This window comes from Paraburkholderia fungorum (genome assembly GCF_003610895.1).
GTDB lineage: Bacteria > Pseudomonadota > Gammaproteobacteria > Burkholderiales > Burkholderiaceae > Paraburkholderia > Paraburkholderia fungorum_B.
Genome location: NZ_MCAS01000024.1, coordinates 1 through 57,671, shown reverse-complemented (window position 1 = coordinate 57,671; position 57,671 = coordinate 1). Strand labels below are relative to the sequence as shown.

Here is a 57,671-nt window from a genome sequence, read left to right as displayed (position 1 = left end):
CGACGACGATGATCGCGAGTTTCGGCAGCGAAGCAAGCACCGCCAGCCGCGTGCCGAGCACGATGCGAGCGCGACCCGTGTGCGCGGCAAACCAGTTGCGGGCCCGTTCACCCTCCGCGAGGCCGCTGTGCAGCGTGACGATCGAGGTACCGTCGAGCGCGGCAAAACGGGCACGGAAGGCCGACTCGAATTGCGGCGTCAGATTGATTTCAGGGACGAGGACGAGTGCCTGGGCATCGGGCTTCGCCGCCAGAATCTCGGCGAGCGCACGCAGATAGACCTCGGTCTTGCCGCTGCCCGTCACGCCATGCAGCAGGAACGGTGCGAAACCGTTCGCGTCGCGGATCGCTTCGACTGCGCTCGCCTGTTCGTCGGTGAGCGTGGGCAGCGCAGGTGCCAGCACATCCGGCGCTGCAGGACTGGCGAGCACCTCGGCGGCTTCGATCACCTCCAGCGCCACCCACCCTTCGGCTTGCCATGCGTCGAGGGTTGCAATGGCTTTAGGATGAAGTGCGCGCGCGTCGGCCGCGATCAGAAATTCAGCCTCGGTGAGCGCCGAAGCAAGCTTGCGCAGCGCACTCGCGCGCGCGGGCAACGTTTCCGGCAATGCGGCGCGGCCTTCCGCCGTCAGGCTGTAACGCTCTTCCGGCGCGAAAAGACGCGACCAGCGCGAGGCATCACGCAGGGCTTGTGGCAAGCCTGGCAGCGCCACTTCCCCGAGGCCGCGTTGATAGTAGTCGGCCGCGAAGGCCGTGAGAGCCAGCCATTCAGCCGACACCGGCGGGCAGGCGGTGCAGACCGCGGTGACCGCCCGCAGGCGGTCGGCCGGCACCTCGCTGTGGGCGGTCACTTCGCACACGAGACCCACCACATGACGCTTGCCGAACGGCACACTCACCAGCATGCCCGGCGCGACCTGTTCGGGCGTATCACAGCGGTAGTCGAACAAAGTCGGCAGCGGATGATCCAGCGCGACGCGGACGAAAACTTCACTCACGCGGCGAGGTGAATCAGGTGAATGGATGCGACACGACGCCGCGTCACAGCACGCACTGAGCACACGGCGAATCCATCGAAGTTAAAGTAAAACTTCAATTTCCGCGCTAAGTTTTGGATTCGGCTGAACAATTGCAATCGGCCCGTGTGCCTGTGGATAACTTTGTTGAGAACTTCGTTCAGATGGGCCAGGAACCGCGCCCCAGCGGCCTTCTGTGGGATTTGACACATTTTGCAGTGAACCCCTGAAACCCTTGCCAGACAAGGCTTAGATCAAACGCGCCCGCAATGTGCAAGGGCCAGGGCACGACGAAAGCTTCTACCGCGCCGCAGCGTGATCAATGTGCATAAGTCAAGTCTTGACTTTCGTGGGACCGCCATCTGACGGCCCGCCCACTACAAATATTCCCTTAGGCCGAGAGCCCAGTCCGCTGCGTCGCAACAAAAATGGCAACGATTACGGCGTCAGATTGGTGCATGTGCGCCGCTGCGAATCGCGCGGCTATGACGATGGACTTCATCTACGAGTTCGGCGACATTCTCCGGCGGCGTGAACTGCGAAATGCCGTGGCCGAGATTGAAAACGTGGCCAGGATGATTGCCGAAACTGTCGAGCACCGCGCGCGCCTCCATGCGAATCGAAGCCGGCGGCGCAAACAGCACCGAGGGGTCGATATTGCCTTGCAGCGCCACCTTGCTCCCGACGCGCTCGCGGGCCCGGCTCAGGTTCACGGTCCAGTCGAGACCGACCGCGTCCACGCCAGTATTGGCGATCTCGTCGAGCCACAAGCCCCCGCCCTTCGTGAAGGTGATCACCGGCACTTTTTCGCCGTCGTGATCGCGCTTCAACTGGCTCACGACCTGCTGGATGTACTGCAGCGAGAAGCGCTGGTAGACGCCGTCTGCAAGCGCCCCGCCCCACGTGTCGAAAATCATCACGGCTTGCGCGCCGGCTTCGATCTGCGCGTTCAGATACGCCGCAACCGACTTCGCGTTGATGTCGAGAATACGGTGCATCAGGTCCGGCCGCGCGTACAACATTGATTTGACGGTACGGAAATCCGCCGATCCGCCACCTTCGACCATGTAGCACGCGAGAGTCCACGGGCTGCCGGAAAATCCGATCAATGGCACACGCTGGCGGCCTTGCGCGTCGGTGAGCGCGGTGCGAATTTCGCGCACCGCGTCGGTCACGTAACGCAGCGTGGCGTCGATATCCGGCACGGCGAGGCGTGCCACGTCGTCTTCGGTACGCACCGGCCGGGCGAATTTCGGCCCCTCGCCCGTGACGAATTCAAGACCGAGGCCCATGGCGTCCGGCACCGTCAGGATGTCGGAGAACAGGATCGCGGCGTCGAGCGGATAGCGCTCGAGCGGCTGCAACGTCACCTCGGTTGCATAGGCCGGATTCTTCGCCAGACCGAGGAAACTGCCCGCACGAGCCCGTGTGGCGTTGTATTCCGGCAGATAGCGGCCAGCCTGCCGCATCAGCCAGATCGGCGTGTAGTCGGTCGGCTGGCGCAGCAGCGCGCGCAGGAAAGTGTCGTTCAGGAGTTTATGGGCCACGTTGCGTACAACCGAAGGCAAAGGGGCATTTTACCGGACCCGGCTCGCCCTATCGTGCTTGATGCAGGCAATAACGCTCACGCACCGTGATTGCGTCCGACGGATTCGCCGCCGGGTGCGGCGCCATGACCTGGCTGAACGGCCAATGTTCAAGCATAAATTGCCGGGCTATCATCCGACGGCCTTACCAAACAATTACGCGCAACCAAGGAGACTCGATGAACAAGGCAGCACTCGCACTGCTCGGCGTTTTGACCGGTGTTTTGATGCACGCAGGCGCGGCGCAGGCACAGACCAGCACCACCGCAGCGGCACCCTCCCGGCTCGACGAAATCCTCGCGCGCGGCACGCTACGCGCCTGTACGACCGGGGACTACAAGCCGTACTCGTTTTACAAGGCAGACGGTCAGTTCGAAGGCATCGATATCGACATGGCCGAGTCACTCGCCAAATCGCTTGGCGTGAAGGCGGAATTCGTCAAGACGTCCTGGTCGAACCTGATGAACGACTTCGTCGCCAAATGCGACATCGGCGTGGGCGGTGTTTCGCCGACGCTCGAGCGCCAGAAGCGCGCGTTTTTCACGCAGGCGTACATGATCGACGGCAAAACGCCGATTGTCCGGTGCGACGACGTGAGCAAGTACCAGACGGTAGCGCAGATCGACCAGCCGGCGACCCGCGTGATCGTCAATCCGGGCGGAACCAACGAGCGTTTCGCGAAGCAGTATTTCCCGCATGCAAACCTGACCGTCTATCCAGACAATGTGACGATTTTTAAACAGATCCTCGCGGGCAAGGCCGACGTCATGGTGACGGACGCATCGGAAACCTTGCTGCAGCAAAAGCTGAATCCGGGCCTTTGCTCGGTGCATCCGGACAAGCCTTTCCAGTACGGCGAGAAGGCGTGGTTGCTGCCGCGCGGCGATGTGACGTTCCAGCAATATGTCGATCAATGGCTGCATCTTGCGCGAGCGACCGGCGAATATCAGGCAATCTCGGACAAATGGCTGAAATAGCCGGAGTGGGATGCACTCTGCGTCCCGCTCATTCGGAAAAGCTAGTCGCATTGATCGATTAATAGGTCCGCATGGCTGACACAATCGTGTAACCAGCCTTCGGCGTGTTAAACAAAACTCGAACAATCCGCTTGAACAGGGGCCGGCGCACCGGCCTCCTGCACGTCTTTCCAGCGCGCATGAAATATTGCAGCGCAGCGTGCGCGATTGTCCGAGAGCAAACGGACTTCGTAACGCCGGAAAACCACCTGTATTACAGCCGATTCGTCCCGAAAAAGTTGAGCATGCAACTATTTCATGCGGAATCAACTGAATGGATTACGCCGCGATATGCGTCGCGAGTAGCATCAATCAGGCGTATGAAATTGCGCAATTGTCATCGGTAAAAATTACGTTTAAAACACGCCAAATTGGAAATAAGTCCTGCAGCGCCTTATCTGGCGGGCGTTACAACCTGAAACACTTTGTTACCGCGCTGGTAGGTTAATTCGCCCACAATGCCCTCAACGGTTTCAACACGGATGTGGCTGGGTGCGTGGTGTGAGCGGATACGATGCACTTGCCGGTCGGCGTATGCCGAAGCCCTGTGAAGGGGCATCCCTGCTGGGGCCGTAGTCGACGCAGGGTCGTCGTCTCAGTTGGTTCCATCTTTGGTCTCCTCGCGCTAACCCCGTAGCGTGTGGTTTTTAGCGGGCTCCAGGCCCGCTTTTTTTTCGTCTGGTCAAACGTTTGCGAGCTGGTTGACGGGACGATTTGGCGATGTCCCAGCCCGGCGGTTTTCCGCTCGCGGCCTCTTTCTCCGCAAACGGTTTTCCTCAAAATGTCGGCCGGCGCCGCGCGTATCTTCGCGCGGCGCCGAACCCGCATGCCCGCCTATCAGGCCGTCTTGTCTTCCTGAATCTTCAATTCGCTGATCATCCGTTCACGCATGACGAACTTCTGAATTTTGCCCGTTACCGTCATGGGTAATTCGTCAACGAAGCGGATGTACTTCGGCACCTTGTAGTGAGCAATCTGGCCCTGGCAGAACTGCTGGATTTCTTCAGGTGTGGCCTGCTCGCCTGAGCGCAATACGATCCACGCGCACACTTCCTCGCCGTATTTCTTGTCGGGCACGCCAAACACCTGCACGCTCTGGATCTTCGGATGGCGGAACAGAAACTCTTCAATCTCACGCGGATAGATGTTTTCGCCACCGCGAATCAGCATGTCCTTCAGACGGCCAACGATGTTGCAGTAGCCGTCGGCATCGAGCGTCGCCAGATCGCCGGTATGCATCCAACCGTCCACGATGCTTTCCCGCGTCCTCGCCTCGTCTGCCCAGTAACCTTGCATGACCGAATAACCTTTGGTGCACAGTTCGCCTGTTTCCCCTACGGGCACGATATTGCCGAGCGGATCGACGATCTTCACTTCCAGATGCGGCTGGATACGGCCGACCGTCGTGGTGCGTTTGTCGAGCGGGTCGGTGGTCGAACTCTGGAAGGACACCGGGCTCGTCTCCGTCATGCCATAGGCGATCGTGATCTCGCTGAGGTGCATGCGCGCGACAACCTTCTTCATGGTTTCGATCGGACACGGCGAGCCCGCCATAATGCCCGTGCGCAGACGCGAGAAGTCGTAAGTGGCGAAGTCCGGATGATCGAGTTCGGCGATGAACATGGTCGGCACGCCGTGCAGCGCGGTGCACTGTTCTTCAGCGACCGCCGCGAGCGTTGCAGCCGGGTCGAATCCCTCACCCGGGAACACCATGTTCGCGCCGACCGATACGCACGCCAGTACCGCCAGCACCATGCCGAAACAGTGATAAAGCGGAACGGGAATGCACAGACCGTCCTGCTCCGTTAGTCGCATCGCCATTGCGATATAGCGCGCATTATTGACGACATTGCTATGCGTCAGCGTCGCGCCCTTCGGATTGCCTGTCGTGCCGCTGGTGAACTGAATGTTGATCGGTTCGTGACAGGACAGCGTTGCGCCGATGGCGTCGAGCTTCGCGACGTCGAGTGTGGCGCGGCCCTGCTCGATCACGTCGGAGAAGGTCAGCATGCCTGGCGTTTCCGTGTCGCACATGCGAATCACGTAGCGCAACGCCGGCAGGCGAGCGGCGCGCAGTTCACCCGGCTTTTGCGTCGCCAGTTCCGGCGCGAGCTCCTGCAGCATCTCGAGGTACATCGACGTCTTGAAGCGTTCGGCCGCGATGATCGCCTTGCAACCGACTTTGTTCAATGCATACTCGAGCTCCGCGAGCCGGTAAGCCGGATTGATGTTGACCAGCACGGCGCCGATGCGCGCGGTAGCGAACTGCGTGAGCAGCCATTCCACACGGTTCGGCGACCAGATGCCCACCCGGTCGCCCTTCGCAATCCCTAGCGCGAGGAGTCCGGACGCCAGCACGTCGATCTCTTCGGCGAACTCCCGCCACGTCCAGCGAATGCGCTGCTCACGAAATACCACGGCCGGACGGTCAGGAAAGCGCGCGGCGGTGTCGCGCAGAAACTGGCCGAGCGGCGCCTCACTCAACGGGATCTCGGTCGACCCGCGGACATAAGACAGATTGTCTTTGGGTTCGATGAGTGCTCCTACGCCTGACATGTGCGTTGCCATGGTGTTGTCTCCGTGAGCGGAAGCTCGCCCAGTCTATTGAAATGAATTTGAAACCGATTGTGCCACCGGCGTATGTCCGTCCGGCATCAAGTGTTACCCGCCCTCTGCGGTGGCCGTAGCTGAGACGGCTGCTCAATGCTTGCAGTCTGAACCAGTGATTTTGCTGACCTTTCCGTAAACGTCAAGTGCTGGTCAAAAAAAAGCAGCCACGAGGGCTGCTTTCTCTCTGATACGTGTTGCTTAGCTCTGGCCGCGCAGCTTACGCAGACGCTGAATCGCAGCGAGCTGAGCCGTCGCGTACGCCAATTCCGCTTGCGCAGTGGCGTATTCGAGGTTCGAGCCCGTGTTCTGCAGCGCTTCTTCCGCGCGCTTGCGTGCATCTTCAGCTTTGGCTTCGTCGAGATCCTTGCCACGGATCGCGGTGTCGGCGAGAACCGTCACAGCGCCAGGCTGAATTTCGAGAATGCCACCGGCGACGAACACAAACTCTTCTTCGCCGTTTTCAGCTTCGATGCGCACCGCACCCGGACGAATCCGCGTGATGAGCGGCGTGTGGCCCGGCAGAATGCCGAGTTCACCCGCTTCGCCCGGCAGCGCGACGAACTTCGCCTGGCCCGAGAAGATCTGCTCTTCCGCGCTGACGACGTCTACTTTAATGGTTGCCATATCGACTCCTGTGGCGATCAGAGTTAGCGCTTCAGCGCTAACTCCCGTCCCATGCAAGGCGGGGTGGAGCGTAATAAGAGGCGCCGGTTTTGCGTTCCGATACCACTTGAGTACCAGGACACGCGAGCCTGGCGCCCGCTTCGTTACACCCGACCTTTACTGGATCTTCTTGGCCTTTTCGAAGGCTTCGTCGATCGTGCCGACCATGTAGAACGCTTGTTCCGGCAGATGGTCGCACTCGCCGTCAACGATCATCTTGAAGCCACGGATCGTTTCCTTCAGCGGCACGTACTTGCCCGGCGAGCCCGTGAAGACTTCAGCGACGTGGAACGGCTGCGACAGGAAACGCTGGATCTTACGAGCGCGCGCAACGGCGAGCTTGTCTTCCGGAGCCAGTTCGTCCATGCCCAGAATCGCGATAATGTCGCGCAGTTCCTTGTAGCGCTGCAGCGTTTGCTGCACGCCGCGCGTGATTGCGTAGTGCTCTTCGCCGATCACGTTCGGGTCGATCTGACGCGAGGTCGAATCGAGCGGGTCCACTGCCGGGTAGATACCCAGCGAAGCGATGTCACGCGACAACACGACGGTTGCGTCCAGGTGGCCGAAGGTCGTAGCCGGCGACGGGTCGGTCAAGTCATCCGCAGGGACGTACACGGCCTGCACCGACGTGATCGAGCCAGTCTTGGTCGACGTAATACGCTCTTGCAACTTACCCATTTCTTCAGCCAGCGTCGGCTGATAGCCCACTGCCGACGGCATACGGCCGAGCAGTGCCGACACTTCCGTGCCTGCCAGCGTGAAACGGTAGATGTTGTCGACGAAGAACAGCACGTCGAGACCTTCGTCACGGAAGTGCTCAGCCATCGTCAAACCGGTCAGCGCGACGCGCAGACGGTTGCCCGGCGGCTCGTTCATCTGGCCGTACACCAGCGCGACCTTGTCGAGAACGTTCGAGTCCTTCATTTCGTGATAGAAGTCGTTCCCTTCACGGGTACGCTCGCCAACACCTGCGAACACGGAATAACCACCGTGTTCCTTAGCGATGTTGTTGATCAGTTCCATCATGTTCACGGTCTTGCCCACACCGGCGCCACCGAACAGGCCAACCTTACCGCCCTTAGCGAACGGGCAGATCAGGTCGATAACCTTGATGCCGGTTTCGAGCAGTTCCGTCGACGGCGACAGTTCGTCGAACGCCGGAGCCTTCTGGTGAATACCGCGAACCACGTCCGAGTTGATCGGGCCGGCTTCGTCGATCGGACGACCCAGCACGTCCATGATCCGGCCGAGGGTCGGCTTGCCAACCGGCACGCTGATCGGCTTGCCGGTGTTCTTCACCGTCGTACCACGGCGCAGACCGTCGGAGGCACCCAGACAGATGGTACGGACGACGCCGTCGCCCAGCTGCTGCTGGACTTCGAGGGTCAGTTCCGAACCGTCGAGAATGAGCGCGTCGTAAATCTTCGGCATGTGGTCACGCGGGAATTCCACGTCGATCACCGCGCCGATGCACTGTACGATCTTGCCTTCTACCAAAGCAGTAGTACTCATCGCTTTTCCTTTAGATACTCAATTCTTCACTCGCGCAAAGGCGCAGTTTTGGTGGGGGCGCCCAGCCGGGTGCGCCACCAAGGCGCACACGAAGCAGCTTGCCTGACCGTCAAGGTCAGACAGCCGCCGCGCCACCGACGATTTCCGACAGTTCTTTCGTGATCGCGGCCTGACGGCTCTTGTTGTACACGAGCTGCAGTTCGTTGATGACCGTCTTCGCGTTGTCCGAAGCGGCCTTCATCGCGACCATTCGTGCCGACTGCTCCGATGCCATGTTTTCCGCAACGGCCTGATAGACCAGCGCTTCGACATAGCGCACCAGCAGTTCGTCCACCACTGCCTGCGCATCCGGCTCGTAGATGTAGTCCCACTGCGTGCTCGGCGTCGTGCCGTCTTCTTCTTTGCGCTCGAACTGCTCTGCCGACAGCGGCAGCAGTTGCTCGATCACCGGCTCCTGCTTCATCGTGTTGACGAAGCGCGTGTACGCGAGGTACACCGCCGAAACCTTGCCTTCCGAGTACAGGTCGAGCTGCACCTTCACCGCGCCGATCAGCTTTTCCAGATGCGGCGTGTCGCCCAGATGCACGACATTGGATACAACCTTGGCGCGCAGACGGTTCAGGAAACCCAGACCCTTGGTGCCGATCGCAGTTGCTTCGATCGTCTTGCCCTGGCCTTCCAGTTCCTTGAACTTCTGCAGCGACGCACGCAGCACGTTGGTGTTCATACCACCGCACAAACCCTTGTCGGTCGTGACGAGGATGATGCCGGCCGCTTTCGCGCCTTCGTTCGACACCATGAACGGGTGACGATACTCCGGGTTCGCACGGCTCATGTGCGCAGCGATATCGCGGACCTTGTCGGCATACGGGCGAGCAGCGCGCATGCGCTCCTGAGCGCGGCGCATCTTCGATGCGGCCACCATCTCCATCGCTTTCGTGATCTTGCGCGTGTTTTGCACGCTCTTGATCTTGCCGCGAATTTCCTTCATTCCAGCCATTGCTTGCTCCTTGATCGAAGCAGCGCGGGTTCAGTTGCCTGCGGCCCGCGCCGCTTCAAGGTCCGTTTATGCCTTGCGGGTCACTCGCGGATCAATAAGCGCCGGACTTCTTGAAGTCTTTGAGAGCCGTATGCAGCAGGGCTTCGTCGTCCTTCGAGAGTTCCTTGGTGTCTTCGACGCGCTTGATCAGGTCAGCGTGCTTCGTCTTCAGGTAATCGCGCAGGCCCTTTTCGAACGGCAGCACTTGCGCAACTTCCAGATCGTCGAGGTAGCCATTGTTCGCTGCGAACAGCGCGACAGCCAGTTCCCACACTTGCAGCGGCTGATACTGCGGCTGCTTCAGCAGTTCCGTCACGCGGCGGCCGCGCTCCAGCTGCTTGCGGGTGGCTTCGTCGAGGTCCGAGGCGAACTGCGCGAACGCTGCGAGTTCACGGTACTGCGCCAGGTCGGTACGAATACCGCCCGACAGCTTCTTCACGACCTTGGTTTGAGCCGCACCACCAACGCGCGACACCGACACGCCGGCGTTGATTGCCGGGCGGATACCTGCGTTGAAGAGGTCGGTTTCCAGGAAGATCTGGCCGTCGGTAATCGAGATCACGTTCGTCGGAACGAATGCGGTCACGTCGCCGGCTTGCGTTTCAATGACCGGCAGTGCTGTCAGCGAACCGCTCTTGCCCTTCACTTCGCCGTTCGTGAACTTCTCGACGTACTCTTCCGAGACGCGAGCAGCACGCTCCAGCAGACGCGAGTGCAGATAGAACACGTCGCCCGGGTAAGCTTCGCGGCCCGGCGGGCGGCGCAGCAGCAGCGAGATCTGACGGTATGCCCAGGCTTGCTTGGTCAAATCGTCATAAACGATCAGCGCGTCTTGACCGCGGTCGCGGAAGTATTCGCCCATCGTGCAACCGGCGTACGGTGCGAGGTATTGCATCGCAGCCGATTCCGAAGCCGAAGCGGCCACGACGATCGTGTATTCCAGCGCGCCGGTTTCTTCCAGCTTGCGCACCACGTTCATGATCGACGAAGCCTTCTGGCCGATCGCGACGTAGATACAGAAGAGGTTCTTGCCCTTCTGGTTGATGATCGCGTCGACTGCGACGGCGGTCTTGCCGCACTGGCGGTCGCCAATGATCAGCTCGCGCTGGCCACGGCCAACCGGCACCATCGCGTCGATCGACTTCAGACCGGTTTGGACCGGTTCCGAAACCGACTTACGCCAGATCACGCCCGGAGCAATCTTTTCGATTGCGTCGGTCTTCTTCGCGTTGATCGGGCCCTTGCCGTCGATCGGGTTGCCGAGTGCATCGACCACGCGGCCGAGCAGTTCCGGACCCACCGGCACTTCGAGAATGCGGCCCGTCGTCTTGACGATGTCGCCTTCCGAAATGTGTTCGTACTCACCCAGAATCACGGCGCCGACCGAGTCGCGCTCGAGGTTCAGTGCGAGACCGAAGGTGTTGCCCGGGAATTCGAGCATTTCGCCCTGCATCACTTCCGACAGGCCGTGGATGCGCACGATACCGTCGGTCACGGAGATCACGGTGCCCTGGTTGCGAACGTCTGCGCTCGCTTCAAGGCCCTGGATCCTGCTCTTGATCAGCTCGCTGATCTCAGAGGGATTGAGTTGCATTATTCGCTCCTGATAGTCAATTCTGTTGCGTGCCAGCCGCTGAAGCGCTCGAGGCGCTTCAGGCCGTCAGAGCCGTCTGCATGCTGGCAAGCCGCGCGCGGACCGAGGTATCGAGCACTTCGTCGCCAACCGTCACGCGCACGCCGCCAATGAGCGACGAGTCGACTTCGACCGTCGGCTTCAGCTTGCGCTTGAATTTGCGTTCGAGACTTGCGACGAGTTCGTTCAACTGCGCACCTTCGAGCGGGAATGCGCTGACGATCAGCACATCTGCCGCTCCTTCGCGGGCATTCTTCAACTCTTCGAACTGCACAGCGATTTCCGGCAGCAACTGCAGGCGATGGTTATCCACCAGCATTTGCACCAGATTCTTCGCTTGCGCGTTGTCCTTGAGCGGCGACTTGACCGCGGCCAGCAGCAGTTCGCTGACCTGGGCGCGGCTCACTTTCGGGCTCGAGGCGATCGACAGCACTTCGGGCAGACGCGCAACCTGTGCCAGCTCCTGCACGAGCGTGGACCAGGCGGCGATGTCACCAGCTTCGGCCACGCCAAACAGCGCTTCTGCGTACGGACGGGCGATGGTTGCAAGTTCGGCCATGATCAGAGCTCGGCTTTCAGTTGATTCAGCAGGTCAGCGTGAGCTGCCTGGTCGACTTCGCGCTTCAGGATCTGTTCAGCGCCCTTCACGGCGAGTGCAGCAACTTCGCCGCGCAGCGTTTCGCGAGCCTTCACGACTTGCTGCTCCGCGTCGGCCTTCGCTTGCGCGATGATGCGAGCGGCTTCAGCTTGTGCCTGGGCCTTGATTTCGTCAGCGACTGTCACTGCGCGCTTTTCGGCGTCAGCAATACGTTGCTGACCGTCATTGCGTGCCTGAGCGAGTTCCTGGTCGACGCGCTTATGGGCGGCTTCGAGTTCCGCCTTGCCCTTTTCAGCAGCCGACAAACCGTCAGCGATCTTCTTCGAGCGCTCGTCGAGGGCGTTGATCAACGGCGGCCACACGAACTTCATCGTGAACCACGCGAGGATCAGGAACACGACCATTTGCGCAAACAGGGTTGCGTTGAGATTCACGGTGTTTCCTTAAACGTTGCTAGTTCGGAAAGTGAAACGGCAAGGCGCTCATCGATTCTGTATTCGATCAGCGCCCAAGTGCCCGTTCCGCCCTGCGCCTTTACCAGTTATAGCTCAGGCGCAAACTTCCGAGGAACCTCAGCCTGCCAGCTTCGACAGCAGCGGGTTCGCGAACGCGAACAGCATTGCCACACCAACACCAATCAGGAACGCCGCATCGATCAGACCAGCCAGCAGGAACATCTTGGTTTGCAGCGGGTTCATCAGTTCCGGCTGACGAGCACATGCTTCGATGTACTTGCCACCCATCAGGCCGATACCGATACAGGCGCCGATTGCACCCAGGCCGATGATGATGCCGATACCGATGGCGGTCAGACCCTGGATGTTGGCGATGAAAGCTTGCATGATCACTCCTTTGTGAAAAGTCTTTTAGAACTGGTTGGAACTGGGATTTAATAAAACAAAACTAAAACAATTCGTCGTTCGACACGCCGTGATTAGTGGCTGTCGTGTGCCTGTCCGATGTACACCAGCGTCAGCATCATGAAGATGAACGCTTGCAGCAGCACGATCAGGATGTGGAAGATCGCCCAGACCGTGCCAGCAATGACGTGGCCGATAAAGCCGAGCACTGACGCGTCCGCGCCGAAACCCCACATGCTGCCGAGCAGAGCAATCAGCAGGAACAACAGCTCACCCGCGTACATGTTGCCGAACAGCCGCATGCCGAGCGAAACCGTCTTTGCGACGAACTCGATGATGTTCAATGCAAGGTTCGGGATCCACAGCAACGGATGCGCGCCGAACGGAGCCGACAGCAGTTCATGCACGAAGCCGCCTGCGCCCTTGATCTTGAAGTTGTAGTAAATCATCAGCGCGAACACGCCGAGTGCGATGCCGAGCGTGCCGTTCAGGTCGGCGGTCGGCACGATGCGATGATGGGGGATGACTTGCGACAGGCCGAGCCAGCCGATCACACGACCCGGCAGGTCGACGGGGATAAAGTCGAGCGAGTTCATCAGGGCAACCCAGACGAACACGGTCAGTGCCAGCGGTGCGATGAAGGTACGCGAGCCGTGGATCATCGACTTCGATTGATCCTCGACCATTTCAACCAGCATTTCGATTGCGCACTGGAAACGGCCCGGCACGCCGGACGTTGCCTTGCGAGCAGCCAGATGAAGAATGGCGATGGTGGCCAGACCGCAAACGATCGACCAGAAAAGGGTGTCCAGATTCCACACGTGAATGTCGAAAATCGACGTCTGGTGCGCGGTGGAAAAGTTCTGCAAGTGGTGCGCGATGTACTCGGACGGATCCAGAGCGCGCGTGCCTTCGCTAGCTGCCATATCGTTAATGCCACCCAAATTGTCGAAAATCGTCTTAGGCCGTTCCCGCCGCAATTCTGTATTGCGGGAACACGCCGGGTGCGGATCGTGTCATATCCGCACTCCTTACGCCAGCGCTGCGCGCCAGCCTGAATTTTGTGTTGCCTTTTGTGCTGCTTTTCGTCCTGCTACGCTCTGCTACAACCTTAGCGCCACGCGAGAGCGATCCAGTACGTCTTGAGCGCGATGAGGTAAGTCACGAGCAGCGGCACCCAGCATACGTCGTGATACCAGAAAGCGATGACTACAAACATCGCGATCGTTGTCCCCATCTTGAGCGCTTCGCCGATCATCCAGCTCATCGCTGTTTTGGCGCCGCTCAGCGTTCTAAGTCGTGCCGCGAACAGCGCGCTCGGCACCCAGCAGATCGCTCCCCCCAGGAACGCGGACAGCGCAGCAGCGCCCGGCGGCTTGTAGAACAGCCACCACACCAGCGTCGCACCCAGGGACAAAACCATTTGCGCCGCCACGACCTTGAAAGGCGTAACGCGCGATGGACGACTCACGTTCGGACCAAACAGCTTTTCAGCCTCGGCCCGCGTGAGCGGAACGATATTGTTATCTTGTTGCTCGACATCCCACGCATCGTCAGTTGTAACGTGCTGACCGGTGGACGCATCGGAAACGGTGCGTTCAGCGCGGTGGTCGTCACGCCCATTCTTCGGCGCTTGATTCGACGTTTTAACCGCCATCGCAGTGTTCCGAAAGTCTTATTCCAGCCCGCGAGCTTACGCTGCGCTTACGGGGTTGCCGTGCAATTAAATCCGGGCGATTGTAAGCGATAGTTGCAGGCAATTCAAGACTTTAGGCCGTTCAATAACCTGTGTGAAAACGACCTTCACGATGCGAAAACGTCCTCCTGCCCGGCCTATACACGTCAAATGTAAGGCAGCCGGGGGGCGGCAAAACATGCGCAATGAGTCGAGGCGATTGAAGTTCGCAGATGCGTCGTTTCGACGCTGTTGCGGACGTCTCAAAAATGCAACAGACGATCGTTTTTGCCAGCTTTGGTGGACATAAAGGACGGCACCGGGTAGGTGCGAGGCGACGAGCGCAGGCCGCACCTTCCTCACTGCGCCCAGCAGCGATGGCCTGCCTCTCGCAGAGCCAGGCGATCGACACCACCAGCCATCAGGCAGCTGCTGCGTCACATCGACACCCGCCCTGCTGCTGCAAGCGGCCTCCTCCGCACGGTGCGCCCTGGCCATATCAGTGTCGCCAGGAAAACGATGGCGCAAGGCAATACATCGGAATCCTTATTATCAAGCGCAGAAAATAATCAGGAATCCAACTGAAATTCACGCAACTTATCGATCTGTCAGGAAAATCGTCAAACGGGCGACGCTGCAGCAAGTAACAACTGCGGCATCAACCCTGTCGCCACAAACCCGCCTGACAGCTTGCGGGCGGAAGCGGGGGCGTGGCCCAACCAGGCCGCAATCCCGCACAATATCCACCACACAGATTCAACCCGCGGGGATCACACCGTAGCGTTGCCGCGCAATCGGACAAGAATGCCTTCCAGTGCGTCCAGATCGCCGAAGTCCACCAGCACCTGGCCGCGGCCGCGTCGGCCGAGTTTGATCTTTACGGTGGCGGAAAGCAGATCGGACAACTCCTCTTCGAGCCGCCGCGTGTCGCGGCCGCCGTCCTGATTCGCCCGCGCTTTCACCGTGGGCGCAGCCTTGGTAGTCGCGGTCACCAGTTTTTCGGTCTCGCGGACCGACATGCGCTTGTTGACGACCTGATTGGCCAGCGTAATCTGTGTCGCTGCATCGACGGCCAGCAGCGCACGTGCATGACCCATATCGAGATCACCGGCCAACAACATCGTCTGCACCGGCGTCGCCAGATTGAGCAAACGCAGCAGATTCGAGACAGCGCTGCGCGAGCGGCCCACCGATTCAGCCGCCTGCTCGTGCGTGAAATTGAATTCGTCGAGCAAGCGCTGGATACCCTGTGCCTCTTCCAGCGGATTCAGATCTTCGCGCTGGATATTCTCGATCAGCGCCATCGCCGCGGCGGCCTGGTCCGGCACATCCTTCACCAGCACCGGCACCTCGTCGAGACCGGCTATCCGCGCGGCACGGAAACGCCGCTCGCCCGCGATGATCTCGTATTTATCCGCGGAAACCGGCCGCACGAGGATCGGCTGCATCAGCCCCTGAGCACGAATACTGGCTGCCAACTCCTGCAGCGCGCCTTCGTCCATACGCGTGCGCGGCTGGTACTTGCCGGCCTGCAGTTTGCTGAGCGGCAGCACATTCGGCGCACCCTCGATCGCCACGACCTCGGTTATATCCGCACTGCCACCCAGCAATGCTTCCAGACCGCGGCCCAAGCCCTTCTTTCTTGCTACTGCGTTCATTGTGCTTCCTCGATCCGCTTAGGACGCCTGGGGCGCGTCATTCAATGTGCGCACCCGCTCAATCATCTCTGCACCGAACTGCACATACGCCTGCGCACCGCGCGACGCCCTATCGAACACGACACCCGGTAGCCCGTAACTCGGCGCCTCGGCAAGACGAACGTTGCGCGGGATCACCACGTCGAACACCTTGTCGCCGAAGTGTTCCTTCAACTGATCCGAGACTTGCTGTTGCAACGTGATCCGCGGATCGAACATGACGCGCAGCAGTCCGATCACCTTCAGATCGCGATTCAGGTTCGCGTGCACCTGCTTGATCGTGTTGACCAGATCGGACAAGCCCTCGAGCGCGAAGTACTCGCACTGCATCGGAATCACCACGCCATGCGCCGCGCACAAGCCGTTGAGGGTCAGCAGCGACAATGCCGGCGGGCAGTCGATCAGCACGAAATCGTATTCGCCTTCGACCGCCGCCAGGGCGATCTTCATTTGGCGCTCACGGTTCTGCACGCTGACCAGCTCAACCTCGGCACCGGCCAGCTCACGGTTCGCGGGCAGCACGTCGTAGCCGACGGCCTCTGGCCGTACTCGCGCATCCGCCACCGACACACCATCCACGAGCACTTCATAGACGGTGTTCACGCATGCGGCCTTGTCGATGCCACTGCCCATCGTGGCGTTGCCCTGCGGGTCCAGATCGATGAGAAGGACTCGCTGTCCCTGCGCTGCCAAGCTCGCGGCCAGATTGACTGCCGTCGTCGTCTTGCCGACGCCACCCTTCTGGTTTGCAACGCAGAAGATTTTTGCCATCGTTGGTGTGTCCCTTTTACTGCTTGAAGTTGCTTGAATAAAGTAGAAAGCGCTTTCTGGTCGTGGTACGCGTCTCGGACCAGCCGGAGGCCGTCAGGCTTCGGCGTCCACCAGAACCTTGATCAAATGCCGCTCCGCATCGAGCGACGGCACGTTCAGCCGAATGATCTGCTCCACGTGGGCGCTGGCCGGCAGGCGCTCAATCTCGCCATCCGGACGCACGCCTTTCATTGCCCAGATCGCACCCTGCTCCGCAACCAGATGACGGGCCAGTGTAACGAAATCCGCGAGCTCTGCGAATGCGCGCGACACAATTACGTCGAACTTTGCCGGTACTTCGGCGCCCGGCTGCAAAGTCTCGACGTGGCCAGTGACCACCGACAGATTCGCAAGGCCGAGCTCGGCTTTAGCCTGGGCCTGAAACGCCGTCTTCTTGTGAACAATGTCGTTCACGGTGACGGTCCAATCAGGCAACACGATAGCGAGCACGATACCCGGCAGACCGCCACCGGAACCCACATCCAGTACCGAGGAGGCACCGCGCGTAGCAAGATGCGGCACGATCGAAAGCGAATCCAGGATGTGCTGGATCAGCATCTGGCGCGGATCGCGAATCGCCGTCAGGTTATAAACGGCGTTCCATTTGGACAGTAACGCAACATAGTCGAGCAGTTTGCCGAGTTGCGCCTGGCTCAGATCAAGGCCGAGTTCGCGAACGCCGTCCGTCAGGAGCGGCACCAGTGCCTCGTTACCACTTGCCTTCTGACCCGCCATCATTGCGCCACCGGCATGCTGTCGGTGCCGGGTTCGGCGGGTTTCGCCGGACGGCGCCCCAACCCGCGCTTCAAGTAGACCATCAGCAAGGAGATCGCCGCCGGCGTAATGCCGGAGATGCGCGAAGCCTGACCAATGGTCTCGGGGCGGAATTGCGTCAGCTTCTGACGCGCCTCGAACGACAGCCCTCTTACCTCGGCGTAGTCCAACCCTTCCGGCAAACGCGTACTTTCATGCGATTCATTCCGCTCGATCTCGTCGGCCTGACGGTCGATATAGCCCTGATACTTGATACCGATCTCGATCTGCTCCTTGATCTGGGCAAGCAGAACGTCGTCTTCGGCCAATATTTCAGGCGCGGCGCATGCGCCTGCGCGCAAACCACAGACTCCGTCATAAGTCACACCCGGACGACGCAACAGATCAGCCAAACTGTATTCGTGGTCGATCGGTTTGCCGAGCAATGCGGTCGCTTCTTCCGCCGGTAACGTCTTAGGATTGACCCACGTCGTGCGAAGGCGCTCTGTTTCACGTGAAACAGCATCACGCTTACGGCTGAATGCGTCCCAACGGACATCGTCAACCACACCGAGCTCGCGGCCCATCTCCGTCAGACGCATATCGGCGTTGTCTTCGCGCAGGCTGAGGCGGTATTCCGCACGGCTCGTGAACATGCGATACGGCTCAGACACCCCACGCGTCACCAGATCGTCGACCAGAACACCAAGGTAAGCCTGATCGCGGCGCGGGCACCATGCGTCCTTGCCCTGCACGTGCAAACCGGCGTTAATCCCAGCCAGCAAGCCTTGCGCAGCAGCTTCCTCATAGCCGGTCGTGCCATTGATCTGGCCCGCAAAGAACAGCCCGTTGATCACCTTGGTTTCCAGCGACGCCTTCAGCCCACGTGGATCGAAGTAGTCGTATTCGATTGCGTAGCCAGGCCGCAGAATATGCGCGTGCTCCAAGCCACGCATCGATCGCACGAGTTCCAGCTGCACATCGAACGGCAGGCTGGTGGAAATTCCATTGGGATAGAACTCGTTGGTCGTCAGTCCTTCCGGTTCAAGGAAGATCTGATGCGATTCCTTCGATGCGAAGCGGTGAATCTTGTCTTCGATCGACGGACAATACCGCGGCCCTACCCCTTCGATCACGCCCGTGTACATCGGTGAGCGGTCGAGACCACCCCGGATGATGTCGTGCGTGCGCTCATTCGTATGCGTAACCCAGCACGGCACCTGACGCGGATGCTGCTCGACGCGACCCAAAAACGAGAAAACCGGCACCGGATCCAGATCGCCCGGCTGCTCTTCAAGCTGCGAAAAGTCGATCGTCCGACCATCGATGCGCGGCGGAGTGCCGGTCTTGAGGCGGCCTTGCGGCAACTTCAATTCCTTGAGGCGGGCGGAGAGCGACACGGCCGCCGGATCGCCGGCACGGCCACCGGTGTAGTTATTCAAACCCACGTGAATCTTGCCGTCGAGGAACGTCCCCGCCGTCAGCACCACTGCACGCGAGCGGAAACGAATCCCCACCTGCGTCACTGCCCCGACGACACGGTCGCCCTCCACCATCAGATCGTCGACCGCCTGCTGGAACAGCCACAGGTTCGGCTGGTTTTCCAACCGATGCCTGATCGCCTGCTTGTACAGCAGACGGTCCGCCTGCGCGCGCGTTGCGCGAACAGCAGGCCCCTTCGACGAATTGAGGATACGAAACTGGATCCCACCCTCGTCGGTCGCGGCGGCCATCGCACCGCCAAGCGCATCAACTTCCTTTACCAGATGGCCTTTGCCAATCCCGCCAATCGACGGATTGCAGCTCATCTGACCAAGGGTTTCGATGTTATGCGTCAGCAGGAGCGTGGTGTTGCCCATGCGCGCCGAAGCCAAGGCGGCTTCGGTACCGGCATGACCGCCGCCGACGACGATTACGTCAAATTCTGTGGGAAAAAGCATCGCGGATCTCACGCCAGATCGTCGCGTGAGCCTTTCAAAGGAAAATGTATGGGCGAATTATAACGGGTTCGGTTTAGGCCCGAATTTCGGCCGAATGGCCAGGCAACAAAAAAGCGGTGTGTTTCACGTGAAACACACCGCCTTAAACCACAGCGCCACGAGCAAAAATCGTGAGCTAAGCCACTTTCTTGGCCAGTCCCAAATACGTTTCGATCACGCGCGGATTCTGCGCGAGATCGGCCGCGGGTCCTTCCAGCGCCAGCTCACCGGTTTCAAGCACATAGCCATAATCGGAAATCTGCAGCGCAGCGCGCGCGTTTTGCTCGATCAGCAAGGTCGCGACACCGGTCTGCCGCAGCGCGCTAATGATGTGAAAAATTTCCTTCACGATCAACGGCGCAAGGCCCAAGCTTGGTTCGTCGAGCATCAGCAAATCGGGTTTGCCCATCAACGCACGGCCGACTGCCAGCATCTGACGCTCCCCACCCGACAACGTTCCGGCCGCCTGCCTCCGCCGCTCCTTCAACCGGGGGAAAAGTGTAAAGACGGGTTCGAGTTGATCGAGAAAGTTGCGCTCCCCTGCCCGCTTGCGCCGATAGGCGCCGAGGACCAGATTGTCTTCAACCGTCATCGACGCGAACAGCTCGCGTTTCTCCGGCACCAGGCACATGCCGCGCGCGACCCGCTTTTCGACCGGTACCGCGCTGACGTCTTCACCTTGGTAGAGCACTGCGCCCTTTGCATGACCCGTCGTGGGCAATGCGCCCATGATCGCGTTCAGCAGCGTGGACTTGCCCGCGCCGTTCGGACCGATCACTGAAACAATCTGCCCGGGTCGCACTTTGATTGCCGCACCGTGCAGCGCTTCGACTTTGCCATAGCGGACCGACAAACCGTTCACATCAAGAATCGGCGTTGCCGCATTCATCGTGTTCTCCATCACTCCACCCCGCCCAGATACGCCTCGAGCACAGCCGGATCCTGCTGCACATCTTGCGGCAAACCCTCCGCGATCCGCGTACCGAACTCCATCACCACCAACCGATCGGTGAGATTCATCACGAAATCCATATCGTGCTCGACCAGCAGCACGCTCATGCCCTCAGCCTTGAGGCGGCGCAGCAAGTCCGCCAGCTGCAATTTTTCCTGATACCGCAGACCTGCGGCAGGCTCGTCCAGCAGCAGCAAGGTCGGGTCACAGCACAATGCGCGAGCAATTTCGAGAATGCGCTGCTGCCCCAACGCCAGGCTGCCCGCCTCGTCATACATATGCTGCTCGAGCCCTACACGGCGGATCTGGCGAGCCGCTTCGGCCATCAAGCGTGCTTCTTCAGCGCCGTTCAGCCGCGCAACACTGCGCCACACGCCGGCCTGTCCTCGCAGATGTGCGCCGATCGCAACGTTCTCCAGCACCGTCATCCCCGGCAACAGCTTGACGTGCTGGAACGTGCGACCAATGCCGCGTTTGACGATTTCACGTGAACTCAGCGAATCGATACGCTCGCCGCGGAACGTGATCTCTCCACTCGTTGCCTGCAACACGCCCGTGACCAGATTGAAGGTGGTCGACTTGCCCGCACCATTCGGGCCGATCAAACCGATGATCTGCCCCGCTTTCACCTCGAAGCTGACATCGTTCACCGCAACGAGACCGCCGAACTGCTTGCGCGCTTTATTCACGGTCAGCAGATCTTCACCAGCGGCCGGCTTGCTGCGTTGCGGCAACGGCTCTGCATGGTCCGACAGATGCGCACGCGGCCCTTTCGGGAAAAACCGCGCGACAAACGGCCAGACCCCTTGGCGAGCGTATTGCAGCAGCAGCACCATCAGGATGCCGAACACGATCACTTCGAAGTTGCCGTTCTCGCCAAGCAGCTTCGGCAGCAACGTCTGCAGATAATCCTGCAACACAGTCAGGATCGCCGCCCCGAGCACCGCGCCCCAGACATGCGACACGCCCCCCACCACCGCCATGAACAGAAACTCGATGCCGTGATTCAGACCGAACGGTGTCGGATTCACCGCGCGCTGCAGATGGGCGTACAGGAAGCCGGAAATCGATGCCAGCACCGCGGCATAGACAAAGATCACCACGCGCATCCACGCCGTGTTGACGCCCATCGCTTCGGCCATCATGCCGCCGCCGCGCAGGGCACGGATCGCCCGTCCAGGCCGGCTATTAAGCAGATTTTGAACAGAAATCACCGCACCGAGCACCACCACCCAGATCAGGTAATAGATGTGGCGACCGGACTCCAGGTCGATGCCAAAAACATTCAGCACCGGAATGCCGTTGATGCCGTCGTACTTACCGAGCATCTCCAGGTTGCCGAACAGATAGAACAGCGCGAGCCCCCACGCGATCGTGCCGAGCGGCAGAAAGTGGCCGGACAGCCGCATCGTCACGAGACCCAGCATCAGCGCGATCAACGCGGTCACCACCACGCCCGCGATCAACGCGAGCCACGGCGACACGCCGTACGTTGTCGTCAGATATGCCGTCGCGTACGCGCCAATACCGACGAACGCCGCCTGCCCGAAACTCGTCATCCCGCCGATACCCGTCAGCAGCACGAGGCCGATCGCGACGATCGAATAGAGGCCGATGTAGTTGAGCAGCGTCACCCAGTACTCGGGGACGTGAATCGGGTGCGGCAATACCGGCAGTGCGAACAGCACCACGAGGAACAACCAGAAGAACTTGTTTTGCATGATCCGTTTCATCGCGTCACTCCTCTTCCTCTTCCGAGTGCGGGCTGGCGAGACTCCGCCACAGCAGCACCGGGATGATCAGCGTGAACACGATCACTTCCTTATAAGCGCTCGCCCAGAACGACGAATACGACTCCAGCAAACCGACGAGGATCGAACCCGCTGCGGCCAGCGGATAGCTGACCAGGCCGCCGATAATTGCCCCCACGAAGCCCTTCAAACCGATCAGGAAGCCCGAGTCGTAGTAGATGGTGGTCAAGGGTGCGACCAGGATGCCGCACAGCGCGCCGAGCCCCGCAGCGAGCGTGAACGCGAGGCGCCCCGCCTGCGTCGTGCCGATACCGACGAGCCGTGCGCCGAGCCGGTTCACCGAGGTCGCGCGCAAAGCCTTGCCGGAGATCGAACGATCGAAGTACAGATACAGGCCGCCGATCAGCACCACCGCCGTGCCGACCACCCACAAACTCTGCCCGGAGATCGACAGGCTGCCGATATTGAAGGTCGCATCAGAGAACGCCGTGGTGCGCGAGCCTTCCGCGCCGAACATCACGAGTCCGAGGCCGACCATCGCAAAGTGCACCGCCACTGCCACGATCAGCAACAACAGCGTGGTTGCCTCCGCGATCGGCTCATACGCGAGCCGGTAGACGAACGGCCCCATCGGAATCACGATCAGCAGCGTCAGCGCGATCTGCGCGATCATCGGCAGCGGGTGCAGGAAAACGCCTTGTGTGAGCGCGTAAACCGCGATCGGGAACAGCAGGTATTTGCCGACCAGCGTCACCAGCGTGCGAGCCGCATGGCGGCGTCTTTCGGGATGCCGCACCAGCCCCGCTATCTCGACGACAAAGCAGGCCGCGCCCATCGCCATCAGCAACCAGCACGTCGCAGGAAATTTTTGCGTCTGCAGTGCGGCGAGTGTCAGCGCGCCGTACGACACAAACTCCCCCTGCGGGATAAAGATCACCCGAGTCACGGAGAACACCAGCACCAGCGCGAGCGCGAGCAGCGCGTAAATCGCGCCGGTGGTGATGCCGTCCTGCGCGAGGATCGCCGCAATTGATAGATCCATACTTCCTCGTCCTGAAGCGTCGAAATCGAAACCGGGAAATAGTCGTGGCGGCAGAACCCGCGGCCGGCCACCGACCTGCAATGCCTGAAAAGGCGACCGCCGCGCCGTGTTCCGGCGCGGCGGTCGTTGCCATTGTTATCGAACAGAATGGCAATGCGGCATCAGTCGCCGCAAGTTGCGCGAGAGGCGCGTACCGCTTTTGTTATTAGTCGTTCTGCAGCTTCCACTTGCCGTCGACAATCTGCACGATCACGCGTGCGCGTTTGTCGAGGCCATTGTGGTCGGTCGTCGTGGTGTTCATGATGCCGTGCGAGACCGGCAGCTCCTTGATGTTTTCCAGTGCACCGCGCAATGCCACGCGGAACGCTTCGGTGCCCGGCTGAGCCGTCTTCAGTGCCACCGGAATCGCCGCTTGCAGCATCTGGCCGGCATCCCAGGCGTGACCGCCGAAGGTCGCCACCGAGCCCGCGCCATACGCCTTCTCATACGCGGCCTTGTAGGCTTCCGACGACTTCTTCACCGGATTCGATTCCGGCAACTGATCGGCCACCAGGATCGGGCCGGCCGGCAGGAATTCGCCTTCGCAATCCTTGCCGCACACGCGCAGGAAGTCGTTGTTGGCGACGCCGTGCGTCTGATAGACCTTACCCTTGTAGCCCCGCTCCTTGAGCGTCTTGGCCGGCAATGCCGACGGCGTACCCGCGCCGGCGATCAGTACCGCATCCGGATTCGCGCCCATCGTCTTCAGCACCTGGCCCGTCACCGACGCATCGGTACGGTTAAAGCGCTCGTTGGAGACGATCTTCAGATGGTGCGCCGCTGCCGCAGCGGTGAAAACGTTGTTCCAGCCGTCGCCGTATGCATCCGCAAAACCGATGAAGCCGACCGTCTTCACGCCGTGACGTTCCATGTAGTCGGCGATCGCGTCAGCCATCAGGCTGTCGTTTTGCGGCGGTTTGAAGGCCCATGCGCGCTTCGCATCCATCGGCGAAATGATCGCGGCCGATGCCGCCAGCGAGATCACCGGCGTCTTGCCTTCGGCTGCGGGGTCGAGCATCGCCAGCGAATTCGGCGTGACGGTCGAACCGATGATGGCGTCGACGTGATCTTCGTCGATCAGCTTGCGCGTGTTCTGCACGGCCTTGCCGGTGTCCGATGCGTCGTCGAGAATGATGTACTGCACCGTCTTGCCGCCGATCTCTTTCGGCAGCAGTGCGATCGTGTTCTTTTCAGGAATCCCGAGCGATGCGGCGGGCCCCGTGGTGGACAGCGTGACGCCGATTTTCACCTGCGCGAAGGCGGCGCCCGCGCCGCACATCAACGCCATTGCGATACCGGTGCGTACCCATTGCTTTGTCTTTTTCATGCAAGTCTCCAAACGCTTTGAAGCGCGTATCTGTAATCCGGCGCACGGGCCGGGTGTCTGAATCTAGTTATAGGGTCCGGGCATGCCAAGCATGGTTTTCCCTGCTCAGCGTCAACGCCCTCGCCGTTCTGGTGCCACTCCCCTGCTGCGAACCTTTGCTGCGATTCTTATGTGCGAACCACTAACATGTTAGTAGTATTGCGTTCTGCATCACCCGCGGTCAATAGACTGTCGCCCGGATACGGGTTTGTCCTGAAACCGGCCGCTTAAGCCGCGTTTTTTGCCGCGCTTTCATCACTAACCGTTCACCTTCCCGGCGCATTTCACGTATCGCCATCCATCAAACGCGGGCAATAAAAAAGACGCGTCAACTGCACGCGTCTTTTGTGATGGGCTCCCGTATCGCTTCGCCTTCGCTCAGTCGCCAGACAGCTTCCACTTGCCGCCGACGATCTCCACCATCACGCGCGCCCGCTGGTCGAGACCAGCGTGGTCGTTCGCGCTCATGTTGAAGATGCCGTGGGAAGCGGGCATGTCTTTCGTGTTTTCGAGTGCCGCACGCAGCGCTTCGCGGAACGCAGGCGTGCCCGGCTGGCCTTTCTTCAGTGCAAGTGGAATCGCGCGCTGCAGCAGCAAGCCTGCATCCCACGCGTGACCGCCGAATGTCGATACCGAGCCGGCGCCGTACGCAGCCTCGTATGCGTGCCTGTAAGCAAGCGAGGACTTCTTCACCGGGTTCGAATCAGGCAGCTGGTCAGCGACCAGCAACGGACCTGCCGGCAGATAGGTGCCTTCGCAATCCTTGCCGCACACGCGCAGGAAGTCGTTATTGGCGACGCCGTGCGTCTGATAGTACTTGCCCTTGTAGCCGCGCTCCTTGAGCGTTTTCTGCGGCAACGCGGCCGGCGTGCCCGCGCCGGCGATCAATACCGCGTCAGGATTCTGCGACATGATCTTCAGCACCTGACCGGTCACCGAAGCATCGTTGCGCGCGAAGCGTTCGTTCGCGACGATCCTGATCTTCGCGAGATCGGCCGCCTTGCCGAATTCCTTGAACCAGCTCTCGCCATATGCATCCGCAAAGCCGATAAACCCGACCGTCTTCACACCGTGATTCGCCATGTGCTGCGCGATCGCAGTGGCCATCAGAATGTCGTTCTGCGGCGTCTTGAAGACCCATGCGCGCCTGGCATCCATCGGCTCGACGATGCTCGCCGCGGCGGCCATGGAAATCATCGGTGTGGCGCTTTCGGCGGCGACGTCGATCATGGCCAGCGAGTTCGGCACGACAGTCGAGCCGATCAATGCATCCACGTGATCTTCGCTTGTGAGCTTGCGCGCGTTCTTGACGGCCTGGGTCGAATCCGTGGCGTCGTCAAGTACGACGTAATCGATTTTCTGGCCCGCTACCTCTTTCGGCAGCAGCGCGATCGTGTTCTTTTCCGGAATACCAAGCGACGCGGCCGGCCCCGTTGCCGACAGTGTGACGCCGATTTTCACGTCCGCGAATGCATGGCCGCTCCATACCGCGGATACCCCGGCAGCGACTAATGCCGCGCTAATCCAACGCAATGCCGACTTCATTCCGCTCCTCAATCTGCCCCGTTATTCGTTTGAATTTAAATCCGTGAATTCAAATCCCCGACCAGGCGGTCGGTGAATGGCGAGTTTAGCGGACGAAAGCCCCGCGCTGCAAGCATTTTGCAGGGTAGCAACAGGTGAATTTAGGGGCGGTTCGATGAACCAAAAAGGGGCATCGAATTAGCGGAAGATTTGAATGACGCTTTGGAAAATACAAATAAAAAGCGCTGTTGGATATCAATCCAACAGCGCTTTCGTCTGGGCACTGAGTGCCTCATTGTCTCCTCGTTCTCCACCTGCAAAATTCGTGGTGCATCAGAACTGCATGAAGATTAAACGAGCACCTAACTCCTTACAACTAGCAATTACCCTAGTGGTGCACTGCGGCACAAATTTGGGGCGCGTTCTGTGCGGCTTCGATCACCAGCGCCGATACGCGCGCAACGCGAGATTAATGCCGGCAGATTTAATGACCGCCGGATTATATCGGATGCCAAAGCAATTTAAAATTACCGTGCTGTTTCAGGCCCGCAATGGCCGCACGCGTGCAACGATCTCACCGACAATGCCGCGCCGGAACGCCAGCACGCAGGCAATGAAAATCACGCCCGTCACAATGGTCACGGATTCACCTAGCGAGCGGAACCAGTCGATCCCTGTCGTCGTTGCCAGCGCCGTGCCGATATCGCCGAGCCGGTCTTCGAGTGCCACGATCAGCGCCGCGCCCAGCAGCGGGCCGAACAGCGTGCCCATGCCACCCACGAGCGTCATCAGGATCACCAGACCCGACATGGTCCAGTACGCGTCACTCAGCGTCTCGAAGCCCTGCACCAGCACCTTGAGCGAACCCGCCAAACCGGCGAGCCCCGCGGACAGAATGAAAGCCAGCAGCTTGAAGCGATCGGTGTCGTAACCGAGCGACACGGCGCGCGGCTCGTTCTCCTTGATCGCCACCAGCACCTGCCCGAACGGCGAGTGCACGATCCGCACGATCAGCAGGAATGCCGCCACCATCACGGCCAGCACGACAAAATACAGCGTCACGTCCGACGAGAGATCCAGCAAGCCGAACAGCTTGCCGCGCGGCACCCCTTGCAGCCCGTCCTCGCCGTGCGTGAACGGCGCCTGCAGGAACACAAAATAGACCATCTGCGCGAGCGCCAGCGTCACCATCGCAAAGTAGATGCCTTGCCGGCGGATCGCAAACAGGCCGACCACCAGCCCGAGCAGCGTCGCCGCCGCAGTGCCGGCCAGCACACCGAGCTCAGGTGAAAAGCCGAGCGTCTGCATCGCATAGCCGGTGATGTAACCGGCCGAGGCGAGAAACATCGCGTGACCGAACGAGAGCAAACCCGTGTAGCCGATCAGCAGATTGAAGGCGGCAGCGAACAGCGCGAAGCACAGCACCTTCATGACGAACAGCGGATAGATGCCGAGCACGGGCACCGCGAGAAGCGCGATCAGCAGCAGACCGTAGAGCACTTTTCTCTGCATCATTTTTCCTTGCCGAAGAGACCCGCCGGGCGCACCAGCAACACGAGCGCCATGATCACGAAGACGACGGTCGCCGACGCTTCCGGGTAAAACACACGCGTCAGCCCTTCGATCACGCCAAGCATCAGGCCGGTCAGAATCGAGCCCATGATCGAACCCATGCCGCCGATCACGACCACTGCGAACACGGTGATGATCATCGGCTGGCCCATCAACGGCGAGACCTGAATCACCGGCGCGGCCAGCACCCCGGCGAACGCCGCCAGCGCGACGCCGAAGCCATAGGTGAGCGTGATCATCAACGGCACGTTGACGCCGAACGCCTCGACCAGTTTCGGGTTTTCCGTGCCTGCGCGCAGATAGGCGCCGAGGCGCGTCTTCTCGATCACGAACCATGTCGCGAAGCAGACCACGAGCGATGCCACCACCACCCACGCGCGATAGTTCGGCAGGAACATGAAGCCGAGATCGGTCGCGCCGGACAGTGCGGACGGCACGTCGTACGGCTGGCCGGACGAACCGTAGACCGACCGGAACACGCCCTCGACAACCAGCGTGAGTCCGAAGGTCAGCAGCAGCCCATACAGGTGATCGAGCTTGTACAGCCAGCGCAGCATCGAGCGTTCGATCACGATGCCGAACACGCCGACAATCAGCGGCGCGAGCACCAGCATCACCCAGTAAGGCAGACCGAAATACGACAGGCCCATCCACGCGAGCATCGCGCCGAGCATGAACAACGCGCCGTGCGCGAAATTGATCACGTTGAGCAAGCCGAAGATCACTGCAAGGCCCAGGCTCAGAATCGCGTAGAACGAGCCGTTCACGAGCCCCAGCAACAGCTGGCTCAGCATCGCCGGTAGCGGAACGCCAAAGATTTCCATTGAAGCCTTAATCCCTTAAGCCATCGTCAGGGAGAGATCGGTTATGTACGGTCCGGCCGGCGTGCGACCGGCATGCTGACCGGCCGATCACACGCGGCATATGAAGCAGTTCGCCGCCCGCCTGTGTACCAATACCGCACTAAACACAGCCCGCCGGACGGGACACACAGACGGTCATCTGGTTATCAATCCAGGCTTACTTCCACATAGCGCAGCGCGTCTGTGCCTTGGTCGTGAACGCCTGCTCACCCGGGATCGTCGCCATGATCTTGTAGTAGTCCCACGGCTCTTTGGATTCCGCCGGCGTCTTCACCTGCATCAGGTACATGTCGTGGATCATGCTGCCGTCCTGACGGATGTAGCCCTTCGCGTAGAAGTCGTCGATCTTGGTCTTCTTCAGCTGCTCCATCACCTTGTCGCTGTCCGTCGAGCCGACAGCTTTCACCGCGTTCAGATAGGTCATGGTCGCCGAGTAGTCGGCCGCCTGCAGGCTCGACGGCATCTTCTTCATCTTGTCGAAGTAGCGTTGCGCCCACTTGCGCGTGGCGGCATCCTTGTTCCAGTACCAGCTGTCCGTCAGCACGAGACCTTGCGTGGTTTCCAGACCCAGGCTGTGCACGTCGTCGATGAACATCAGCAGCGCTGCCAGCTTCATCGTCTTCGTGATGCCGAATTCCTTCGCGGCCTTGATCGAGTTGACCGTGTCGCCGCCGGCATTCGCAAGGCCAAGAATCTGCGCCTTGGAGGCCTGCGCCTGCAGCAGGAACGACGAGAAATCCGAGGCCGACAGCGGCGCGCGCACGGCGCCCAGCACCTGGCCGCCATTCGCCTTCACCACGTCTGAAGTCGCTTTCTCCAGCGCCTTGCCGAAGGCGTAGTCAGCCGTCAGGAAGTACCACGTCTTGCCGCCCTGCTTCGTCACCGCCGAACCCGTGCCGTTGGCCAGCGCCGTCGTGTCGTATGCGTAATGGACCGTGTACGGCGTGCATTGCTCGTTGGTCAGCGTGTCGGCGCCGGCGCCGATGTTGATGTAGACCTTGTGCTTCTCGCCAGCCACGGTATTCATCGCCAGACCGGTCGCCGAGTTCGTGCCGCCGATCAGCAAATCGACCCCATCGCGATCGAACCACTCACGGGCGCGCGACGAGGCAATATCCGCCTTGTTCTGGTGATCGGCGTAGACCAGCGTAATCGGCTTGCCGTTCACCTTGCCGCCGAAGTCGGCGATCGCCATGCGGATCGCTTCGAGGCCACCCTGGCCGTCGATGTCGGCGTACAGACCTGACAGGTCGGTGATGAAGCCGATCTTCACCGCGTCGTCAGCCGCTTGCGCGCTGCTCATCGTCAACGCGGCGCCGGCGGCAACCGCGAAACACAGTGTGGCAAGCCGCGCGAGTGGGTTCTTTTTCATTCCTGTCTCCTGTTTCTTCACTTGTGGTTATCAGAGGCAATCGGACGTTATTTATACGCCCAGCAGGTCGTGCAACACCGGCATCTTGCTTTCGAGCTCACTGGCCTCGAAGTGCTCGACGATCGCACCGTGCTCCATCACGTAAAAGCGATCGGCAAGTGGCGCCGCAAAGCGGAAATTCTGTTCGACCATCACGACCGTGTAGCCGCGCGCCTTGAGCGTCATGATCATGCGCGCGAGCGCTTGCACGATGACGGGCGCGAGGCCTTCCGAGATTTCGTCGAGCAGCAGCAAACTCGCGCCGGTACGCAGAATGCGCGCGACGGCCAGCATCTGCTGTTCGCCTCCCGAAAGGCGGGTGCCCTGGCTCATGCGGCGTTCCTGCAAATTCGGGAACATCGAATAGATTTCTTCGAGCGACATCATGTGCGCCTTATCGCCGACAGGCGGTGGCAACAACAGATTCTCCTCGCATGAGAGGCTCGAAAAAATGCCGCGCTCTTCCGGGCAATAACCGATGCCGCAATGGGCAATGCGGTGGGTAGGCAAGTTGACGGTTTCGCGTCCGCCGATGCGGATCGAACCGGTGCGCCGGCCGGTCAGCCCCATGATCGCGCGCAGTGTGGTGGTGCGCCCCGCGCCGTTACGACCCAGCAGCGTGACAACTTCGCCGCGGTTCACCGTCAGATCAACGCCATGCAGGATATGGGACTCCCCGTACCATGCCTGCAAACCCGCGATCTCCAGCGCGGGGGCACCCCCAGCCGTGCCGCTCACCTCGACGCTCTCGCGCTCGGCAATCGTATTCATGCGTGGGCTCCGGCAAGCGCTGCGTCCGCGCTGCCCATATAGGCCTGCATCACAAGCGGATTCTTCGACACTTCGGCGTAGCTGCCTTCGGCGAGCACTTCACCCCGTTGCAGGACCGTAATGGTGTCGGAAATGCCCGCGATCACATTCATGTTGTGTTCGACCATCAGGATGGTGCGGCCGCTCGACACTTTCTTGATCAGTGCCGTGACGCGATCGACGTCTTCGTGGCCCATACCTTGCGTGGGTTCGTCGAGCAGCATCAACTCAGGCTCCATGGCGAGCGTAGTGGCGATTTCCAGCGCACGCTTGCGGCCATATGACAGCTCGACGGTCAATACATCGGCGAAATCGGTCAAACCCACTTGCGTGAGCAGGTCCATCGCCCGATCGTCCAGCTGGTGCAGCGTGCGCTCGCTCTTCCAGAAATGAAATGCCGTGCCGAGCACGCGCTGCAAACCGATTCGCACATTCTGCAATGCTGTCAGATGCGGAAATACGGCAGAGATCTGAAACGAGCGGATGATGCCGCGCCGGGCGATTTGCGCCGGCCGTTCATTCGTGATGTCGATTCCATTGAAGACGATCTGGCCCGCGGTCGGTTCAAGAAATTTGGTGAGCAGATTGAAGCAGGTGGTCTTGCCTGCCCCATTGGGGCCGATCAGCGCATGGATCGAGCCACGGCGCACGCGCAGGTTCACCCCGTTGACGGCGATGAAGCCTTTGAACTCGCGGGTGAGGCCGCGCGTTTCGAGAATCGTATCGCCGAGAATCATGTTCCCTTCCATACGGAGTAAGGCGAAGCACTACGATCTTCCGCGCGAACGGCTGCGCGACGTTTGATGACGGCGACACCCCCGTGCCGCTCGTTGGCGTGCTGCACCAATCCGGACGGTAATCCATGGGGCGACACGCAGCATGGCTGCCATTGTCGCGCCAATGATGCAGCGCATTCATTGGGATTTGCACTTAGTGGATGACGACTGCATAAGTGAGCCTCAGGCAGGCTCGAGCAGCATTCGCATTCTGCTCGAGGCATGCCGGAGCAATGTCCCAAGGGAGGTTCGAGGTACGTGCCACGGCCTCGCCTCCCCTGGCTGTCACATAGCGGACATGGACGGCGTAGCGCTTGTCTGAACCTGAACGCTGCCGGTGAGGCGTGCGCGACGATCTTCACGGATCATGTCGCTGGCGCGTTCGGCGATCATCAGCGTAGGCGAGTTGGTGTTGCCCGACGTGATGGACGGCATGATTGACGCATCGACCACACGCAAACCGTCAACACCGAGAACACGTAGCCGATTGTCGACAACGGCCTCGGAATCGCCGGCAGTGCCCATCCGGCAGGTACCGACCGGATGAAAGATGGTCGTGCCGACCGCGCCGGCGGCCTGCTGAAGTTCTTCTTCCGTCTGGTACTGGATGCCAGGCAGGATCTCCTGCGGCCGATAGGGCGCGAGCGCGGGCGCCGCGGCAATGCGGCGCGTGAGGCGCAACGCGTTGGCAGCGACGTGCCGATCGTAATCGGTGGACAGGTAGTTCGGCGCGATCAGCGGCGGCGCCGAGGCATCGGGCGATCCGATATGAATGCTGCCACGCGAGCTTGGCCGCAAGTGGCACACCGATGCGGTGAACGCGTTGAAGCGATGCAGCGGTTCACCGAAGCGATCGAGCGAGAGCGGCTGCACGTGATACTCGAGATCGGGGCGCGTAAGTGCGCGATCGTCCGGATCGGATTTGGCGAATGCACCGAGTTGCGACGGCGACATCGACATGGGACCGCTTTGAAAGAGCGCGTACTGCATGCCGATCATCAGCTTGCCCCACCAATGGGCGGAGGCGGTATTGAGCGTGCGCACACCGTCGACTTTATAGGCCATTCGCAATTGCAGATGGTCCTGCAAATTTTCGCCGACACCGCGCAGATCCTTCACGACCTCGATGCCGAGATTCTGCAGACGCGCGCCATTGCCGATGCCGGAGAGTTCGAGCAATTGCGGTGAGTTGACCGCGCCGGAACTGAGGATCACTTCGCAACGGGCTTTGGCGAGATAGTCGGTGTTGTCACCGCGATATTCGACACCGGTGCAGCGCCGTCCTTCGAACACGACGCGTTGTGTGTGGGCCCCGGTGATGACGGTGAGATTCGGGCGCTTGAGCGCCGGACGCAGGAATGCTTTAGACGCATTCCAACGGATGCCGCGTTTCTGATTGACGTCGAAGTAGCCCACGCCGGTGTTGTCGCCGCGATTGAAGTCATCGGTAGCGGGTATGCCGGTTTGTTGTGCCGCTTGTGAAAACTCTTCGAGGATCTTCCATTTCAGGCGCTGCTTTTCGACGCGCCATGGGCCGCCGGCTCCATGCGATTCGGACGCGCCGGCGTGGTGGTCTTCGCTGCGTTTGAAGATGGGGAGGACGGCGTTCCATGACCAGGCGGCGTCGTTGGTGACGCGGGCCCATTCATCGTAGTCTTCGCGCTGGCCGCGCATGTAGATCATGCCGTTGATCGACGAACTGCCGCCTAAGACTCTGCCGCGTGGGTATGAGAGGGAGCGGCCGTTCAGGCCGGGTTCTGCTTGCGTTTTGTAGAGCCAGTCTGTGCGGGGATTGCCAATGCAGTAGAGGTAGCCTACCGGCACGTGGATCCAGTGGTAGTCGTCCTTGCCGCCGGCTTCCAGGAGCAGGACCTGGATTTCCGGGTCTTCCGACAGGCGGTTGGCGAGGACGCAACCTGCCGTGCCGGCGCCGACTATGATGTAGTCGAATTCGCCTTCCAGGCGGCGGGGGGGTTTTTGGGGTTTCTCCGTGATGCTCATTGTTTCGGCTCCTAATCTTTTTTTTGCCTGCGCGGCGCTTGTCTGTTTTCTTGTGGTGTTGGCCTTTTTCCTTGCTCTGGTTTCTTTGGTCTTTCCTTGTTCTGACTGCTTTGGCCTTTCCTTGATTTCTTAATGGTCTATTAGCGTTGCCCCTGTGCGGGGCGGCACTTACTTTCTTTGCCGCCGCAAAGAAAGATAAGCAAAGAAAGCGGCTCACACCGCCAGCTCTTAAGCGGGTCCCCCGCGCAGCCACGGTAGTGGTGCATCTGGAATCTGTGCTCTCGCACACTCCGCGTTAGTGACAAGGCAGTCATACCTCCGGCGGCGCTGCGCGCGCCGAAACGTCCCTCAAAAAACGTTGATTCACTTGTGCCCATTCCGTTCACACGCGATGGCTGTGGCCACCTCGCTCAACATCCCGCATTCACACTCGCGCACTGTCGACTGCATGTGCCCGGCAACTCGCCACCCACCGATCAGGCGCTTCGCCGAGGCGAAGCCGATGGGCCCCACCGAACCCAAACGAAGCCTCCCGGTTTCCCTGGCAGACCCATCCGCGACGCACGCAGTGCGGAGTGGGAGCTGATGAGTCCTGTGTCACTAAAGCTGAATGTGCGAGAACACAGATTCCAGATGCACCACTACCCCCTCCAAGCCAGGGGACCCACTTATAAGCTGGCGGGGTGAGCCGCTTTCTTTGCTTATCTTTCTTTGCGGCGGCAAAGAAAGTAAGTGCCGCCCCGCACAGGGGCAACGCTAATAAACCACTAACACAACAAGGAAAGGCCAACGCCGTAAGCGCACAGCCAAACCAGACCACTAACACAACAAGGAAAGGCCAACACCATAAAAACACAGCCAAACCAGACCACAAACAAAGCAAGAAAACGCCAACACCCCAAAACCACAGCCCAAGCGCCGCGCAGGCAAACCAACCAAACTACCTACTTAGCCACCGGCATAGTGAACTCAGCCCCCTTCCCGATACTATCGGGCCACCTCTGCATAATGCTCTTGTACCGTGTATAAAACCGAACTCCCTCTTCCCCGTAGGCATGATGATCCCCAAAGAGGGACCTCTTCCACCCACCAAAAGAATGCCAAGCCATCGGCACAGGAATCGGCACGTTAATCCCCACCATCCCGATCTGAATCTGCCGCGAAAAAGCCCGAGCCACGCCACCATCGGAGGTAAACAACGCCACCCCATTAGCAAACTCGTTAGAGTTAACCAACTCAACAGCAGAAGCAAAATCCGGCACTCGCACAACACACAGCACCGGACCAAAAATCTCCTCACGATAAATCTTCATATCGGTCGAGACGTCGTCGAACAGCGTGCCGCCAAGAAAGAATCCTTTCTCATGCCCGGCCACCTGATGACCGCGCCCATCGACAATCAGCTTCGCACCCGCCTCAACACCGGCATCGATATAAGAAGCCACCTTCTCGCGATGCGCCGCAGTGACCAACGGCCCCATCTCGGCGTCCGATTCCATGCCGTTCAGAATCTTCAGGCTCTTCACTCGCGGCGTCAGTCGCTCGATCAGCTCGTCAGCAATATGTCCCACCGCGACCGCCACGGAAATCGCCATGCAACGCTCGCCCGCGGATCCATACGCGGCGCCAATCAGCGCATCGACAGCCTGATCGAGATTCGCGTCCGGCATCACCACGAGGTGATTCTTCGCACCACCCAACGCCTGCACGCGCTTGCCATGCTTCGTGCCTTCCGTATAGATGTACTCGGCAATCGGCGTTGAACCGACAAACGACAAAGCACTCACCTCGGGATGCACAAGCAACGCATCCACCGCGACCTTGTCGCCATGCACGACGTTGAACACGCCATCCGGCAATCCCGCTTCCTTCAACAGTTCGGCCAGCCGGTTCGAGGCGGACGGATCGCGCTCGGAGGGCTTCAGCACAAACGTGTTCCCACATGCGATCGCCACCGGAAACATCCAGCACGGCACCATCATCGGAAAATTGAACGGCGTAATGCCGGCGACCACGCCCAACGGTTGACGCAGGTTCCAGTTGTCGATGCCGCCGCCAATCTGATCGGTAAAGTCGGTCTTCAACAGATTCGGAATACCGCATGCAAATTCGACGATCTCGATGCCGCGCATCACCTCGCCCTTCGCATCGGAAAACACCTTGCCGTGCTCGCGCGTGATCAACTCCGCCAGTTCGTCATGGTGGCGGTCGAGCAATTCCTTGAACTTGAAGAGCACGCGCGCCCGCTTGATCGGCGCGGTTTCGCTCCATGCGGGGAACGCGGCGTTGGCGGCCGCAACCGCCGCGTCTACTTCCGCGACGCTCGCCAGCGGCACGCGGGCGCTCACGCTGCCAAGCGCAGGATTGAAGACGTCGCCAAAGCGGCCGCTCGTACCCTCGACCGTCTTGCCGTTGATGAAATGGGTCAGCGCGCGCGCACTCGTCTCACTCCGCACGGTCTCGTCCTGGTATGTCTCGCTCATCTTCCTGTCCTCGTCCTGTAAAGGTCTTCTGCGCACCGCCATCGGCGTGATGAACGCAAGCGTACGGCGCTTCGGGGCGACAAATCCAATGAGTAATGCTCAACTGCGCTATAAGCCGAGCTAATATCAGGATATGGATCTGACTCTGCTACGGGCGTTCGTCACCGTCGCGCGCGAGGGCAACCTCACGCGTGCCGCGGTGCAACTTCACCTGACCCAACCCGCCGTCAGCCTGCAAATCAAGCATTTGCAGGAGACGCTTGGCGTGACGCTGTTCACGCGGACCTCGCACGGGCTTTCGCTGACCCGCGATGGCCAGGCCCTGCTGCCCCATGCGGAGCGCGCGCTGGGAGCCGCGAACGACGTGCAGCGCGCCGCGGCGTCGCTGCGCCATGAAGTGCGCGGTCGACTGCAGATCGGCACGATCCTCGATCCGGCGTTTCTGCGCCTGGGCGGCTTTCTCAAGCAGCTGGTGGAAACCTGGCCGCGCATCGAAACGGCCTTGCGCCACGGCATGTCGGGCTGGGTGCTGGAACAGGTCCGTGCGGGGGAACTGGATGTGGGCTATTACATCGGCCTGCCGTCCGAAGACGATAGCCGTGACGGTGCCGCCTTTCACGCCGTGACGCTCACGCACTTCCAGTATCGCGTGCTCGCGCCGGCAGGCTGGAAAGACCGCGTGAAGGGCGTGCGCGACTGGCGTTCGCTCGCCGCGCTGCCGTGGATCTGGACGCCGCCCGCGTCCGCGCACAATAGATTGTTGTCGCGCCGTTTCGACGAGGCCGGCGTAAAACCGGTTAAGGTGGCAGAAGTGGATCAGGAGCCGTCGATGCTCGATCTGGTCAAGTCAGGCGTCGGTCTGACGCTCGCACGCGACGCTACCGCGATTGCCGAAGCGCATGCGCATGCGTTGACTATCGTCGAGGGCGTCACGGTGCCCACCCAGCTCAGCTTTATCACGCTGGCTGAACGCCGGGACGAGCCGGCGATCGCCGCCGCGTTAAAGCTGATCGAACAGCAATGGGCGACATAACGCCGCCTAACCGTTTCACGAAAGGCCGCGCAGGCCGCGGATATGAGCCGCGCTCATGACAGCCGCATCGCCTGCAGCCGAAACAACGCCGTCACACGCTTTTTGTTAGATTGAGGGTTCGCGCTCACACGCTGGCCCGCTTCGTTTTTGTTCCGTCTGACTTTGTTCTTCCCGGCAGCTTCGTCCCGGCAACCCCGGAAGCTGCCGACCACGCCATCCTTCGACAGGAGCCTGACATGGCACGCAACATTGAAATCAAAGCCCGCGCCCAGCACTTCGAGCAACTGCGCGAGCGAGCTGCAAAGCTTGCACCGGACGCGCCGCTGATCTTCCGCCAGCAGGACTTTTTCTACGACGTGCCGCGTGGCCGCCTGAAGCTGCGCCAGTTCGACGACGGCACGCCGGCCGAACTGATTTTCTATCAGCGCGACGACCGCGACGGCCCGAAGGCGTCGTACTACACGCGCAGCCCGGTGACCAACCCTGAAGCCATGCACGCCCTGCTCGCCACGGCGCTCACCACGCGTGGCATCGTCACGAAGGAACGTCACGTGTATCTGACGGGCCGCACGCGGATCCATCTGGACCGCGTCGACGGTCTTGGTGACTTCATTGAACTCGAAGTTCTGCTGGCTCAGGACGACGATGAAGAAGGCGGCCACGCAGAGGCGCACGCAATGTTCCAGACCCTCGGGGTGCCGGAATCGGACCTGGTGGCGGTGGCCTACGTCGATTTGCTGAGTCCGGACGGTGAATCGAAGCAAGCTGCATAAAACGCAAACATCAGGGGCCGTGACGGCAGCAATTCCTGAACCACGGCCCTGACACCGTCAACCCCCTCAACACCCGAAACGCCAGGAAGCCGCAGTCTCAAACAGCGGCTGCGCCGGGCGACAGATGACCGAGCGGCAGCGGTCCATTACGCTTGAACGTGGTCAGGACAATATTGGAGCGCACGCTGTCCACGCCTGGCACGCGCATCAACTTCTTCATCACGAAGGTCGACAGATAATTCAGGTCTGGCGCCACGATACGCAGCAGATAATCGGCGTCGCCAACCACCGCGTGACACTCCAGTACTTCCGGCAACACTTCGATCTGCTGCTGGAATTGCTCGATGATCGAGTCGCCGTGATGCTTCAGCTTCAGACTCGTAAACGCGGTCACGCCGAGCCCGAGTTTTTCGGGGCGCAGCACGACGCGATAGCCGTCCACCACCCCGACCTGTTCCAGGCGCTGCAAGCGGCGCCCGATCTGCGACGGCGACAGCGGCACCTGCTCAGCCAATTGCTGATGCGTGGCCCGGCCGAAGCGCTGAAGCACGTCCAGCAGCGCGAGATCGAAGTGATCGAGTTCCAACATGATCGATATCCGCATTTAATCCGTGATTGATGCACGATTATTGCATATCAGCGCGCCATAACGCCATCATTGCGCCCTTTCCGCACGCTCGCCGCTCTACACTTGCAGCATCGTTTCAACCCGCAGTCACCGCAGAGCGCGCAGCATCATGTCCACAGCCAACACCGCCAAACTCAAAGAGCAATTCGACGCCGGCCTCGAAACCCGCGCCGATTTCACCATCGACCAGCCGATCGAACGTTACGGCGCAGTCGACCACGCGGTATGGCAACAGCTTTATGCGCGCCAGACCGCGTTGCTCAAGGGGCGTGTGTGCGATGAGTTTCTGGTGGGCCTCGACTGCATCGGCATGCCGTCCGATCGAGTGCCCTCGTTCGATGAAATCAACGCAAAGCTGACGCCCGCGACGGGCTGGCAAATCGTCGCCGTACCCGGACTTGTGCCCGACCAGGTGTTCTTCGAGCATCTGGCGAACCGCCGCTTCCCCGTGACATGGTGGATGCGCCGCCCCGATCAGCTCGATTATCTGCAGGAACCGGACTGTTTTCACGATCTGTTCGGCCACGTGCCGCTGCTGATCAATCCGGTGTTCGCGGACTACATGCACGCGTACGGCCGTGCCGCGCTCGCTGCCAACGACGCCGGCGCCCTGCCGCTGCTCGCGCGGCTCTACTGGTACACAGTCGAGTTTGGCCTGATCCGCGACGCGGCCAGCCCGAACGGCGTGAAGATCTATGGCGCGGGGATCGTGTCGAGCAAAGGCGAGACGCTCTACAGCCAGCAAAGCGCGGCGCCGAACCGGCTTGGCTTCGATCTCGAACGCGTGATGCGTACGCGCTATCGCATCGACACGTTCCAGAAAACCTACTTCGTGATCGATGACTTCGCCCAATTGTTCAGCGTGGCGCAAACCGACTTCGCGCCGCTGCTGGACAGACTGGTCGCGCAGCCCGCCTTCGCGGCAGGCGACGTGCTCGCACACGATGACCTCATCACGCGCGGCTCGCAGGAAGGCTGGCAAGCCGACGGCGATATCTGAAAACACAATCGGAGCGATCCGACAGCAGGCTAATGGCATCCGTGAAAAAATAGCGGATGCGCATGCCCACTGGCGTGCCTGTTCAGATCAACGAGGTAGCACCATGATTAATAAACTCACTTCCGAAGAACGCGCCACGCTGGTAGCGGAACTGCACGGTTGGCAGGCCGTGGCAGGCCGCGACGCGATCCAGCGCCAGTTCAAGTTCGCCGACTTCAATGAAGCATTCGGCTTTATGACGCGCGTGGCAATCAAGGCACAGGAGATGGATCACCACCCTGAATGGTTCAACGTGTACAACAAGGTGGAGATCACATTGTCGACGCACGAAGCCAATGGTTTGACCCAGCGGGACATCAAATTGGCACAATTTATCGACAGTATTACTGCTTAATACAAGCGATCAGGTACCTCGATGCGCCCTGCATCGAGTGATTTGATGGTCATGAAAGGGCATTGCAGGCAATCTGGCGCCCAAACCTTCAGTTCTACAGGCTATTATTAAGGCGGACGTAAGAATCCCACGCAAGCCTCGCAATCCCGTCTAAACGATCCGGCGATAGCGTCTGCTGACGCTGTACAATCATCAGCGCATACGGCTTGGAGAGCGCGCTTGCCTCCTTGCACAGAACGAGTTCGTCGCCGCTCGAAGGTGAGCGGGCGCGCCAGAAGTTGATTGCGGCTTCCAGTTCGTGAATGCTTATCTCGGACATGACGTCGTGATCGCTCGGTGGCTGCTATCTGGCTGCTTGCGCAACTTCATGGCTGCTCGATAGCTGTTTCGTGACCACTTGATGCCAGTTCGGCATGGCCACGCAGCATGCTGCCTGTGCAGCAGGCGCCCCGGCGAACCGCTTGCCCAGACGCCTAAAACCATTGTACTTGAGCGAAATCCATGCGACTCCTTCTGATCGAAGATGACCGCCCCATCGCACGCGGCATCCAAAGTAGTCTCGAACAAGCCGGCTTCACCGTCGACATGGTCCATGACGGTATTTTCGCCGAACAGGCCCTCACCCAAAACCGCCATGAGCTGGTGATTCTCGATCTGGGCCTGCCCGGTATCGACGGCATGACGCTGCTCGCGCGCTTCCGTCAGAGCAATCGCCACACGCCGGTGATCATCCTCACCGCGCGCGACGAATTGAACGACCGCGTGCAAGGCCTGAATTCCGGTGCGGACGACTACATGCTGAAGCCGTTCGAACCCACCGAACTCGAAGCGCGCATCCGCGCGGTGATGCGCCGCAGCGGTCCGCACGGCGATATGCCGCGTCCGGAAGTGTCGCTCGGCGGTGTGCGTCTGTCAGGCGTCGATCGCCGCATTTTCAACGACGACAAGCCGCTCGAACTGTCGCCGCGCGAATTCGCAGTGCTCGAAATGCTGCTGCTGCGCCATGGCCGCGTGGTCAGCAAAGCCCAGCTGCAAGACCACCTGACGCATTTCGGCGGCGATCTCGGCGACACCGCGATCGAAGTTTATGTGCACCGGGTGCGTAAAAAGCTCGAAAACTGCCGTGTCGAAATCGTCACGGTGCGTGGCTTCGGTTACCTGTTGCAGGAAATCCGCCAGGCCGCATAATCGCCACAAGGGCCGCACGCTGAGTTGCGGCCTGACGGCGCCGGGCCGGCGCCGCGCACTCGGTGCGCAGTTCGCCGGCATCCGGCGAGTTTTCACGGCGTTACGGTGCGTTTCGCCGTTGTCTCTTTCCTGCGCGTTCGATCATGCCCCAGCCGGCCGCCAATAGTTTGCGCCGCACGCTGCTGCGGCGCCTCGCTGCTCCCCTTTCGCTGCTCGCCCTGATGAGCGGCCTGATCGCTTACTGGCTCGCCTGGCAGTACACGCAGCATGTGGTCGACCGGTCGCTTGCCGACCTCGCCACCGCGATCTCCAAACAGATCCAGATTGCCGGCCCTAACGCCAAAGTGGCGGTGCCGCCGCTTGCGCAGGCCATGTTCTCCGATCCGGTCGAACATCTCGTCTATCGGATCAGCAACGGCGAAACCGAGATCGCCGGCGACCACAATCTGCCGCTGCAAGGCACCAGCGTGCGGCGTATGCACTATGCCTACGTCTTCGAGACCCAACACCAGGGCGTGACGGTGCGCGTGGCGCAGGTGCGCGTCGACCAGCCGAGCGGTAATCCGATCGTTGTCGAAGTGGGTCAACCGGTGCATCACCGTTTTCGCATCGCCGCCGAGTTTCTGGTCGCGATCATGATGCCGCTGTTGTTGCTGCTGCTGGCCGGCTGGGCGATCGTGTGGCGCGTGGTCAATCAACAGCTCAATCCGCTCACCGATCTCGCTGACTCACTGAATCGCCAGACCCACACGTCGCTCGAACCGGTGGATGAAACCTACGTGCCGGTGGAAATCCGGCCGCTCACCGGCGCACTGAACGCGCTGCTCGACCGCCTGAAAACCGCCCTCGACGGCCAGCGCAAATTTATCGCCGACGCCGCGCATCAGTTGCGCACGCCGCTTACCGCGGTCAAGCTGCATGCGGAGCAGGCCGCGGTCGCGCGAGACCCGCAGCAGACGCTTGCTGCGGTCCGCGAACTGCGCGCGGCGGCCGACCGCGCCGTGCGGTTGTCGAACCAGCTGCTTTCGCTTGCGCGCGCCGAGCCTGGCGAACAGGCCGCGCGTTTCACCAACGTGGATATGGCCGCCCTCGCATTCGATACCGGCGCGGAATGGGTGCCGCGCGCACTGACTTTCCACGTCGACCTGGGTTTCCAGCGCCTGGACGATCCAGCCAACGATCATCCGCTGATGGTGCGCGGCAATCCGGTATTGCTGCACGAAGTGATCGCCAATCTGTTGGATAACGCGCTCAAGTACGTGCCGCCTTCGCGCTTCGACGGCGGCCGCATCACCGTGACGGTGTCGCAAACCGTGATCGACGAACTGCGTATGGCCGAGATCGTCGTTGAGGACAATGGACCTGGCGTGCCGTACACGCAGCAAGCCGATCTGTTCAAACGATTCTTCCGCGGCGACGGTCAGAGCGAAGCCGGCGTGGATAGCGGCGCCGGTCTCGGTCTTGCGATCGTTCACGACATCATGGTGCTGCATCACGGCAGCGTGCATTACGAAAATGCGCCCGAAGGCGGAGCGCGCTTTATCGTGCGCATTCCGCTTATTCCAATCAGTGTTCAGCACGACGTGGATACCGAGACACGGCGTCCGGCAAAAAAATCGGCGCACTCGGCGCCGATCGATATGTGATTCCGCAGTAGGTCAACACACTGCTACGGGCTGCCTCGAGTTCGTCCAGGTTCAACCTGGTGCTGAACCCGGGCAGCCCGTCATGCGGCCCGCGTCATTTCTTCTTCGTCTTTTTCTCAGGCGTTTTCGCCTTTTTGTCCGTCTTGTCTGACTTGGACGACGCGCCCTTCTCCTTCTCCGGCCGCGCCAGCATCGTGCCGCGGCACTTGCGCGCGCCACAGCGGCATTCGTATTCCTTCTTCAGCTTCTTGGTCTGGCGCGCGTCGATGACGAGGCCGTAGTCGTAAAAGACTTCCTCACCTTCGGCGATGTCGCGCAGCGCGTGCACATACACGTGACCGTCGATCTCTTCGGCTTCACAGTTCGGTGCGCATGAGTGGTTGATCCAGCGCGCGCTATTGCCATCCACCTTGCCGTCGATAACCTTGCCGTTATCGAGCGCAAAGTAGAACGTGTGATTCGGTTCGGCGGGGTTATGCGGATGACGGCGCAACGCTTCTTTCCAGGAGATCCGCTCACCCTTGTATTCGATCAGCCGTTCACCCGCCGCAATCGGCTCGGTGGCAAACACGCCTTTGCCGTGCACGCCCGAACGGCGCACGGCGATCCTGCGTGAACTCATTGAATGAATCCTTGTGAAAAACTGGGGGTGAAGATCCGGCAGTCGCCAGAAATGCCCGCGTCTGACGCGCTGCTTTTTCTGACGCGGATAGCAAACGCGGCGCCTTGCGAGCGCCGCGTCGACCTGCGACGCTCATGCGCCACATCCGGCATCCTACACGTTCAAGACGGCTTCCTTCAACCGTCAAAAAGACGTGCGCGCAAGGCGCGTGGGCAAGTTCACCGTTGTCCGAACGAAATCTCGCCGAACAGTGCCTTTTGTTCGCGCGGTTGCGAACGCCAGTACTGCGGCGGCGCTTCGACCGTCGCACCGAGTTGAGCCGCGGCATGCCACGGCCAACGCGGGTTGTAGAGCAACGCGCGTGCGAGCGCGATCAGATCGGCGTCACCTTCTTCGATGAGTTGCTCGGCGTGCAGCGGATCGGTAATCAGGCCGACGCCGATGGTCGTGAGACCGGTTGCCTGCTTGACGGCCCGCGCAAAAGGAATCTGATAGCCCGGCTCGAGCGGGATCTTCTGCAACGGCGAGACACCGCCTGACGACACATCTATCCAGTCACAGCCGCGCTTTTTCAACTCCTGCGAGAACACGATCGTCTCCTCGAGCGTCCAGCCGCCTTCGACCCAATCGGTTGCCGAGACACGCACGCCGACCGGTTTGTCGGCGGGAAACGCGGCGCGCACGATGTCGAAGATTTCGAGCGGAAAGCGCATACGGTTTTCGAGGGAGCCGCCGTAGTCGTCGCTGCGTTGATTGGCGATCGGCGACAGGAACTGATGCAGCAGGTAGCCGTGCGCGGCGTGAACCTCCAGTGCATCGATACCGAGGCGTGCGGCACGCCGCGCGGAAGCAGCGAACGCTTCGCGAATCCGGTTCAACGCGGACGTGTCGAGCGCAAGGGGCGGCTCTTCACCCGCCTTGTGCGGCAATGCCGACGGCGCATGCGGAAGCCAGCCGCCTTGCGACACAGGAATCAGCTGCCCGCCTTCCCAGGGCACGTGACTCGACGCCTTGCGCCCCGCATGCGCCAGCTGCATCGCGACGCGAACGTTCGAATGCTTGCGGATTGCGGCCAGCACCGGCTTCAGTGCGGCTTCGGTGGCGTCGTCCCACAGTCCGAGATCGCCCGGCGTGATGCGCCCATCCGGTTCGACGGCGGTCGCTTCGATGCACAACATACCCGCACCGGATAACGCAAGACTGCCGAGATGGATCATGTGCCACGCCGTAGCCTCGCCACGTTCAGCGGAATACTGGCACATCGGGGAAACGACGATACGGTTGGGAAGCGTCACGCTACGCAGCGTGAGCGGAGAGAAAAGCGCGCTCATGGATTACGCCCTGTAAAAACCCCAAGAGCGGACGAGCATAGCACCGCGGGTGATTGTCTGCAGGCGCGCGCGGATCAGGGTTTCGGTTCGACCTGATCGAGCCACTCGCCAAACATCCGGCGCGCGGCGGTTTCCAGCACCGGACCGAACTGCGAGGTGTCGGCCCGCAACCGGCGTACGTCGATACCGTGGCCGGCAATCTCACCGGCGTTTCCGATCAGCCAGGGCTCGAACCGGTCCGCACGAATCTCAGGATGGCATTGCAGACCCAGCACGTGGCCACCCCAGGCGAACGCCTGGTTTTCACAGGCAGGCGTTGAAGCGAGGCGTATGGCGCCGTCGGGCAAATCGAAGGTGTCGCCATGCCAATGCAGCATCGACGTGAGTGCGCCATCCAGATGACGCACGGGCGACGCACGGCCGGCATCGGTGAGAGTAAGCGGTGTCCAGCCGAGTTCGGTATGGCCGGCGGGATAGACCCGCGCACCGAGCGCACGCGCGATCAGTTGCGCGCCGAGGCAGATGCCGAGCGTCGGCAGGCCGGCGGCAATGCGCTTTTCGATCATGGAAAGCAAGGGCACGAGCGTCGGATAGAGCGCGTCGTCGGTTGCGCCGATCGGGCCACCCAACACCACCATGAGGGATGCGGCAACGGGATCCGGCGCTTCGATACGGGCAAAGCCGACGTCCAGATAGCGCACCGGCCGACCACGCTCGCCGAGCTCAAGCTCAAAACTGCCCAGATCCTCGAAGTGCACATGGCGAATAGCCAGAACTTCGCGATTCATCAGCCTGCCCCACCTTCAGGTTGACTAAAGACTTGCCGCTACGCGGCGCGAACCGGCCGGCAGACGGCAATCGCCGCCTGCCGGAACACGGCTAGGCAGTGTAGCGGAATGTCCTGAAAGAAGCCGCCTTATTGGGCGAAGATCTTCCAGGTCTTCTTTTGGGTGGCGACATCAGCCGCTTCGTACACCGAGCAATCAAGACGCACGTCCGTGTCCGACATCTTCAGATTGAGCAGCGCGCAGTGATGCGGCGTCTTCTTCGGCGTCTTGCTGGGCTCGAAATGCGTGCAGGTCAGGCACATGCGGTGCGGCGGAATCGTGCCTTGCACTTCCAGCTGATGGATGGTCTTGAGCAGCGTGCGATAGAACAGCGACTGCTCTTCATCGCGCAGCGTACCGACCGCTTTGGCCAGGAAGTCCGGCCATTGCGCGGCGCGCTTCGCGGCGGTACGGCCACGCGCCGTCAGACGGACCGCGAGGGCGCGGCCGTCGTCGAGGGCACGGCGCTTTTCGACCAGGCCTTTGGTCTCGAGCGTGCTCACTGCGTCGCTGGTGGTCGCGGCGGTCAACGCCGTTTCGCGGGCAATTTCGCCAAGACGCATCGGGCCTTTGCGTTGCATCAGCAAGACCAGGATTTCGCCCTGGGTCGGCGTAAGGCCTGCGCCTTCCGCCCATTCCCAAGCCTGGCTCCGCATGGCCGTGCTCAATCGCAATAGGCTGTGGGTCACTCGCCCGGTTGCCTGTTCTCCGTATACGCCTTCGCTCATAATCTTCGTTTGGTTTATTAAAGCTTGCGTGCGATGCCGGCAAATCGCTGCCGAACAAGCCCGTAGCCTGTGTGGGGTAGCCTCGCCCAAAAGCAGACGAGACGGTTTCTACTATCTCAAAAATTTACTGCCTTACCAGCCCAAGGCAGTGGAAACGACATTCTATGCGAGACCGGCCAATCGTACAGCTAAGTTATCCAACATAAGCTGTGGATAACCATGGGAAAACATAGGGGATGGCGTGTGCGTTGATTCTTGATAAGCAGCCGGCCACCTCCGCCCTTACCAAAGTTGTCCTCGTTTACGGGCCCCGATGCACCTTGGATCCGCCCAGTTATAGTTTACCTAGCACTTTGACTTTTCAGGGAATTATTCAGTTGTCCACAGGCAGATGCAATGCTTGTTAACTACTACTACGTTTGTATACGTAAACTTTAGAAAAAGCTGAAGACCCGCGAGCTGGAAATTTATTTACGAAAAAAAACCCGCACGAGGCGGGTCTTCCTTACGGTTTAACGTAAGCAATCCTGTGTTCGGCTAGGCTCGCCACTGCAAACACTGCTGCCTGACGGCCTCGTGCAAGGATTTTTCCCGCTCGAAAACGCCGCGCAGCCACGTCGCGTCATTGATCTGACCGCGCGCGATCGCGCCGATTTCGGCGAGCGCGTTGCCCGAACCCAATGCTTCGGCGTGCGGCGCAATCAGATCCAGCGTTTCGAGGATATCTTCGGAAATCGTCTTGCGCTCGCTCGTTTGCGGATTGATGCAGTTGCCGGCCAGACCGAAGCGGCATGCTTCAAAACGGTTGAACGTGTAGACGAGGTAATCGTCTTCTTGCGGCGTAATCGGCTTGTCGAGCAACAGATGCCGTGCAAGGGTCTGGATGTAGCAGGCAATCGCTGCGGCGCGATCCACCGAAAACGGCGTATCCATCACGCGAACTTCGATCGTGCCGAAGCCGGGTTTCGGCCGGATGTCCCAGTAAAAATCCTTCATGCTGTTGACCACGCCCGTGTGAACCATCTTCGAGAAATATTCCTCGAAGCTGTCCCACGTCAGCACGAACGGCGCACGCCCCGACAGCGGAAACGCGAACACGGAATTCAGGCGTGCCGAATGAAAGCCGGTGTCGACACCTTGCACGAACGGCGAAGAAGCGGACAACGCGATGAAGTGCGGAATGAAGCGCGACATGGAATGCAGCAGATACAGCGCGCTGTTCGGATTCGGGCAGCCAATGTGCACATGCTGGCCGAACACCGTGAACTGTTTGGCAAGGTAGCCGTACAACTCCGAAAGATATTGAAAGCGCGGCGTATCGACGATCTGTCTTTCACTCCATTGCTGGAATGCGTGCGTGCCGCCGCCGCACAGGCCGACGTTCAGATGATCGGCTGCGGAAACCAGCGTGTCGCGAATCTTGCGCAAATCGGTGACGGCCTGTTCATGCGTTGTGCAGATACCGGTCGACAACTCGATCATGCTTTCGGTGATTTCCGGCGTGATGTTGCCGGGGATCTTTTCATCCTTGATGAGGCGCATCAGATCCGAGCCGGCTTTGGTCAGATCATAGTCGTGCGTATTCACGATCTGCATTTCGAGTTCGACACCGAACGTGAACGGTTTCGAATCGATGAAGGGTTCGAGTGACATGGCGTCCCCTGAGTCAGGTCGGCCGGCGTGTCACATGGCTGTGTCACATGTCCGGCCGTTTTTTGAAACGAATGAATCGGAAAAAGCGCGTAAATCCGGCGCCTGAGGCATCGAGCAGCCGTGCTGCGCCTATTCTTCGCGCCGCTCGGCCACCAGCGCCAGGCTGCGATACACGAGCCACGGCCCGAGAATCTGCAGCACGAAAATCGAACACATTACGATCGCGCGCAGCTGCGGATCGAAATTCGGATAAAGGTTGTAGGTGTCGTCGACGAGCAGATACGCCAGCGCCGACATTGGCGAGAGTGACAAACCGAGCGCCATGCCCTGCTTCCAGTTCAAACCGCTCGGCTTGGCAAAGGCCATCACGCCGACCAGTTTCGCCACCAGCCGCGCAATAATCAGACCCAGCGCCGCGACACCGCCGAGCGCAATGTCCTTCCATTCGAACGAAGTCAGCGTCAACACGAACAGAATCACGGTCAACAACCAGCCGGCGGTGCCGAAATGTTCGGGCCACAATTGCGGACGCGCTTCAAGATTCTTCACGATGATGCCTGCGGCCAGCAGCGCAAGAATGGTGGAAAGCTTGAACACATGCGCAATCGCAATCGCGAGCAGCACGAGCCCAAATAGTGCGACGAACGAATGCTCGTCCTGCATGTTCAGACGGCGATAAAAAAACGTGCAGGTGCGCGCGAGCAGATAGGCCAGCACGAGCGAGCCGACCAGCAGATAAAGCGGTTGCAGAATCGTCGCATAGACGTTGCCGTAAACCTCCTGATGCAACCAGCTTGAGACGAGCTTTTCGATCACCACCGCGTACATGCTGTTCAGCGCGGTCAGCGTCAACAGACGCTGCGTCACCTGGCCCTCCGCGCGCAGCTCGGTTTTGAGCTGGATCACCATTGCCGGCGAAGTCGCCATGGCAATCGCGGCGAGCACCGTTGCCACCATCAGCGGCACTTTCAGAAACAACAACACCGGCAACACCAGCGCGAACGTCAGCGTGGCTTCAGCGACGCTCGACAGAATCAGCCAGGGATTGCGGCGAATCCAGCGCAGATCGAGCCGGCTGCCCAACTCGAACAGCAACAAACCGAGCGCCACATCGAGCAACGGCCGGGCGGCGCTCGCGGATTCCGCGTCGATCACGCCAAAACCGGCTGAGCCTGCGATCAGACCGATGACCGCATACCCGGAAATGCGCGGCAAACGCCATGCGCGAAAGCAAAGTTCACCGCACAGACCGGCAGCGAGCAAGGCAAGGCCAGCCCAAAAAATGGCGTCGGGGGTAAGTGGCCAGGCTGGAAAAAATGAAAAGGCCGACTTCATTGTGATGAGTTCTCCTTGGCAGCAACGGCAGACGACACGAACCGGCGGCAACACCGGTGAGCGGCTGAGCGCATGAGGCACTCACTGTCGCGATCGCTTCGCGTGACCCGCGTTGCGAGTTTTCAATGATCGGATGATCTGAATGCGCCGCAGCCGCGAGGAGCGCGGCGCATTCCGGGGTGCGGCCGTAGCAACCGGCACAGCACGGTGAAAGAACGCCGTCGACTTTGAATCAGATTCTGATTGAGCGGCACCGTTCCGTTGGAGCGAGTGCCGCCAGAGGCGAGGCACAACGCGGAAAAGAACGGCGATTGTGCCATAGCTTTTTCATACTTGATCGAAAAGACCGGAACATGCAGTCAAAACGGTAAAAACGTACGTTAACTTCGCATGGTGAGGAAAATGCGACCGTTTTGAGAGCAGGTCAGGCGCTCCTAGGCTACAGATTCAACGTGGCAGAACTGTTTTTTGCGACCGCTGAGGGCAGGGTTTTCTGCTCATTGCGGGAGGGTTGCGCTCGACGATTGCGCTCGATCTCGAGACGGCTCTTCTGTTTACAGGTTTACCGTATGTATACGTAGTAACAGTTAACAAGGTGACTCGCTTTCTGTGGATAACCCCGGTTTACCGAATCAATTCATTGGGTTGCCGCTCGCATAACGGGATGCACAGCGTGTGCGGCAGCGGCGGGTATACAAGGGTAACTTTTCGCGATTTTCGGCGGCGGCAAAGTTACCCCGTTTACGTCCACAACGGTTCCACATGAGTTGCGCCGGTTAACCACGCAGTTATCCACAAGTTTCAGTGGATAACTTTTTTCGTCTCGGTTGTTTGGCGCGCGCGGTTAACCTGCTGTGCCGTGGCGCAACGCGCGCAGAAGGAAGCGGGCAGGATCGATGTCTTCGGCCAGGTCGCGTTCGAGCGGCCACGGCTCGCCTTCGATCTGGGAGGCGATCAGCTCGGCGCCGAGCGTTGCCCATACCAGACCGCGCGACCCGTAAGCGAACGCGCCATACAAGCCGCCGATGCGTGGCAAATCGAGCGGCCATGCGCCACGCAGACGCTGGGCGTCGCCTACCGATGCAGTTTCGTCGGCGAAGTTGCCGATCATGGGCATCCGGTCGCTCGTCACGCAGCGAAACGCGACGCGCCCAGCGAGCGTTGCCGCGTGCGCCGGATCGACGCTGTCGAAAGCCGGCAGCATCTGCGCGACACGCTCGAGGTTTTCCAGATGCCCGTCCGGCCGCAGCGAGATGTCAGGGTCGTCGAGTTCGTAAGTGGCGCCGGTCAGCGTGACGCCGTTGGCGAGCGGGATTGCGTAGCCTTCGCCGATCACCGGCATGCTAAGCGGGGGCACGCTGCCCTGCGGCAGCAAAGTCAGCTGGCCGCGAATGCTGCGGGTTGGCGCGTGACGCAAACCGGCGATGCGTGCGGCCTCGTGTGCGCTTGCGACAATGACCACCGGCGCGCGCGCGACGGCCTGCCCTGCTGCGTCGAACACAGTCCATTGATTGCCGGACCGTTCGAGGCGGGCCACGTCCACGCCGAAACGACGTTCGAGCAGTCCGCCCGCGACGGCACACTGCGCGGCGCAAAGCGACGCCGGGTCGATCCAGCCGCCTTGCGCAAAGAGCCAGCCACCGCGTGCGAGCGGCATGCCCGCAAGCGCTTTTGCTTCGCTCGGCGAGACGGGCTTCACGTATTCGGACGGGTAACCAAACGCGGCGATGGTCTCGCTCATCGACTGTGCTTCATTGTCGTCCGCAGCGATCTGCAACAGGCCGCGCGCGCCGCGCAATGGAGGGTGACCCAGCCGTTCGAGCGCGGCCCAGCGTCTGAGCGTGTAGAGAAAGCCTGCACGCGTCACGCGCGACGCAACGCTGTCGTCGCGCGAGATCATCGGATGGAACACGCCCGCTGGATTGCCCGAGGCGTCCTGGGCGACCGACGCGTGCCGCTCCAGCGAGGTGACGCGCCAGCCACGCGAGGCGAGACGCTCGATCGCCGCGCAGCCGGCGAGCCCGGCGCCGATCACGATCGCGTGCCGTTCATCGACTTCGAGCGGCACGGGCGGTTCATAGCGACGCACGCGCCACGCTGGCGCGAAATGGCCCACCAGCATCGCACGCTTCCAGCCGAAGCCATCCACTTTTTGGTACACAAAGCCGTTTTGTGTCAACGCACGCTTGATGTCGCCCGCGCTGCTGTAAGTGGCGAACGTGGCGCCCTCGCCGGCCAGCCGGGCGAGCGCCTTGAAGATCGCGGGCGTCCAGATTTCGGGGTTTCTGGCTGGTGCGAAGCCGTCGAGATAGAACGCGTCGGCGCGCAACCTCAATGCCGGCAAGCTATTCGCCGCGTCGTCGAACACCAGCGTCAGCGTGATCCGGCCGTTCTCGAATTCGATACGGTGCGTGCCGGGCACGAGCATCGGCCATTCAGCGGCCAGCGTTTCAGCTAGCGCCGCGATCTCCGGATCTGAAATCGTCGCTGAGTAGACACTGCGCAAATCGGCCTGAGTAAACGGATGCTTCTCAGTCGAGACGAAGTGCAAGCGCTCGCAACGCGCCGGATCGGCTCGCCATGCCGCCCATGTCGTGAGGAAGTTGATACCCATGCCGAAGCCGGTTTCGAGCACGGTGAAGACGCGCCGGTTCTGCCACCGCTGCGGCAGTTTATTACCGCGGAGGAACACGTATTCAGCCTGCTCGAGGCCGCCGACGGCACTGTGATAAATGTCGTCATAGCGCGGCGAAAAAGGCGTGCCGTTGTCGCGGAATGCGAGGACGGCGGGGATCAGCGGATCGGTCATGCGCGGTGGAAAATGACGCTCGCAAGAGCGGGTCAAACGTTACCGCCGGCGCGGGCAGCTCGCCAGGCGGCGAAAAAGACGTGCGGCAACGTTGGCAAAAACCAACGTCAAGCCCCGCCCATGCTGGGTTTCAGCCTTCGATTGAGGGTCGCGGAGAGAAAAAAGAAGGGTTTCCCCTCGGTATCGGCCCCAGAACCGCTTAATTCTTCGAAACCCTTATCCTGATTGGGTTTGCGCTGCGCTATCATAGCAAGCGCCGCGAAGGGAGCGGCAGCACGGCCGCGGGGCAGTCAACTACCCCACGCTAATTGTCCGGAGGGGATCCGGAGCCGCAGCTGCTCGACGGCGCGGCCCGCGCACGTATAATCGGCGCGTTCGCGCTGTTCGTGTCAACCTAAACTCAGAAAGGAACCTTAATGAACAAACAGGAACTGATCGACGCCGTCGCAGGACAGACGGGCGCCAGCAAGGCTCAAACCGGTGAGACGCTGGACACGTTGCTTGAAGTGATCAAGAAGTCTGTGTCGAAGGGTGATGCGGTCCAGTTGATCGGCTTCGGCAGCTTCGGTTCGGGCAAACGCGCAGCACGTACGGGTCGTAACCCCAAGACCGGCGAAACTATCAAGATCCCGGCCGCCAAGACCGTCAAGTTCACGGCTGGTAAGGCGTTCAAGGACGCAGTCAACAAACGCTGAGCAGATTACTGCCTGGCAGTTGACACCCGCCCATGGCGGGTTTTTTTTCGTCCGCGATTTCTGTTTAACCGCGACGGGCGTCGCGGTTAAACACTCAGTGCGAAGCGCAACGGCCGCGCAAGCTCAATCGTGACGATGCACGATTTCGCCGTGGCCACGGCCGTCATGATCATGATGGTCGTGATCGTGATCGTGATCGTGATCATGGTCATGGTCATGGTCATGGTCGTCTTCGTCGAAGTCCCATGCCGGGAACGGATCGGCGAACTGTTGCCACGCTTGCGGTCCCGCTGCGAATTCCTCGTCGGTGACGAGGCACGCGTCGAAGTTCGCTTTCCACACGGCCGGATCAATGCCGACGCCGATCATCACCAGCTCCTGGCGACGGTCGCCGATGCTCAGATCGTCTGGATCGCCGTACCAGTCGGCGGCAATTTCGGCGGCCAGCTCGTCATCGCCGTCCGGCCATTCGCTGCGGTCCTGAGCCGCCCACCACATGCCCGCCGGGCCATGCCGGCAAGCGCCGCCGGCCTGCGACAGCGAACCGGCAATGTCGTTACGCGTTGCGAGCCAGAAGAAGCCCTTGCTGCGCAAGACGCCCTTCCACTCCTGATGCAGCAGCGCCCACAGTCGTTCCGGGTGAAACGGCCGCCGCGCGCGGTAAATGAAATTGCCGATGCCGAATTCGTCGGCTTCGCTGTGATGCGCATGGCCGTGGTCGTGCTCACTTCCCTGATTGAGCGACGCCAGCCAGCCCGGTGCACTCGACGCCTCGTCGAAATCGAAACGCCCGGTATTCAGCACTTGCGCCAGCGGCACCTCGCCGAAACGGCTCACCACCTGCACCGCACGCGGATTGATACGCGCGAGGATGCGCTGCAAACGCGTCAGTTCGTCGGCGCTCACCAGATCGGCTTTGTTCACCACCAGCACGTCGCAGAATTCAATCTGCTCGATCAACAATTCGACCAGCGTGCGATCGTCCTCTTCGGTCGCGGCGATGCCCCGTTCGGCGAGCGCGTCGGCGGAACCGTAGTCCCTCAGGAAGTTGAACGCGTCGACCACCGTTACCATCGTGTCGAGCTGTGCGATGTCGGACAGCGACACGCCGTCGTCGTCGACAAAGGTGAAGGTTTCCGCGATCGGCATGGGCTCGGCGACGCCGGTCGACTCGATCAGGATCGCGTCGAAGCGCTTTTCGCCGGCAAGCCGCTTGATCTCGACCAGCAGGTCGTCGCGCAATGTGCAGCAGATGCAGCCGTTCGACAGTTCGACGAGCTGCTCTTCGACATGCGAAAGCGCGGCGGCGTCACGCACGAGCGTCGCATCGATATTGACGGCGGCCAGATCGTTGACGATCACGGCGACGCGCAAACCGGCGCGATTCGCGAGGATGTGGTTCAGGAGCGTGGTCTTGCCGGCGCCCAGAAAACCGGAGAGCACGGTGACGGGCAATAGCGGCTGGTTCATCGCAGTACGGAAAAGCAAGAGGATTGGAGGGCGTGCCGGCTGGGGTCGCATGACTCCGCGGCCAGAAGAGGGCCGAACGCCGGCGGCAGCACGAAGCCGCATTGTGCATCAAACGGGAACCGGCCGCGCGGCGAGGACTGCTCAGCGTGCAGCCGGCATCAGATTCCACTTGCGCAGGATGGCGGCGATCTGCTGCGCGTACTTGTCGCGCAGCGCCGGCGTTTCGGAGTGGTACGCGCCGACCGCCTGCCAGGTATTGCCATACTTGTTCATCTGACGGCGCAGATGCCACGCCGCGATGTAGACGTTCTTGCAAGGCTCCATCAGCGTGCCTTGCGAGATGCCGTATTGGGCGAGCGTGGGCAGATGAATCGAGTTGATCTGCATCACGCCGTAGTCGGTCGAGCCATTGGCGTTCTTATGCAACGCGTCGGGTCGATTGTGTGACTCCTGCCACGCAATTGCGCGCAGAATCAGGGGGTTGACCTTCTGATATCCTGCGGCCTCGTCAAAGCAATCGGCACGCGCGGACCCTGCTGCGATCAGCACGGCAAGTCCTGCGGCGACAGTGACGAAGGTTCGTTTCATCAGTCAATAAACACGACTAAACAAATCGCAAGGATAAGAGTTGGTAAGGCGATGCGTCGGCCATACTTCAGCCGCCGCAAGCCGGTGAGGCTCGCTGGCCGGGCCTTTGTCGGGCATCGGGGAAAACCCGCCTCGACAAGTCGCTACCAGCGCCTCGAACGGCTCGTATCATACCGGCAGACCGACACCCGTCAAGTTGGCTAACCGACATAGTCGAGCGTAAAACGAAGGGCTTCTGCGGTTCGGCGCACACAAGCACGTTTGCTTTCAATTACTTGACGGTTCGAGAAGGTCTTTAGAGTAATCACACCGGGTCGTTTGTTTTGTGACAAATCCGACATGAAAAACTGTTACTGTTCATTTTTTTCGGACTTTGGAGGCCCGGCATCCTGGGGATTGACCCCCCGTGAGGCCGGCTGGCAGACCGACAGGGTGGCGGCCTGCTCAAATGTTCGCACTGCATGACCGTCGGCGGCTTGGGCCGTCGGCTTCGATCCCACATTCCATGAGAAGAAATCGTATGGCATTGCGTCGCGTCGCAACGGCGCTGCTGGTGGCTGGATTGATCACCGCGCAGACAGCACAGGCACAGGTGACACTCAACTTCGTGAACGCCGATATCGACCAGGTGGCCAAGGCGATCGGCGCGGCAACCGGCAAGACGATCATCGTCGACCCGCGCGTGAAGGGGCAGTTGAACCTCGTGTCGGAAAATGCAGTGCCTGAAGACCAGGCGTTGAAGACCCTGCAATCCGCTTTGCGGATGCAGGGCTTTGCGCTGGTACAGGATCACGGCGTACTGAAGGTGGTGCCCGAGGCCGATGCCAAGCTGCAAGGCGTGCCGACCTACGTCGGCAATGCGCCTGTCGCCCGTGGCGATCAGGTGGTGACGCAGGTGTTCACGCTGAAGAACGAATCGGCCAACAACCTGCTGCCGGTCTTGCGTCCGCTGATCTCGCCGAACAACACCGTGGCGGCTTACCCGGCCAACAACACGATTGTGGTGACCGACTACGCCGACAACGTGCGGCGCATCGCGCAGATCATCGCGGGTATCGATACGGCCGCGGGCCAGTCGGTGTCGGTGGTGCCGCTCAAGAACGCGAACGCGATCGATATCGCGGCGCAACTGACCAAGATGCTCGACCCGGGCGCGATCGGCAGCACCGACGCGACGCTGAAGGTCTCGATCACCTCGGACCCGCGCACCAACTCGCTGCTGATTCGCGCGTCGAACGCCGGCCGGCTCGCGGCCGCGAAGCAACTGGCGAAGGAACTCGACTCGCCGACCACGATGCCCGGCAACATGCACGTCGTGGCGCTGCGCAACGCGGACGCGACGAAGCTCGCGAAAACCCTGCGCGGGATGCTTGGCAAAGGCAGTGGTGGCGATACCGGCTCGTCGGGCGGCTCGAACGATGCGAATTCGTTCAACCAGAACGGCGGCGGCGGGTTGGGCAGCAGCAATTCGACGGGCACCTCCGGTACGCCGCCGTTGCCCTCGGGCGGACTCAACAGCAGTTCGGGGTCGTCGCCGATGGGTGGCAGCGGCGGATATGGCTCGAACAGTGGCTCCGGTGGCCTGCTCGGCGGTGACAAGGACAAGGGCGACGACAATCAGCCTGGCGGCATGATCCAGGCGGATGCGGCGACCAATTCGCTGATTATCACGGCGCCCGAGCCGGTGTACCGCAATCTGCGTGCAGTGATCGACCAGCTCGACGCGCGGCGTGCGCAGGTTTATATCGAGGCGCTGATCGTCGAACTGAACTCGACCACGAACGCCAACCTTGGCATTCAATGGCAGGTCGCGAACAGCTCGGTTTTCGCCGGTACCAATCTGGCGACCGGCACCGGCAACAGCATTATCAATCTGACGGCGGCCGCCGCGGCGAACGCGTCTACCGGCGGTCTAGCTGCGGCGCTCGCAAGCGGCTCGGGTATCCAGCAGGGCCTCAACGTCGGCTGGGTGCACAACATTTTCGGCGTGCAGGGACTCGGTGCGCTGTTGCAGGCGCTCTCGCAGACCGCCGACGCAAACGTGCTGTCCACGCCTAACCTCATCACGCTCGACAACGAGGAAGCGAAGATCGTCGTCGGCACGAACGTACCGATCCAGACGGGTTCGTATTCGAATCTGACGAGTGGCACGAGCCCTGGTTCGGCGTTCAACACTTACGATCGCGTCGACGTGGGTCTGACGCTGCACATCAAACCGCAAATCACCGACGGTGGGATTCTGAAGCTGCAGCTCTACACGGAAGACTCGGCGATCGTGAACGGCACGACTAACGCGGCGACCAATCCGGCCGGCCCGCAGTTCACCAAGCGTTCGATCCAGTCGACGGTGCTCGCCGATAACGGCGAGATCATCGTGCTGGGTGGTTTGATGCAGGACAACTACCAGGTCAGCAACAGCAAGGTGCCGCTGCTGGGCGATATTCCGTGGCTTGGCCAGCTGTTTCGCTCGGAGCAGAAGACCCGCCAGAAGACCAACCTGATGGTGTTTCTGCGCCCCGTGATCATCAGCGATCGCGATACCGCGCAGGCCGTGACGGCGAACCGCTATGACTACGTGCAGGGCGTGACGGGCGCGTACAAATCGGACAACAACCTGATCAAGGACAACGACGATCCAGTGGTCCCGCCGATGCCGCTCGGTCCGAGCCAGGGTGGATCGCCGGCGATGAATCTGTTCAATCTCGACCAGATGCGGCGTCAGCAGATCGCACCGCCGGCGAATTCCGCCCCTGTTCCGGTCATGAACGGTGGCGCCGTGCCTGCAAATCCCGCCGTGCAGACGAATCCGGTTATGAACGGTGGCGCGGTACAGGTGAACCCCGCTGTGCAGACCAACCCTGTCACCACGGGGCCGTCCACCGCATCGCCTGGAGTGCAGCCGTGAGCACGTCGTC

Annotated in this window: 48 protein-coding genes (1 of these 48 running past the window's edge); 9 read left to right on the top strand and 39 right to left on the bottom strand. The window is 60.7% G+C overall.

Features of this window, described 5'->3' with window-relative positions; translation table 11 throughout:
- Both BCY88_RS22785 and hemE read right to left on the bottom strand, forming a co-directional pair.
- Positions 1–997 carry the start of a primosomal protein N' gene (locus tag BCY88_RS22785; protein ID WP_120346440.1) on the bottom strand. The gene continues 1,250 nt to the left of window position 1, outside the view, so the window shows 997 of its 2,247 coding nt (coding positions 1–997); the start codon lies at positions 995–997; its stop codon lies off the left edge, out of view.
- Positions 998–1,461: 464 nt separating this feature from the next.
- Positions 1,462–2,562 carry a uroporphyrinogen decarboxylase gene (gene hemE / locus BCY88_RS22775; protein WP_120346467.1) on the bottom strand — a complete coding sequence of 367 codons (1,101 nt, stop codon included), beginning with the start codon at positions 2,560–2,562 and terminating at the stop codon, positions 1,462–1,464.
- Positions 2,563–2,780: 218 nt separating this feature from the next.
- On the opposite strand from hemE, the gene BCY88_RS22770 reads away from it, so the two are divergent.
- On the top strand, positions 2,781–3,578 hold the full coding sequence (locus tag BCY88_RS22770; protein WP_120346438.1) for a transporter substrate-binding domain-containing protein: 798 nt from the start codon (positions 2,781–2,783) through the stop codon (positions 3,576–3,578).
- 876 nt (positions 3,579–4,454) lie between these two features.
- On the opposite strand, the gene BCY88_RS22760 is transcribed toward BCY88_RS22770, so the two are convergent.
- From BCY88_RS22760 to BCY88_RS22630, 26 genes are all read right to left on the bottom strand, one after another.
- A complete protein-coding gene (locus tag BCY88_RS22760) occupies positions 4,455–6,185 on the bottom strand; it encodes an AMP-binding protein (RefSeq protein ID WP_120346437.1) in 1,731 nt (576 codons plus the stop codon).
- 240 nt (positions 6,186–6,425) lie between these two features.
- Positions 6,426–6,851 carry a F0F1 ATP synthase subunit epsilon gene (locus BCY88_RS22755; RefSeq protein WP_020067428.1) on the bottom strand — a complete coding sequence of 142 codons (426 nt, stop codon included), beginning with the start codon at positions 6,849–6,851 and terminating at the stop codon, positions 6,426–6,428.
- 156 nt (positions 6,852–7,007) lie between these two features.
- Positions 7,008–8,402, bottom strand: coding sequence for a F0F1 ATP synthase subunit beta (gene atpD, locus BCY88_RS22750; RefSeq protein WP_120346436.1), 1,395 nt, complete (start codon positions 8,400–8,402; stop codon positions 7,008–7,010).
- A gap of 115 nt (positions 8,403–8,517) precedes the next feature.
- On the bottom strand, positions 8,518–9,402 hold the full coding sequence (gene atpG, locus BCY88_RS22745; RefSeq protein ID WP_105510153.1) for a F0F1 ATP synthase subunit gamma: 885 nt from the start codon (positions 9,400–9,402) through the stop codon (positions 8,518–8,520).
- A gap of 91 nt (positions 9,403–9,493) precedes the next feature.
- Complete coding sequence (gene atpA, locus BCY88_RS22740) at positions 9,494–11,035, bottom strand: F0F1 ATP synthase subunit alpha (protein WP_120346435.1); 1,542 nt, start codon at positions 11,033–11,035, stop codon at positions 9,494–9,496.
- A gap of 58 nt (positions 11,036–11,093) precedes the next feature.
- Positions 11,094–11,633: a F0F1 ATP synthase subunit delta gene (locus BCY88_RS22735; RefSeq protein WP_120346434.1), complete on the bottom strand. Its 540-nt coding sequence runs from the start codon at positions 11,631–11,633 to the stop codon at positions 11,094–11,096.
- Positions 11,634–11,635: 2 nt separating this feature from the next.
- Positions 11,636–12,106, bottom strand: coding sequence for a F0F1 ATP synthase subunit B (locus BCY88_RS22730; RefSeq protein ID WP_054038575.1), 471 nt, complete (start codon positions 12,104–12,106; stop codon positions 11,636–11,638).
- Positions 12,107–12,244: 138 nt separating this feature from the next.
- Entirely contained in the window at positions 12,245–12,514 is a 270-nt protein-coding gene (gene atpE, locus BCY88_RS22725; protein WP_007180033.1) for a F0F1 ATP synthase subunit C, read from the bottom strand.
- 92 nt (positions 12,515–12,606) lie between these two features.
- A complete protein-coding gene (atpB, locus tag BCY88_RS22720; RefSeq protein WP_120346433.1) occupies positions 12,607–13,458 on the bottom strand; it encodes a F0F1 ATP synthase subunit A in 852 nt (283 codons plus the stop codon).
- Between the two features lie 185 nt (positions 13,459–13,643).
- Positions 13,644–14,189 carry an ATP synthase subunit I gene (locus BCY88_RS22715; RefSeq protein WP_120346432.1) on the bottom strand — a complete coding sequence of 182 codons (546 nt, stop codon included), beginning with the start codon at positions 14,187–14,189 and terminating at the stop codon, positions 13,644–13,646.
- Between the two features lie 788 nt (positions 14,190–14,977).
- Positions 14,978–15,865, bottom strand: coding sequence for a ParB/RepB/Spo0J family partition protein (locus BCY88_RS22710; RefSeq protein ID WP_120346431.1), 888 nt, complete (start codon positions 15,863–15,865; stop codon positions 14,978–14,980).
- An 18-nt stretch (positions 15,866–15,883) separates the two neighbouring features.
- On the bottom strand, positions 15,884–16,675 hold the full coding sequence (locus BCY88_RS22705) for a ParA family protein (protein ID WP_120346430.1): 792 nt from the start codon (positions 16,673–16,675) through the stop codon (positions 15,884–15,886).
- 93 nt (positions 16,676–16,768) lie between these two features.
- Positions 16,769–17,452 carry a 16S rRNA (guanine(527)-N(7))-methyltransferase RsmG gene (gene rsmG, locus BCY88_RS22700; RefSeq protein ID WP_120346429.1) on the bottom strand — a complete coding sequence of 228 codons (684 nt, stop codon included), beginning with the start codon at positions 17,450–17,452 and terminating at the stop codon, positions 16,769–16,771.
- Positions 17,449–19,407, bottom strand: a complete 1,959-nt coding sequence (gene mnmG, locus BCY88_RS22695; protein ID WP_120346428.1) for a tRNA uridine-5-carboxymethylaminomethyl(34) synthesis enzyme MnmG — start codon at positions 19,405–19,407, stop codon at positions 17,449–17,451. Before mnmG ends, rsmG begins: the two co-directional genes overlap by 4 nt.
- Before the next feature lie 175 nt (positions 19,408–19,582).
- Positions 19,583–20,335 (bottom strand): ABC transporter ATP-binding protein, encoded by a 753-nt coding sequence (locus BCY88_RS22690; protein ID WP_183081427.1) that lies wholly within the window; start codon positions 20,333–20,335, stop codon positions 19,583–19,585.
- Positions 20,336–20,346: 11 nt separating this feature from the next.
- The gene (locus tag BCY88_RS22685; protein ID WP_120346426.1) at positions 20,347–22,131 is read right to left on the bottom strand and encodes a branched-chain amino acid ABC transporter ATP-binding protein/permease; all 1,785 of its coding nucleotides are present in this window, start codon (positions 22,129–22,131) and stop codon (positions 20,347–20,349) included.
- A gap of 4 nt (positions 22,132–22,135) precedes the next feature.
- On the bottom strand, positions 22,136–23,191 hold the full coding sequence (locus BCY88_RS22680) for a branched-chain amino acid ABC transporter permease (RefSeq protein WP_120346425.1): 1,056 nt from the start codon (positions 23,189–23,191) through the stop codon (positions 22,136–22,138).
- A gap of 205 nt (positions 23,192–23,396) precedes the next feature.
- Positions 23,397–24,557, bottom strand: coding sequence for an ABC transporter substrate-binding protein (locus tag BCY88_RS22675; protein ID WP_120346424.1), 1,161 nt, complete (start codon positions 24,555–24,557; stop codon positions 23,397–23,399).
- Positions 24,558–24,974: 417 nt separating this feature from the next.
- Positions 24,975–26,141 carry an ABC transporter substrate-binding protein gene (locus BCY88_RS22670; protein WP_120346423.1) on the bottom strand — a complete coding sequence of 389 codons (1,167 nt, stop codon included), beginning with the start codon at positions 26,139–26,141 and terminating at the stop codon, positions 24,975–24,977.
- Positions 26,142–26,660: 519 nt separating this feature from the next.
- The gene (locus tag BCY88_RS22665; RefSeq protein WP_183081430.1) at positions 26,661–27,632 is read right to left on the bottom strand and encodes a branched-chain amino acid ABC transporter permease; all 972 of its coding nucleotides are present in this window, start codon (positions 27,630–27,632) and stop codon (positions 26,661–26,663) included.
- The gene (locus BCY88_RS22660) at positions 27,632–28,516 is read right to left on the bottom strand and encodes a branched-chain amino acid ABC transporter permease (protein ID WP_120346421.1); all 885 of its coding nucleotides are present in this window, start codon (positions 28,514–28,516) and stop codon (positions 27,632–27,634) included. Before BCY88_RS22660 ends, BCY88_RS22665 begins: the two co-directional genes overlap by 1 nt.
- A 196-nt stretch (positions 28,517–28,712) precedes the next feature.
- A complete protein-coding gene (locus tag BCY88_RS22655; protein ID WP_120346420.1) occupies positions 28,713–29,927 on the bottom strand; it encodes an ABC transporter substrate-binding protein in 1,215 nt (404 codons plus the stop codon).
- Between the two features lie 51 nt (positions 29,928–29,978).
- Positions 29,979–30,737, bottom strand: coding sequence for an ABC transporter ATP-binding protein (locus BCY88_RS22650; RefSeq protein ID WP_120346419.1), 759 nt, complete (start codon positions 30,735–30,737; stop codon positions 29,979–29,981).
- A complete protein-coding gene (locus tag BCY88_RS22645) occupies positions 30,734–31,513 on the bottom strand; it encodes an ABC transporter ATP-binding protein (RefSeq protein WP_028198418.1) in 780 nt (259 codons plus the stop codon). Before BCY88_RS22645 ends, BCY88_RS22650 begins: the two co-directional genes overlap by 4 nt.
- 324 nt (positions 31,514–31,837) lie before the next feature.
- Positions 31,838–33,553, bottom strand: a complete 1,716-nt coding sequence (locus BCY88_RS22640) for a GMC family oxidoreductase (protein WP_120346418.1) — start codon at positions 33,551–33,553, stop codon at positions 31,838–31,840.
- Between the two features lie 944 nt (positions 33,554–34,497).
- Positions 34,498–36,036, bottom strand: coding sequence for a CoA-acylating methylmalonate-semialdehyde dehydrogenase (locus BCY88_RS22630; RefSeq protein ID WP_120346417.1), 1,539 nt, complete (start codon positions 36,034–36,036; stop codon positions 34,498–34,500).
- 133 nt (positions 36,037–36,169) lie between these two features.
- Between BCY88_RS22630 and BCY88_RS22625 the strand changes: the two genes are divergently transcribed.
- Together BCY88_RS22625 and BCY88_RS22620 are read left to right on the top strand one after the other, a co-directional pair.
- Positions 36,170–37,069, top strand: a complete 900-nt coding sequence (locus BCY88_RS22625; RefSeq protein WP_120346416.1) for a LysR family transcriptional regulator — start codon at positions 36,170–36,172, stop codon at positions 37,067–37,069.
- Between the two features lie 236 nt (positions 37,070–37,305).
- Positions 37,306–37,842, top strand: a complete 537-nt coding sequence (locus BCY88_RS22620) for a class IV adenylate cyclase (protein WP_120346415.1) — start codon at positions 37,306–37,308, stop codon at positions 37,840–37,842.
- 97 nt (positions 37,843–37,939) lie between these two features.
- On the opposite strand, the gene BCY88_RS22615 is transcribed toward BCY88_RS22620, so the two are convergent.
- A complete protein-coding gene (locus BCY88_RS22615) occupies positions 37,940–38,431 on the bottom strand; it encodes an Lrp/AsnC family transcriptional regulator (RefSeq protein WP_120346414.1) in 492 nt (163 codons plus the stop codon).
- 148 nt (positions 38,432–38,579) lie between these two features.
- Here BCY88_RS22615 and phhA point away from each other — a divergent pair, with 148 nt between their 5' ends.
- Positions 38,580–39,470: a phenylalanine 4-monooxygenase gene (gene phhA, locus BCY88_RS22610; protein WP_120346413.1), complete on the top strand. Its 891-nt coding sequence runs from the start codon at positions 38,580–38,582 to the stop codon at positions 39,468–39,470.
- 49 nt (positions 39,471–39,519) lie between these two features.
- A complete protein-coding gene (locus BCY88_RS22605; protein ID WP_259461490.1) occupies positions 39,520–39,864 on the top strand; it encodes a 4a-hydroxytetrahydrobiopterin dehydratase in 345 nt (114 codons plus the stop codon).
- A gap of 94 nt (positions 39,865–39,958) precedes the next feature.
- Here the strand turns inward: BCY88_RS22605 and BCY88_RS22600 are convergent, their stop codons facing one another.
- Entirely contained in the window at positions 39,959–40,183 is a 225-nt protein-coding gene (locus tag BCY88_RS22600) for a DUF3717 domain-containing protein (protein ID WP_120346411.1), read from the bottom strand.
- Positions 40,184–40,365: 182 nt separating this feature from the next.
- Between BCY88_RS22600 and BCY88_RS22595 the strand changes: the two genes are divergently transcribed.
- Positions 40,366–41,052 carry a response regulator transcription factor gene (locus BCY88_RS22595; protein WP_028197606.1) on the top strand — a complete coding sequence of 229 codons (687 nt, stop codon included), beginning with the start codon at positions 40,366–40,368 and terminating at the stop codon, positions 41,050–41,052.
- A 143-nt stretch (positions 41,053–41,195) separates the two neighbouring features.
- A complete protein-coding gene (locus BCY88_RS22590; RefSeq protein ID WP_120346466.1) occupies positions 41,196–42,698 on the top strand; it encodes a sensor histidine kinase in 1,503 nt (500 codons plus the stop codon).
- Positions 42,699–42,792: 94 nt separating this feature from the next.
- On the opposite strand, the gene BCY88_RS22585 is transcribed toward BCY88_RS22590, so the two are convergent.
- The 7 genes from BCY88_RS22585 to mnmC form a co-directional block, all read right to left on the bottom strand.
- Complete coding sequence (locus tag BCY88_RS22585) at positions 42,793–43,320, bottom strand: SET domain-containing protein (protein WP_120346410.1); 528 nt, start codon at positions 43,318–43,320, stop codon at positions 42,793–42,795.
- Positions 43,321–43,538: 218 nt separating this feature from the next.
- Complete coding sequence (locus BCY88_RS22580) at positions 43,539–44,651, bottom strand: NADH:flavin oxidoreductase/NADH oxidase (protein WP_120346409.1); 1,113 nt, start codon at positions 44,649–44,651, stop codon at positions 43,539–43,541.
- A gap of 74 nt (positions 44,652–44,725) precedes the next feature.
- Positions 44,726–45,439 carry a glutamine amidotransferase gene (locus BCY88_RS22575; protein ID WP_120346408.1) on the bottom strand — a complete coding sequence of 238 codons (714 nt, stop codon included), beginning with the start codon at positions 45,437–45,439 and terminating at the stop codon, positions 44,726–44,728.
- Between the two features lie 128 nt (positions 45,440–45,567).
- Complete coding sequence (locus BCY88_RS22570; RefSeq protein WP_120346407.1) at positions 45,568–46,206, bottom strand: MarR family winged helix-turn-helix transcriptional regulator; 639 nt, start codon at positions 46,204–46,206, stop codon at positions 45,568–45,570.
- A 537-nt stretch (positions 46,207–46,743) separates the two neighbouring features.
- Positions 46,744–47,859 carry a YbdK family carboxylate-amine ligase gene (locus BCY88_RS22565; protein ID WP_120346406.1) on the bottom strand — a complete coding sequence of 372 codons (1,116 nt, stop codon included), beginning with the start codon at positions 47,857–47,859 and terminating at the stop codon, positions 46,744–46,746.
- Between the two features lie 129 nt (positions 47,860–47,988).
- A complete protein-coding gene (locus BCY88_RS22560; RefSeq protein ID WP_120346405.1) occupies positions 47,989–49,194 on the bottom strand; it encodes a cation:proton antiporter in 1,206 nt (401 codons plus the stop codon).
- A gap of 844 nt (positions 49,195–50,038) precedes the next feature.
- Complete coding sequence (gene mnmC / locus BCY88_RS22555) at positions 50,039–52,003, bottom strand: bifunctional tRNA (5-methylaminomethyl-2-thiouridine)(34)-methyltransferase MnmC2/FAD-dependent 5-carboxymethylaminomethyl-2-thiouridine(34) oxidoreductase MnmC1 (RefSeq protein WP_120346404.1); 1,965 nt, start codon at positions 52,001–52,003, stop codon at positions 50,039–50,041.
- A 416-nt stretch (positions 52,004–52,419) separates the two neighbouring features.
- On the opposite strand from mnmC, the gene BCY88_RS22550 reads away from it, so the two are divergent.
- Positions 52,420–52,698 carry an HU family DNA-binding protein gene (locus BCY88_RS22550; protein WP_006050811.1) on the top strand — a complete coding sequence of 93 codons (279 nt, stop codon included), beginning with the start codon at positions 52,420–52,422 and terminating at the stop codon, positions 52,696–52,698.
- Between the two features lie 123 nt (positions 52,699–52,821).
- Here BCY88_RS22550 and BCY88_RS22545 read toward each other — a convergent pair whose 3' ends face one another.
- Entirely contained in the window at positions 52,822–54,168 is a 1,347-nt protein-coding gene (locus BCY88_RS22545) for a GTP-binding protein (RefSeq protein ID WP_120346403.1), read from the bottom strand.
- A gap of 141 nt (positions 54,169–54,309) precedes the next feature.
- Entirely contained in the window at positions 54,310–54,756 is a 447-nt protein-coding gene (locus tag BCY88_RS22540; protein ID WP_120346402.1) for a lytic transglycosylase domain-containing protein, read from the bottom strand.
- Positions 54,757–55,276: 520 nt separating this feature from the next.
- Between BCY88_RS22540 and gspD the strand changes: the two genes are divergently transcribed.
- A complete protein-coding gene (gene gspD, locus BCY88_RS22535) occupies positions 55,277–57,661 on the top strand; it encodes a type II secretion system secretin GspD (protein WP_120346401.1) in 2,385 nt (794 codons plus the stop codon).
- Positions 57,662–57,671 lie beyond the last annotated feature (10 nt).

Bases quoted from the DNA above. Each gene is read 5' to 3' on its own strand.
- BCY88_RS22770 (WP_120346438.1), top strand. From the start codon at position 2,781: ATGAACAAGGCAGCACTCGCACTGCTCGGCGTTTTGACCGGTGTTTTG.
- BCY88_RS22760 (WP_120346437.1), bottom strand. From the start codon at position 6,185: ATGGCAACGCACATGTCAGGCGTAGGAGCACTCATCGAACCCAAAGAC.
- BCY88_RS22755 (WP_020067428.1), bottom strand. From the start codon at position 6,851: ATGGCAACCATTAAAGTAGACGTCGTCAGCGCGGAAGAGCAGATCTTC.
- atpD (WP_120346436.1), bottom strand. From the start codon at position 8,402: ATGAGTACTACTGCTTTGGTAGAAGGCAAGATCGTACAGTGCATCGGC.
- atpG (WP_105510153.1), bottom strand. From the start codon at position 9,402: ATGGCTGGAATGAAGGAAATTCGCGGCAAGATCAAGAGCGTGCAAAAC.
- atpA (WP_120346435.1), bottom strand. From the start codon at position 11,035: ATGCAACTCAATCCCTCTGAGATCAGCGAGCTGATCAAGAGCAGGATC.
- BCY88_RS22735 (WP_120346434.1), bottom strand. From the start codon at position 11,633: ATGGCCGAACTTGCAACCATCGCCCGTCCGTACGCAGAAGCGCTGTTT.
- atpE (WP_007180033.1), bottom strand. From the start codon at position 12,514: ATGCAAGCTTTCATCGCCAACATCCAGGGTCTGACCGCCATCGGTATC.
- atpB (WP_120346433.1), bottom strand. From the start codon at position 13,458: ATGGCAGCTAGCGAAGGCACGCGCGCTCTGGATCCGTCCGAGTACATC.
- BCY88_RS22715 (WP_120346432.1), bottom strand. From the start codon at position 14,189: ATGGCGGTTAAAACGTCGAATCAAGCGCCGAAGAATGGGCGTGACGAC.
- BCY88_RS22710 (WP_120346431.1), bottom strand. From the start codon at position 15,865: ATGAACGCAGTAGCAAGAAAGAAGGGCTTGGGCCGCGGTCTGGAAGCA.
- BCY88_RS22705 (WP_120346430.1), bottom strand. From the start codon at position 16,675: ATGGCAAAAATCTTCTGCGTTGCAAACCAGAAGGGTGGCGTCGGCAAG.
- rsmG (WP_120346429.1), bottom strand. From the start codon at position 17,452: ATGATGGCGGGTCAGAAGGCAAGTGGTAACGAGGCACTGGTGCCGCTC.
- mnmG (WP_120346428.1), bottom strand. From the start codon at position 19,407: ATGCTTTTTCCCACAGAATTTGACGTAATCGTCGTCGGCGGCGGTCAT.
- BCY88_RS22690 (WP_183081427.1), bottom strand. From the start codon at position 20,335: ATGAATGCGGCAACGCCGATTCTTGATGTGAACGGTTTGTCGGTCCGC.
- BCY88_RS22685 (WP_120346426.1), bottom strand. From the start codon at position 22,131: ATGAAACGGATCATGCAAAACAAGTTCTTCTGGTTGTTCCTCGTGGTG.
- BCY88_RS22680 (WP_120346425.1), bottom strand. From the start codon at position 23,191: ATGGATCTATCAATTGCGGCGATCCTCGCGCAGGACGGCATCACCACC.
- BCY88_RS22675 (WP_120346424.1), bottom strand. From the start codon at position 24,557: ATGAAAAAGACAAAGCAATGGGTACGCACCGGTATCGCAATGGCGTTG.
- BCY88_RS22670 (WP_120346423.1), bottom strand. From the start codon at position 26,141: ATGAAGTCGGCATTGCGTTGGATTAGCGCGGCATTAGTCGCTGCCGGG.
- BCY88_RS22665 (WP_183081430.1), bottom strand. From the start codon at position 27,632: ATGCAGAGAAAAGTGCTCTACGGTCTGCTGCTGATCGCGCTTCTCGCG.
- BCY88_RS22660 (WP_120346421.1), bottom strand. From the start codon at position 28,516: ATGGAAATCTTTGGCGTTCCGCTACCGGCGATGCTGAGCCAGCTGTTG.
- BCY88_RS22655 (WP_120346420.1), bottom strand. From the start codon at position 29,927: ATGAAAAAGAACCCACTCGCGCGGCTTGCCACACTGTGTTTCGCGGTT.
- BCY88_RS22650 (WP_120346419.1), bottom strand. From the start codon at position 30,737: ATGAATACGATTGCCGAGCGCGAGAGCGTCGAGGTGAGCGGCACGGCT.
- BCY88_RS22645 (WP_028198418.1), bottom strand. From the start codon at position 31,513: ATGATTCTCGGCGATACGATTCTCGAAACGCGCGGCCTCACCCGCGAG.
- BCY88_RS22640 (WP_120346418.1), bottom strand. From the start codon at position 33,553: ATGAGCATCACGGAGAAACCCCAAAAACCCCCCCGCCGCCTGGAAGGC.
- BCY88_RS22630 (WP_120346417.1), bottom strand. From the start codon at position 36,036: ATGAGCGAGACATACCAGGACGAGACCGTGCGGAGTGAGACGAGTGCG.
- BCY88_RS22625 (WP_120346416.1), top strand. From the start codon at position 36,170: ATGGATCTGACTCTGCTACGGGCGTTCGTCACCGTCGCGCGCGAGGGC.
- BCY88_RS22620 (WP_120346415.1), top strand. From the start codon at position 37,306: ATGGCACGCAACATTGAAATCAAAGCCCGCGCCCAGCACTTCGAGCAA.
- BCY88_RS22615 (WP_120346414.1), bottom strand. From the start codon at position 38,431: ATGTTGGAACTCGATCACTTCGATCTCGCGCTGCTGGACGTGCTTCAG.
- phhA (WP_120346413.1), top strand. From the start codon at position 38,580: ATGTCCACAGCCAACACCGCCAAACTCAAAGAGCAATTCGACGCCGGC.
- BCY88_RS22600 (WP_120346411.1), bottom strand. From the start codon at position 40,183: ATGTCCGAGATAAGCATTCACGAACTGGAAGCCGCAATCAACTTCTGG.
- BCY88_RS22595 (WP_028197606.1), top strand. From the start codon at position 40,366: ATGCGACTCCTTCTGATCGAAGATGACCGCCCCATCGCACGCGGCATC.
- BCY88_RS22590 (WP_120346466.1), top strand. From the start codon at position 41,196: ATGCCCCAGCCGGCCGCCAATAGTTTGCGCCGCACGCTGCTGCGGCGC.
- BCY88_RS22585 (WP_120346410.1), bottom strand. From the start codon at position 43,320: ATGAGTTCACGCAGGATCGCCGTGCGCCGTTCGGGCGTGCACGGCAAA.
- BCY88_RS22580 (WP_120346409.1), bottom strand. From the start codon at position 44,651: ATGAGCGCGCTTTTCTCTCCGCTCACGCTGCGTAGCGTGACGCTTCCC.
- BCY88_RS22575 (WP_120346408.1), bottom strand. From the start codon at position 45,439: ATGAATCGCGAAGTTCTGGCTATTCGCCATGTGCACTTCGAGGATCTG.
- BCY88_RS22570 (WP_120346407.1), bottom strand. From the start codon at position 46,206: ATGAGCGAAGGCGTATACGGAGAACAGGCAACCGGGCGAGTGACCCAC.
- BCY88_RS22565 (WP_120346406.1), bottom strand. From the start codon at position 47,859: ATGTCACTCGAACCCTTCATCGATTCGAAACCGTTCACGTTCGGTGTC.
- BCY88_RS22560 (WP_120346405.1), bottom strand. From the start codon at position 49,194: ATGAAGTCGGCCTTTTCATTTTTTCCAGCCTGGCCACTTACCCCCGAC.
- mnmC (WP_120346404.1), bottom strand. From the start codon at position 52,003: ATGACCGATCCGCTGATCCCCGCCGTCCTCGCATTCCGCGACAACGGC.
- BCY88_RS22550 (WP_006050811.1), top strand. From the start codon at position 52,420: ATGAACAAACAGGAACTGATCGACGCCGTCGCAGGACAGACGGGCGCC.
- BCY88_RS22545 (WP_120346403.1), bottom strand. From the start codon at position 54,168: ATGAACCAGCCGCTATTGCCCGTCACCGTGCTCTCCGGTTTTCTGGGC.
- BCY88_RS22540 (WP_120346402.1), bottom strand. From the start codon at position 54,756: ATGAAACGAACCTTCGTCACTGTCGCCGCAGGACTTGCCGTGCTGATC.
- gspD (WP_120346401.1), top strand. From the start codon at position 55,277: ATGGCATTGCGTCGCGTCGCAACGGCGCTGCTGGTGGCTGGATTGATC.